The sequence below is a fragment of the Pseudomonas sp. FW305-7 genome, assembly GCF_058786735.1.
In genome coordinates this window covers 114,765-169,954 of record NZ_JBYSZA010000006.1, presented here as the reverse complement: position 1 = coordinate 169,954, position 55,190 = coordinate 114,765, and the positions used below count along the sequence as shown (strand labels likewise).

The 55,190-nt window shown below is 56.8% G+C and carries 55 protein-coding genes and 1 pseudogene (2 of these 56 cut by a window edge); 24 read left to right on the top strand and 32 right to left on the bottom strand.

Going from position 1 to position 55,190, the window contains the following annotated elements:
• Positions 1-545 carry the 5' portion of an elongation factor P gene (locus AC3WMT_RS10680; protein WP_025113141.1) on the bottom strand. Its footprint begins 25 nt before the window's first position, so 545 of the gene's 570 nt are visible here — the first part of the coding sequence; its start codon is at positions 543-545; its stop codon lies off the left edge, out of view.
• Positions 546-593: 48 nt separating this feature from the next.
• Complete coding sequence (gene earP, locus AC3WMT_RS10675) at positions 594-1,736, bottom strand: elongation factor P maturation arginine rhamnosyltransferase EarP (RefSeq protein ID WP_103304740.1); 1,143 nt, start codon at positions 1,734-1,736, stop codon at positions 594-596.
• A 124-nt stretch (positions 1,737-1,860) separates the two neighbouring features.
• Here earP and AC3WMT_RS10670 point away from each other — a divergent pair, with 124 nt between their 5' ends.
• Positions 1,861-2,268, top strand: coding sequence for a hypothetical protein (locus AC3WMT_RS10670; protein WP_103304739.1), 408 nt, complete (start codon positions 1,861-1,863; stop codon positions 2,266-2,268).
• Positions 2,269-2,270: 2 nt separating this feature from the next.
• On the top strand, positions 2,271-2,753 hold the full coding sequence (locus AC3WMT_RS10665; RefSeq protein ID WP_103304738.1) for a GreA/GreB family elongation factor: 483 nt from the start codon (positions 2,271-2,273) through the stop codon (positions 2,751-2,753).
• Positions 2,754-2,762: 9 nt separating this feature from the next.
• Here AC3WMT_RS10665 and cysB read toward each other — a convergent pair whose 3' ends face one another.
• The 5 genes from cysB to AC3WMT_RS10640 form a co-directional block, all read right to left on the bottom strand.
• Positions 2,763-3,737, bottom strand: a complete 975-nt coding sequence (gene cysB / locus AC3WMT_RS10660) for an HTH-type transcriptional regulator CysB (protein ID WP_007908591.1) — start codon at positions 3,735-3,737, stop codon at positions 2,763-2,765.
• A gap of 113 nt (positions 3,738-3,850) precedes the next feature.
• Positions 3,851-4,354, bottom strand: coding sequence for a universal stress protein (locus AC3WMT_RS10655; protein WP_103304737.1), 504 nt, complete (start codon positions 4,352-4,354; stop codon positions 3,851-3,853).
• Between the two features lie 98 nt (positions 4,355-4,452).
• Positions 4,453-5,358: a 5'-nucleotidase gene (locus tag AC3WMT_RS10650; protein WP_103304736.1), complete on the bottom strand. Its 906-nt coding sequence runs from the start codon at positions 5,356-5,358 to the stop codon at positions 4,453-4,455.
• A gap of 30 nt (positions 5,359-5,388) precedes the next feature.
• Positions 5,389-6,342: a putative 2-dehydropantoate 2-reductase gene (locus tag AC3WMT_RS10645; RefSeq protein ID WP_103304735.1), complete on the bottom strand. Its 954-nt coding sequence runs from the start codon at positions 6,340-6,342 to the stop codon at positions 5,389-5,391.
• Entirely contained in the window at positions 6,343-6,729 is a 387-nt protein-coding gene (locus AC3WMT_RS10640) for a thioredoxin family protein (protein ID WP_103304734.1), read from the bottom strand.
• Between AC3WMT_RS10640 and AC3WMT_RS10635 the strand changes: the two genes are divergently transcribed.
• Both AC3WMT_RS10635 and AC3WMT_RS10630 read left to right on the top strand, forming a co-directional pair.
• A complete protein-coding gene (locus tag AC3WMT_RS10635; RefSeq protein ID WP_103304733.1) occupies positions 6,728-7,171 on the top strand; it encodes a PilZ domain-containing protein in 444 nt (147 codons plus the stop codon). The two genes, AC3WMT_RS10640 and AC3WMT_RS10635, sit on opposite strands and share 2 nt — an antisense overlap.
• Before the next feature lie 130 nt (positions 7,172-7,301).
• On the top strand, positions 7,302-8,378 hold the full coding sequence (locus AC3WMT_RS10630; RefSeq protein WP_103304732.1) for a 3-deoxy-7-phosphoheptulonate synthase: 1,077 nt from the start codon (positions 7,302-7,304) through the stop codon (positions 8,376-8,378).
• Positions 8,379-8,438: 60 nt separating this feature from the next.
• Here the strand turns inward: AC3WMT_RS10630 and AC3WMT_RS10625 are convergent, their stop codons facing one another.
• Positions 8,439-8,720 (bottom strand): GNAT family N-acetyltransferase, encoded by a 282-nt coding sequence (locus AC3WMT_RS10625; RefSeq protein ID WP_025113131.1) that lies wholly within the window; start codon positions 8,718-8,720, stop codon positions 8,439-8,441.
• Positions 8,721-9,357: 637 nt separating this feature from the next.
• Here AC3WMT_RS10625 and oprI point away from each other — a divergent pair.
• A complete protein-coding gene (gene oprI, locus AC3WMT_RS10620; protein WP_003199355.1) occupies positions 9,358-9,609 on the top strand; it encodes an outer membrane lipoprotei OprI in 252 nt (83 codons plus the stop codon).
• Positions 9,610-9,731: 122 nt separating this feature from the next.
• Here oprI and AC3WMT_RS10615 read toward each other — a convergent pair whose 3' ends face one another.
• The 3 genes and pseudogenes from AC3WMT_RS10615 to AC3WMT_RS10605 form a co-directional block, all read right to left on the bottom strand.
• A complete protein-coding gene (locus tag AC3WMT_RS10615) occupies positions 9,732-10,703 on the bottom strand; it encodes a L,D-transpeptidase family protein (protein WP_103304731.1) in 972 nt (323 codons plus the stop codon).
• Positions 10,704-10,853: 150 nt separating this feature from the next.
• A complete protein-coding gene (locus AC3WMT_RS10610) occupies positions 10,854-11,147 on the bottom strand; it encodes a hypothetical protein (RefSeq protein ID WP_007908575.1) in 294 nt (97 codons plus the stop codon).
• Between the two features lie 57 nt (positions 11,148-11,204).
• Positions 11,205-11,348: pseudogene (locus tag AC3WMT_RS10605) on the bottom strand (arylesterase); the annotation flags it as partial.
• Positions 11,349-11,499: 151 nt separating this feature from the next.
• Here AC3WMT_RS10605 and hxsA2 point away from each other — a divergent pair.
• From hxsA2 to hxsC, 4 genes are read left to right on the top strand one after another with little or no spacing between them, the layout of a single operon-like run.
• Positions 11,500-11,784, top strand: a complete 285-nt coding sequence (gene hxsA2 / locus AC3WMT_RS10600) for a His-Xaa-Ser repeat protein HxsA2 (RefSeq protein WP_103304730.1) — start codon at positions 11,500-11,502, stop codon at positions 11,782-11,784.
• Position 11,785: 1 nt separating this feature from the next.
• Complete coding sequence (locus AC3WMT_RS10595) at positions 11,786-12,088, top strand: His-Xaa-Ser system protein HsxD (protein WP_103304729.1); 303 nt, start codon at positions 11,786-11,788, stop codon at positions 12,086-12,088.
• Entirely contained in the window at positions 12,081-13,538 is a 1,458-nt protein-coding gene (gene hxsB, locus AC3WMT_RS10590; protein ID WP_103304728.1) for a His-Xaa-Ser system radical SAM maturase HxsB, read from the top strand. The genes AC3WMT_RS10595 and hxsB overlap by 8 nt, the downstream gene beginning before the upstream one ends.
• Entirely contained in the window at positions 13,532-14,695 is a 1,164-nt protein-coding gene (gene hxsC / locus AC3WMT_RS10585) for a His-Xaa-Ser system radical SAM maturase HxsC (RefSeq protein WP_103304828.1), read from the top strand. Before hxsB ends, hxsC begins: the two co-directional genes overlap by 7 nt.
• Before the next feature lie 18 nt (positions 14,696-14,713).
• Here hxsC and AC3WMT_RS10580 read toward each other — a convergent pair whose 3' ends face one another.
• Complete coding sequence (locus AC3WMT_RS10580) at positions 14,714-15,319, bottom strand: arylesterase (RefSeq protein WP_177431411.1); 606 nt, start codon at positions 15,317-15,319, stop codon at positions 14,714-14,716.
• A 10-nt stretch (positions 15,320-15,329) separates the two neighbouring features.
• Here AC3WMT_RS10580 and AC3WMT_RS10575 point away from each other — a divergent pair, with 10 nt between their 5' ends.
• From AC3WMT_RS10575 to greB, 3 genes are read left to right on the top strand one after another with little or no spacing between them, the layout of a single operon-like run.
• The gene (locus tag AC3WMT_RS10575; protein ID WP_103304726.1) at positions 15,330-16,013 is read left to right on the top strand and encodes an ABC transporter ATP-binding protein; all 684 of its coding nucleotides are present in this window, start codon (positions 15,330-15,332) and stop codon (positions 16,011-16,013) included.
• A complete protein-coding gene (locus tag AC3WMT_RS10570; protein ID WP_103304725.1) occupies positions 16,013-18,517 on the top strand; it encodes an ABC transporter permease in 2,505 nt (834 codons plus the stop codon). The genes AC3WMT_RS10575 and AC3WMT_RS10570 overlap by 1 nt, the downstream gene beginning before the upstream one ends.
• Before the next feature lie 34 nt (positions 18,518-18,551).
• On the top strand, positions 18,552-19,049 hold the full coding sequence (gene greB / locus AC3WMT_RS10565) for a transcription elongation factor GreB (protein ID WP_008079921.1): 498 nt from the start codon (positions 18,552-18,554) through the stop codon (positions 19,047-19,049).
• A 6-nt stretch (positions 19,050-19,055) separates the two neighbouring features.
• Here greB and AC3WMT_RS10560 read toward each other — a convergent pair whose 3' ends face one another.
• From AC3WMT_RS10560 to AC3WMT_RS10550, 3 genes are all read right to left on the bottom strand, one after another.
• Positions 19,056-19,364 (bottom strand): hypothetical protein, encoded by a 309-nt coding sequence (locus tag AC3WMT_RS10560; RefSeq protein ID WP_103304724.1) that lies wholly within the window; start codon positions 19,362-19,364, stop codon positions 19,056-19,058.
• Between the two features lie 249 nt (positions 19,365-19,613).
• Positions 19,614-20,048, bottom strand: a complete 435-nt coding sequence (locus AC3WMT_RS10555; RefSeq protein ID WP_103304723.1) for a DoxX family protein — start codon at positions 20,046-20,048, stop codon at positions 19,614-19,616.
• A 112-nt stretch (positions 20,049-20,160) separates the two neighbouring features.
• Positions 20,161-21,582: an MltF family protein gene (locus AC3WMT_RS10550; RefSeq protein ID WP_103304722.1), complete on the bottom strand. Its 1,422-nt coding sequence runs from the start codon at positions 21,580-21,582 to the stop codon at positions 20,161-20,163.
• A 236-nt stretch (positions 21,583-21,818) separates the two neighbouring features.
• Between AC3WMT_RS10550 and AC3WMT_RS10545 the strand changes: the two genes are divergently transcribed.
• The 3 genes from AC3WMT_RS10545 to AC3WMT_RS10535 all read left to right on the top strand — a co-directional run bounded on the left by AC3WMT_RS10545 (position 21,819) and on the right by AC3WMT_RS10535 (position 24,916).
• On the top strand, positions 21,819-22,625 hold the full coding sequence (locus AC3WMT_RS10545; protein ID WP_103304721.1) for a TatD family hydrolase: 807 nt from the start codon (positions 21,819-21,821) through the stop codon (positions 22,623-22,625).
• Between the two features lie 214 nt (positions 22,626-22,839).
• On the top strand, positions 22,840-24,321 hold the full coding sequence (locus AC3WMT_RS10540; protein WP_103304720.1) for a methyl-accepting chemotaxis protein: 1,482 nt from the start codon (positions 22,840-22,842) through the stop codon (positions 24,319-24,321).
• A 229-nt stretch (positions 24,322-24,550) separates the two neighbouring features.
• The gene (locus AC3WMT_RS10535) at positions 24,551-24,916 is read left to right on the top strand and encodes a DUF962 domain-containing protein (protein WP_007908547.1); all 366 of its coding nucleotides are present in this window, start codon (positions 24,551-24,553) and stop codon (positions 24,914-24,916) included.
• Position 24,917: 1 nt separating this feature from the next.
• On the opposite strand, the gene AC3WMT_RS10530 is transcribed toward AC3WMT_RS10535, so the two are convergent.
• The 3 genes from AC3WMT_RS10530 to AC3WMT_RS10520 form a co-directional block, all read right to left on the bottom strand.
• On the bottom strand, positions 24,918-25,712 hold the full coding sequence (locus AC3WMT_RS10530; RefSeq protein ID WP_103304719.1) for an acyl-CoA thioesterase: 795 nt from the start codon (positions 25,710-25,712) through the stop codon (positions 24,918-24,920).
• A gap of 240 nt (positions 25,713-25,952) precedes the next feature.
• Positions 25,953-26,717, bottom strand: coding sequence for a CHAD domain-containing protein (locus AC3WMT_RS10525; RefSeq protein WP_103304718.1), 765 nt, complete (start codon positions 26,715-26,717; stop codon positions 25,953-25,955).
• 79 nt (positions 26,718-26,796) lie between these two features.
• Entirely contained in the window at positions 26,797-27,075 is a 279-nt protein-coding gene (locus AC3WMT_RS10520; protein WP_064120270.1) for a hypothetical protein, read from the bottom strand.
• A gap of 216 nt (positions 27,076-27,291) precedes the next feature.
• Here AC3WMT_RS10520 and AC3WMT_RS10515 point away from each other — a divergent pair, with 216 nt between their 5' ends.
• The gene (locus tag AC3WMT_RS10515; protein ID WP_103304717.1) at positions 27,292-28,338 is read left to right on the top strand and encodes a patatin-like phospholipase family protein; all 1,047 of its coding nucleotides are present in this window, start codon (positions 27,292-27,294) and stop codon (positions 28,336-28,338) included.
• 142 nt (positions 28,339-28,480) lie between these two features.
• Here AC3WMT_RS10515 and AC3WMT_RS10510 read toward each other — a convergent pair whose 3' ends face one another.
• The 6 genes from AC3WMT_RS10510 to kdpF form a co-directional block, all read right to left on the bottom strand.
• A complete protein-coding gene (locus AC3WMT_RS10510) occupies positions 28,481-29,179 on the bottom strand; it encodes a response regulator (RefSeq protein WP_103305701.1) in 699 nt (232 codons plus the stop codon).
• Positions 29,180-29,227: 48 nt separating this feature from the next.
• Positions 29,228-31,879, bottom strand: a complete 2,652-nt coding sequence (locus AC3WMT_RS10505; RefSeq protein ID WP_103305700.1) for a DUF4118 domain-containing protein — start codon at positions 31,877-31,879, stop codon at positions 29,228-29,230.
• 138 nt (positions 31,880-32,017) lie between these two features.
• Positions 32,018-32,563 carry a potassium-transporting ATPase subunit KdpC gene (gene kdpC, locus AC3WMT_RS10500; RefSeq protein WP_103305699.1) on the bottom strand — a complete coding sequence of 182 codons (546 nt, stop codon included), beginning with the start codon at positions 32,561-32,563 and terminating at the stop codon, positions 32,018-32,020.
• A gap of 230 nt (positions 32,564-32,793) precedes the next feature.
• Positions 32,794-34,851, bottom strand: coding sequence for a potassium-transporting ATPase subunit KdpB (gene kdpB / locus AC3WMT_RS10495; protein WP_103305698.1), 2,058 nt, complete (start codon positions 34,849-34,851; stop codon positions 32,794-32,796).
• Between the two features lie 10 nt (positions 34,852-34,861).
• Positions 34,862-36,556 (bottom strand): potassium-transporting ATPase subunit KdpA, encoded by a 1,695-nt coding sequence (kdpA, locus tag AC3WMT_RS10490; RefSeq protein ID WP_103305697.1) that lies wholly within the window; start codon positions 36,554-36,556, stop codon positions 34,862-34,864.
• 8 nt (positions 36,557-36,564) lie between these two features.
• Positions 36,565-36,654, bottom strand: coding sequence for a K(+)-transporting ATPase subunit F (kdpF, locus tag AC3WMT_RS10485; RefSeq protein WP_007899818.1), 90 nt, complete (start codon positions 36,652-36,654; stop codon positions 36,565-36,567).
• A gap of 399 nt (positions 36,655-37,053) precedes the next feature.
• On the opposite strand from kdpF, the gene eat reads away from it, so the two are divergent.
• The 3 genes from eat (at position 37,054) to AC3WMT_RS10470 (ending at position 39,411) form a co-directional block, all read left to right on the top strand.
• Positions 37,054-38,418, top strand: a complete 1,365-nt coding sequence (eat, locus tag AC3WMT_RS10480; RefSeq protein ID WP_103305696.1) for an ethanolamine permease — start codon at positions 37,054-37,056, stop codon at positions 38,416-38,418.
• 130 nt (positions 38,419-38,548) lie between these two features.
• A complete protein-coding gene (locus AC3WMT_RS10475; RefSeq protein WP_103305695.1) occupies positions 38,549-38,716 on the top strand; it encodes a DUF2897 family protein in 168 nt (55 codons plus the stop codon).
• A 137-nt stretch (positions 38,717-38,853) separates the two neighbouring features.
• Complete coding sequence (locus AC3WMT_RS10470; RefSeq protein ID WP_103305694.1) at positions 38,854-39,411, top strand: TetR/AcrR family transcriptional regulator; 558 nt, start codon at positions 38,854-38,856, stop codon at positions 39,409-39,411.
• Here AC3WMT_RS10470 and fabF read toward each other — a convergent pair.
• The 8 genes from fabF to AC3WMT_RS10430 all read right to left on the bottom strand — a co-directional run bounded on the left by fabF (position 39,408) and on the right by AC3WMT_RS10430 (position 49,544).
• On the bottom strand, positions 39,408-40,682 hold the full coding sequence (gene fabF, locus AC3WMT_RS10465) for a beta-ketoacyl-ACP synthase II (protein ID WP_103305693.1): 1,275 nt from the start codon (positions 40,680-40,682) through the stop codon (positions 39,408-39,410). The genes AC3WMT_RS10470 and fabF overlap by 4 nt on opposite strands.
• 32 nt (positions 40,683-40,714) lie before the next feature.
• Positions 40,715-41,509: an SDR family NAD(P)-dependent oxidoreductase gene (locus AC3WMT_RS10460; protein WP_103305692.1), complete on the bottom strand. Its 795-nt coding sequence runs from the start codon at positions 41,507-41,509 to the stop codon at positions 40,715-40,717.
• A 206-nt stretch (positions 41,510-41,715) separates the two neighbouring features.
• Complete coding sequence (locus tag AC3WMT_RS10455) at positions 41,716-42,051, bottom strand: ComEA family DNA-binding protein (RefSeq protein WP_103305691.1); 336 nt, start codon at positions 42,049-42,051, stop codon at positions 41,716-41,718.
• A gap of 110 nt (positions 42,052-42,161) precedes the next feature.
• Complete coding sequence (locus tag AC3WMT_RS10450; protein WP_103305704.1) at positions 42,162-44,156, bottom strand: polysaccharide biosynthesis protein; 1,995 nt, start codon at positions 44,154-44,156, stop codon at positions 42,162-42,164.
• Positions 44,157-44,872: 716 nt separating this feature from the next.
• Positions 44,873-45,802 carry an NAD-dependent epimerase/dehydratase family protein gene (locus AC3WMT_RS10445; protein WP_146041258.1) on the bottom strand — a complete coding sequence of 310 codons (930 nt, stop codon included), beginning with the start codon at positions 45,800-45,802 and terminating at the stop codon, positions 44,873-44,875.
• A 16-nt stretch (positions 45,803-45,818) separates the two neighbouring features.
• Positions 45,819-47,039 carry a glycosyltransferase family 4 protein gene (locus tag AC3WMT_RS10440; protein ID WP_103305689.1) on the bottom strand — a complete coding sequence of 407 codons (1,221 nt, stop codon included), beginning with the start codon at positions 47,037-47,039 and terminating at the stop codon, positions 45,819-45,821.
• Positions 47,040-47,047: 8 nt separating this feature from the next.
• The gene (locus AC3WMT_RS10435; RefSeq protein WP_103305688.1) at positions 47,048-48,013 is read right to left on the bottom strand and encodes a glycosyltransferase family A protein; all 966 of its coding nucleotides are present in this window, start codon (positions 48,011-48,013) and stop codon (positions 47,048-47,050) included.
• 517 nt (positions 48,014-48,530) lie between these two features.
• Entirely contained in the window at positions 48,531-49,544 is a 1,014-nt protein-coding gene (locus AC3WMT_RS10430) for a glycosyltransferase family 2 protein (RefSeq protein WP_371919324.1), read from the bottom strand.
• A gap of 493 nt (positions 49,545-50,037) precedes the next feature.
• On the opposite strand from AC3WMT_RS10430, the gene AC3WMT_RS10425 reads away from it, so the two are divergent.
• The 5 genes from AC3WMT_RS10425 to AC3WMT_RS10405 all read left to right on the top strand — a co-directional run.
• Positions 50,038-50,400: a hypothetical protein gene (locus AC3WMT_RS10425; RefSeq protein WP_103305687.1), complete on the top strand. Its 363-nt coding sequence runs from the start codon at positions 50,038-50,040 to the stop codon at positions 50,398-50,400.
• Between the two features lie 243 nt (positions 50,401-50,643).
• Positions 50,644-50,958 carry an NAD-dependent epimerase/dehydratase family protein gene (locus AC3WMT_RS10420; RefSeq protein ID WP_103305686.1) on the top strand — a complete coding sequence of 105 codons (315 nt, stop codon included), beginning with the start codon at positions 50,644-50,646 and terminating at the stop codon, positions 50,956-50,958.
• A complete protein-coding gene (locus tag AC3WMT_RS10415; protein WP_103305685.1) occupies positions 50,955-51,785 on the top strand; it encodes an ABC transporter permease in 831 nt (276 codons plus the stop codon). The genes AC3WMT_RS10420 and AC3WMT_RS10415 overlap by 4 nt, the downstream gene beginning before the upstream one ends.
• Positions 51,775-53,091: an ABC transporter ATP-binding protein gene (locus AC3WMT_RS10410; protein ID WP_103305684.1), complete on the top strand. Its 1,317-nt coding sequence runs from the start codon at positions 51,775-51,777 to the stop codon at positions 53,089-53,091. The genes AC3WMT_RS10415 and AC3WMT_RS10410 overlap by 11 nt, the downstream gene beginning before the upstream one ends.
• Positions 53,092-53,143: 52 nt before the next feature.
• Positions 53,144-55,190 carry the 5' portion of a glycosyltransferase gene (locus AC3WMT_RS10405; protein WP_103305683.1) on the top strand. Its footprint extends 938 nt past the window's final position, so 2,047 of the gene's 2,985 nt are visible here — the first part of the coding sequence; the start codon lies at positions 53,144-53,146; the stop codon falls past the right edge of the window.

Here is a 55,190-nt window from a genome sequence, read left to right as displayed (position 1 = left end):
CCGCCTTCGCGGGTGTCGATCTCGATCTTGTCACCGATTTCGATGAAGTCAGCAACTTGCAGCTCGGTACCGTTGCTCAGCTTGGCTGGCTTCATGACTTTGCCGGAAGTGTCGCCGCGAGCCGAACCTTCGGTGTAGTCAACTACGCGCACGATGGTGGTCGGCAGCTCTACGGAAACCAGACGCTCTTCGAAGAACACGGCTTCGCAAACGTCGGTCATGCCTTCTTCAACGAAAGGCAGAACGCTTTCGATGTCTTCGGCGTTCAGTTCGTACATGGTGTAGTCAGTGGTGTCCATGAACGTGTAGGTGTCGCCGCTGATGAAGGACAGGGTCGCTTCTTTGCGGTCGAGGATCACGTCGTCCAGCTTGTCGTCCGCACCGTAAACGGTTTCGGTCTTGTAACCGGTCAGCAGGTTCTTCAGCTTGGTCTTCATGATCGCGCTGTTACGGCCCGACTTGGTGAATTCAGCTTTCTGAACCAGCCAAGGATCGTTGTCGATACGGATCACGGTACCGGGTTTGAGTTCTTTACCAGTTTTCATTGCGAATATCCGAATTTGGATGGGATTTACAAAAATCTAGGCCGCGTATCATATCCAATTTAGGTAAAACTGTACCAGCGCCGTGGCAAGATCCGCCTGCAAGCCTTGTTCCAGACACCATGCTTCGGCATTTTCCTGTAGTTCTGGCCAATGTTTACGGGCCTCGAGCCAATGTCCGCCGATCGGCTGACCAGCACTCCAGGCCTGCCAGAGACCGTTCATCGCCTGGGCCGCTGCTGGCGACAGACCGTGCGAATACAGAGCGAGGAAGGCATCGAGCTTGTCCAGGTGGATGTCTTCGTCCTGCTGGTAGATGTGCCAGAGCATCGGCCGCCCCGCCCACTGCGCCCGGACGAACGAGTCTTCGCCGCGCACCGCATTGAAATCGCAGCACCAGAGCAGATGATCGTATTGATCCTGACGGACGAACGGCAGCACCTGCACGGTCAGCGCCTGACGCACATGTATTGCCCCGACGCTGAGAGTCTCGACCCCGAGCCAACACGCGACGTCACCGAGAATCCGCCCTTCCGGCACCAGCAAGTGAGTCGGTGTCGCGTCGGCTGCGAGTACATCCAGCCAGCTGGCCAGCCCGGCATTCTCGTAGGCAAACAGCGAAATCAGCTGAGCGCCCGCCGCGCGCTCGATCCCCAAACCTTGCAGGAATTGTCGCTGAGCTTGGGGATCCTGCTGAAATTGCCGACGCTGCTCGAGTAATCCTCGCTCACGCAGCAGTCCGCCCGTGCCCGGCTGAAATCCAGGAAAGAAGAAGAACTTCTGCACTGACTTGTATTTCACCGACGGCAATCCATGGCAACCGATGACCCACTCTTCGGCGCTGAGATAGTCGAGGTTCATCCACAGAGGCGGCTTTTCGCGCTCGGCCATGGCGTCCATATAATCGCCGGGCAACTGACAGGCGAACGCGGCGATCACCACATCAGCGGCTTCAATCTGTGGCCACTCGCCCGGCCAGTGCCGTACCTCCACGCCCTGCTGCCATTGTTGTGTAGCGGTGCTGTCGATCTCTGGACAGATGCGTTCGAACGCGCGCAGATCATCGACCCACAGTCGCACCGCCAGTGAATGCTCCGCCACCAATTGCCGGGCCAGGCGCCAGGTCACGCCGATATCGCCATAGTTATCGACGACAGTGCAAAAAATATCCCAGCGGGTTTTCAGTTTCGACATTCAAGACTCCCGTTGGCAAAAGCACCGATTGTCCGCATAAATGACCCCGTGCAGAAGAGCCGACGCCGATTAATCTTCGTGCGACAATCGCGACTTGCCCGCAACCATCCGCCAGGAGGCAGCCATGCCCTATCGTCCCAATCCGCGTCGTCCCTTGCCTGTTCAACTCAGCGCGCTGCATTTGACCGGCAGCATTGCCTTGGGCATGTGGCTGGGCTTTCTGGCGATCGCGCTGACCTGTTGGCTGCTCTCGCGCTTTTTGTTCAACGAGCAACTGGCGCCGGTGGCCCAGGCCGTGCAGCAACTGGCCAATCCGCCGGCGGCCCAGCCGGTGCCGAATATTCCGCCGCAGAGCCCGTTGTTCGATCAATACGAGGAAAACCTGCGCAAGAACGAGCAACAGAATCGGCTCGATCAGGCGCGCAGCAGCAGCCGCAATCAATCGAATCCGAAATGCCAGTTCTGGCTGCAACAGGACCAGAATGCGCCCAGCGAAAAGAGCCGCGCCAACGTTTTGCAATTCTGCGACTGATCATGAACAAACACACGGTCCACCAATTGATTCTCGACAAACTGCGCATCGACCTCGATATCGCCGAACGCGCCGCGCAGACCGCTTACGAAACCGCGACCCACGAAGAGAACATCGCCGAAAACAAGTACGACACCTTGGGACTTGAGGCGTCTTATCTGGCGGCCGGGCAAGCAAAACGCGTCGAGGAAATTCGTCAGTCACTGGCGCTGTGCCAGGCGCTGACGCTGCGCGCCTACGACGAGAACCGAGGCATAGAAATCGGCGCCCTGCTCGGTCTGGAAGACGAAAAGGGTCGCGAGCAATGGCTGTTTCTGGCGCCGGATGCGGCGGGACTGAAAGTCGACGTGGTCGGTCAGCCGATTACCGTCATCACCCCGCGCTCGCCGCTGGGCAAAAGCCTGCTGGGCAAGTTCGAGGGGGACGAGGTGGAGATTCTGGTGGCAGGCACCCGGCAACAATTTGCTGTCACCGAGGTGCTTTGACGCGGGGACTTAGTGGACAGGCAGCTCGACGCCGTCGAACAGCTCTTCCAGCTCTTGCTTGTTGTGGCACTGAATGGCTTTGGCCATCACTTCGCGGGTCAGGTGCGGGGCAAACTTTTCGATGAAGTCGCACATGAAACCACGCAGGAACGTACCGCGACGGAAACCGATCTTGGTGATGCTCGATTCGAACAGCTCGCTGGCATCCAGCACCACCAGATCGTTGTCGAGTTTGGTATCGACGGCCATTTTGGCGACGATGCCCACACCCAGACCCAGACGCACGTAGGTTTTGATCACATCGGCGTCAGCAGCGGTGAAAACCACTTTAGGCGTCAGGCCACGATGGCTGAACGCTTCGTCGAGTTTCGAACGACCGGTGAAGCCGAACACGTACGTCACGATCGGATATTCGGCGAGCGCTTCGAGGGTCAGCTTAGGCAGCTTGGTCAGCGGGTGCCCTTGCGGCACGACCACACAGCGGTTCCAGCGATAGCATGGCATCATCACCAGGTCGCCGAACAACTCCAGCGCTTCGGTGGCGATGGCGAAATCGACGGTGCCGTCAGCGGCCATCTCGGCGATCTGCATCGGCGAACCCTGGTGCATGTGCAGTGCCACGTCCGGATATTGCTTGATGAAATTGCTGATCACTGGCGGCAGCGCATAACGTGCCTGGGTGTGAGTGGTGGCGATCGACAGGGTGCCTTTCTTCTCGTTGGAGAATTCCTGGGCAATCTGCTTGATGCTTTCGACCTTGCGCAGAATCTCACCGGCAGTGGTGATGATGCGCTCGCCCGCCGGGGTGACGCGGGTCAGGTGCTTGCCGCTGCGGGCGAACACTTCAACGCCGAGTTCATCTTCCAGCAGGCGGATTTGTTTACTGATACCCGGTTGCGAGGTGTAAAGGCTTTGGGCTGTAGCGGAAACGTTGAGGTCGTGGTGCGCCACTTCCCAGATGTAGCGCAATTGTTGAAGCTTCATATGTATCCCTCAAAGCAGGTAGACGCCACGGGCATCAGCGACGGTATATAACTATATTAATGGTTTGAATAATAAATCTAGAACTTTTTTATCAAAGTGCCATTAATCCTGACTCAGCGATCCTCCCGCCGCCGACGCTCCACCAGTGGCACCAGATAAACCGGGACCTTGGCCAACTGCAGGACCCGCGCCGCCGTACGGCCCAACGGCGTTTCCGCGCCCACCCCGTGGCTGTGACTTCCTACGATCAGCAAATCGACAGAGAGTTTCTGCACCTGGTCAAGAATCACCTGCGACGGATCGCCCTGCACCACGCGTACCGCGCGAATGCGCTGCAGATCCTGCTCGCCCTCGTCCCCCAGTTCTTCGCGAAAGCTCTCCAGTACCCGCTGTTCGATGTTGGCGATGACTGTTTTCAGACCCTGGCTGTGAAATTCGTTCAATGCCTGCTCGTCGAGATAACTCTGCAACACCGACTCGGCAAACAATCCCATCGGCTCCACCGCGTGCACCACATACAAGTCGGCATTGAACGTTCGCGCCAAAGCCAGGGCATGCTGCATCACTAACGGTGCGTACAGACCGAGGTCAGTGGCATACAGCATCGAACGAATCATATGACCTCCTCGCAAGCCAACATGGCGGAGATTTGATTCAGCTTAGCAGTGCCTTGACGAGTACGACGTGCGACGCAACGTCTTGAAGCACAGGGGCTTTAGATCGACGGTTCGTTGCTGATGCCGTGGGGCACGTGGCCGGTGGCGACCACTTCGCGGGCAAGTTCGCAGTGGCCGGCCTGATCGTCGAAGAACACGTCGGCGGCAAACGCTTCGAGAAACGCCGATTTGGTCAGGCCACCGAGGAACAGTGATTCGTCGAGGCGAATGTCCCATTCCCGCAGCGTACGGATCACTCGCTCATGCGCCGGCGCCGAACGTGCGGTGACCAGTGCCGTGCGGATCGGGCAGTCGTCGTCGGGGAACTCGCGTTGCAACAGATTGAGCGCCGCCAAAAAGCCCTTGAACGGCCCACCGCGCAATGGCTCGCGTGCGGCCTCACGCTCCTTGGCCTGAAACGCTTCGAGTCCGCCGGACTGATAGATCCGTTCCGATTCGTCGGAAAAAATCACCGCGTCGCCGTCGAAGGCGATGCGCAACTCATCGCTGGCCGCTCGGCTGGCGCCCCCGGACAGAATCGTCGCAGCGGCAAAACCTGCATCCAGCGCTGCGCGTACATCCTCGGCGTGGGTCGAAAGAAACAGGTCGCAGCCAAAGGCTTTGAGATACGGATAAGGACTGCGCCCGCCCACAAACGCTGCGCGGGAAATCGCCAGGCCGTAGTGATGAATCGAGTTGAACACGCGCAACCCGGTGTCGGCGCTGTTGCGCGACACCAGAATCACCTCGACCCGGGCGCGGCCGAGGCGACTGTTCAGGCTCAGGAGTTTTTCCACCAGGGGGAAGGCATCGCCGGGCGCGAGGATCTCGTCTTCGTGCTCGATCTGATATTGCCGATAGGCTTCGACGCCCCTCGACAGGTAGACCTTGTGGCTCTCGCTCAGGTCGAACAAAGCGCGCGACGAGATCGCCAGCACCAGTTTGTCATCAATGTTTTTCGCCATGTTTTCCCCCAGCACCCGCAAAAAAACGACTCAAGTGTTGCGTCGATCAATAAAGCTCAATGTTCGATACAGCGCCTCGATTCGCGGCAGTTCACACCCCGCCGCTTTGGCGGCCGCCAGTGGTCGGGCGTAGATTGCCTCCAGCTCCAGCGGTCGTTTATGCAAAAAGTCGTGATGCATGCTCGGCCAGTAATCGGCCATTTTCTCGGTCATCGTAAACAGGAAATCGGCATACCCGGCTGGCACTTCCACACCGCACGCTTTGGCGCCCTGCACCACTTCGGCCATCAACGCCTGAATCAATGCGCGGCTGTCGGCATCGGCCATCAGCGGCGTAGTGCTGGCGCCGAGCAATACCGAAAGACCGTTATAGGGGATGTTCCAGATCAGTTTCTGCCAGCGTGCCTGATGCAGATTGGGCATCGCCTGGGAATCGATGCCGGCGGCGCGGAACAGTTCCGAACCTTCCTCGACAAGCGCCATACGCGCAATGTCATCAGCCGCCGGGCCACTGTGGTAGCCGACGTTCACCGCGCCAAGTGCTTGGTGGGTCACCTGCCCGGGGCCCTCGCGATGCACGCAGATCAGGCACAGACCACCGAGCAGATGCAGCGAGTCAGGCAGCCGTTCACGCAGGCTGTCCTCGACGTCGAGGCCGTTTTGCAGCACCAGCACTTTCGCATCGGGTTTTGCCGCTTGAATGATCGACGGCGCAAGGCTGGCATTGCTGGTGGTCTTGGCGCCCACCAGCAGCCAGTCGCACTTGGGCATGTCTTCAGCCGAAGAGTAGGCCTGCACCGGGTTGAGCGTCAGCAGACCATGCACCGCGCTGTCCACCTGCAGGCCGTGCTCGGCCACCGCGGAAAACTCGCTGCGCAGCAGAAAATGCACATCGAAACCGGCACGCGCCAGCATCAGGCCGTAAAACCCGCCGATGGCACCGGTGCCGATAATCCCCACGACCGGTTTGTTGATTGTCCCCATTTATGGCAACTCCTCTGCAATTCGACTCAGTGCCTGCGCCAGCGCTGCGTTCAGCGCATCGGCCGTCAGGCGCGTGTGCAATGCCCCAAAGAACTCGCCGTCGCGCACGACAAACAGCGCCGGCAAATGAAAGACCTGATACCGCTCCACCAACCCGCCGTTGTTGCCAGCGTCGATCCAGCAAAGGCGATCAATCGCCAGCGCCATATCCGGCAACACTTCGCGGGCATAACGGCAACTGGCGCAGCCGACGCTGGTGAAAATCACCAGCGAAACGCCGCTCATCGCCAAAAGCCGTTGGTCGGCGTCGAAATCGGTCAGTTCGGATTCGACCACTATACTGGGGGAAACAATGTCAAATGGCCGACACAGGGAGTCTGTGCTCATGGGACGTTTCATTCCTCATCCGGACGAGGTGCCGGTTGAATTAACCTTGCTCACGCCTGAGTGCATTTCCAGGCAACAGCTGCACACTATCAGCCTCGGCGGCATCGCTTGCAATTACCACCGTGCCTGGCGCCATGGCACGGCCCTGCAAGTGCGCATGCCGACGCTCAATGCCGACATCTGTTATCCGGGCTATGTGGCGTGGTGTCTGCGTCGCAAAAAAGGTTATCTGGTGGGGATCGCGTTCACCGACGAACAAACGCTGTTCAGCGCGCGAATGGGTGAGCAGGTGTGTCAGATCGAACGCTACTGCCGCATGAACGATGCCCACGATGACCTGCAGGATATCCAGGCGCTGGCCCTGCAATGGGTCGAACAACATGCCGATGAGTTCTCCCACGACAGCGTTCGCAAGGCTTTTGCCCAGCCAGTGCTGGATTAAAGCGGCGTTTGCCCATTGTCGAGCAGGCGCGTAACGCGCTAAGGTTCCGCTCCCCGACGCGCTTAAATCTGCTGTGCTCCGCCGCGCGGGGATCGCTGGCGGCCGGCACCCGTGACCTGACGAGTAAACGATGGCTGATTTACCGATCAACGACCTAAACGTCGCCTCTAACGAGACCCTGATCACTCCCGATCAGCTCAAGCGTGATATCCCTCTGAGCGGTGCTGCCTTGCGCACCGTCACCAAGGGCCGTGAAGTCATTCGCAACATTCTTGATGGCACTGACCACCGTCTGTTCGTCGTGATCGGCCCGTGCTCGATCCACGACATCAAGGCTGCCCACGAATACGCCGACCGTTTGAAGGTGCTGGCTGCGGAAGTCTCCGATACCTTGTATCTGGTCATGCGCGTGTATTTCGAAAAGCCGCGCACCACGGTCGGCTGGAAAGGCCTGATCAACGATCCGTATCTGGACGACTCGTTCAAGATCCAGGACGGTCTGCACATCGGTCGCCAGTTGCTGCTGGATCTGGCCGAAAAAGGCCTGCCAACCGCCACTGAAGCCCTCGACCCGATCTCCCCGCAATACCTGCAGGACCTGATCAGCTGGTCGGCCATCGGCGCACGCACCACCGAATCCCAGACCCACCGCGAAATGGCTTCCGGCCTGTCCTCGGCGGTAGGCTTCAAGAACGGCACCGACGGCGGCCTGACCGTGGCGATCAACGCCTTGCAGTCGGTTTCCAGCCCGCACCGTTTCCTAGGTATCAACCAGGAAGGTGGCGTATCCATAGTCACCACCAAAGGTAATGCCTACGGTCACGTGGTGCTGCGCGGTGGCAACGGCAAACCGAACTACGATTCGGTCAGCGTTGCCCTCTGCGAGCAGGCGTTGAACAAAGCGAAGATCAAGCCGAACATCATGGTCGATTGCAGCCACGCCAACTCCAACAAGGACCCGGCCCTGCAACCGCTGGTGATGGAAAACGTTGCCAACCAGATCCTCGAAGGCAACCAGTCGATCATCGGCCTGATGGTCGAGAGTCATCTGAACTGGGGCTGCCAGGCGATTCCGAAAGATCTCGCCGACCTGCAATACGGCGTGTCGATCACCGATGCGTGCATCGACTGGTCCGCCACCGAGAACACCCTGCGCAGCATGCACGCCAAGCTCAAGGATGTTCTGCCGAAACGCCAGCGCAGCTGATACGCGTTTTACAGGCATAAAAAAACGCCGGGCAATGCCCGGCGTTTTTGTGTGTGCGATTCAGATTTTCGCGGCGCGCTTCTGATGGCGTTCCATGTAGCGCTCGACGTAGGAGCACGACGGGATCACCGTGTAGCCCATTTCTTCGGCGTATTGCAGCGCGCTTTCAGTCAGCGCCGCGGCAATGCCACGGCCACGCAGGGCGTTGGGCACGAAGGTGCGATAGATATCCAGGGTCTGTTTCCCCAGATCCATATAGGTCAGGTAGGCACGATGACCGTCCACATTGGTCTCGAACTGATGACCAGCCTGGTCATGGTGGATGGACAACGCCTCGCTCATCACTACTCCTCGCGGGTCTTGAATTCTGACCCCTACCTTACCGATGTTTTTCCGGCGAAGGAACATCTACGCCACCCCGTGCCTGATGGACACCGAGAAGAGCCACACCGATCTCGCGCAACCTGGCACCTGATAAATAGTAGGCACCATTGGCAAAAATGCTCAAGGTACGCTCGTCATCAAGCGAGTTGACGGGGGTTGCTCCGATGGACGCAGGGTGGGCCTGGGAGAAGATCTTCCCGGGCTGCTCACCTGAACATTGCCGGATGTTGAGACTTAAGACGTGCGGCCTTTTTTAAAGTCACCTCAACATGCAGAAAGATACGCGAAGCAGTGCGCAAAATCGGAACAAAAGTATGGACGTATTCATCTAGACAGACTTTAGCCAAGACTGCAAAAACAGCACGGAGCAACGGGAACTTTTTCTCATTAACTCGCTCATCTCGGGGCTTGCAGCTGGATATTTTTTAAACAACGCAGTTAAAAGTTGCTCGAAAAAGAATCAACGCCTACAATTTTTTTTGCTTCTTGCCTTACGTCAGTTTACTTACTACAAGTAATGGGTAGTATGTACGCCGGCTATTTCCTCAATCGGAGGAGACAGCCACTTAATTGAAAGTCCTTGAAGGGGAACACGATGAACAACGTTCTGAAATTCTCTGCTCTGGCTCTGGCCGCAGTTCTGGCTACCGGTTGCAGCAGCGCATCGAAAGAAACCGAAGCACGTCTGACCGCTACTGAAGACGCAGCTGCTCGCTCCCAGGCTCGTGCAGACGAAGCTTACCGTAAAGCTGATGAAGCTCTGGCTGCTGCTCAAAAAGCACAACAGACTGCTGACGAAGCTAACGAGCGTGCTCTGCGCATGCTGGACAAAGCTAGCCGCAAGTAATAATCCCTCGGGATTGTTATCAAGCCGACCCATTTTTTGGGTCGGCTTTTTTATGCGCGATGCTTTTGTCCGGGCATTAAAAAACCCGCCGATGCTGACATCGGCGGGTTTTGTTTCTCAGCTTACTGTTGCAGGTCGATCGGTGCGCTCGAGACAATGGGCGCCGAGGTGCCCGGCGTGCCGATTTCCGTTGGCAGGCCATCCTCGGCCGCAACCACGTCACGCACCACATCCCAGTTCATGCGCAGGTTGTTGGTGATGTCCTCACGCTTGAGCATCGCGTTGATCACCGCGGTGTGCTTGTCGACTACCGAAGGGTTGCCCTTGTCGTCGATCGGCGTGTGCGCTTCCAGATAGACTTTGCCGCCACTGCGCCCGAACTTGTAAGCATCGTTGAGGATGCGCACCGAGGTACCGACCGGCACCATGCCGGCCATCTCCAGCACGTTGTTGTTGAACATGCGGAAGCAGCCGTGGCTGGTGCGCATGCCGATGCCGAACTTCTTGTTCGAACCGTGGATCAGGTAGCCCGGCGTGCCGAGGGTGAACTTGAACGGCCCCAGCGGATTGTCGGGACCGGCCGGCACCACGTTCGGCAGCGGATCACCGTCGGCGGCGTGTTCAGCCTTGATCGAGGCTGGCGGAGTCCAGGTCGGGTTCGGTGTCTTGGCGGTGATCGAGGTGTGCGCAATCGGCGAACCCCACCCTTCACGACCGATACCCAGCGGGAAGGTGTACACCACGTTCCGGCCTTTCGGGAAATAGTAGAGGCGGTATTCGGCAAGGTTGATCACGATGCCTTCGCGCGGGCCCGGCGGCAGAATGAAGCGCGTCGGCAGAACGATTTCGGTGCCGGCACCGGGCAACCAGGCATCGACGCCCGGGTTGGCCGCGACCATTTCCGAATAGCCCAGATCGTACTTTGTGCCCAGGTCGGCGAAGGTGTCTTCGTACTTGGCTTTGATCACCTGCACCTGGCCGATGATGTCTTCACCGGGTGGTGGCAGGGGAAACTCCAATGCAGCAACGGGACCGGCCACACACAGGGCGGCAAGTGACAGGCAGCGGGTGACGGCAGGAAAGCGCGGCAACATCCGGAAAATCCTTCGCATGATCAACAAGGGTATAAGAGCGCGATTGTACACCGCACTTTGAATATTCGGGGAGACACGCCGATGGGCAGCCAGAACTCTTCATGCAGGAGCTACCGCAGGCTCGGGCCGCGATCGGACAATCTTTTGATCTTAAAGCTCGAATCGCAACTCAGGCCAGATCGGCGACGTGCCGCGCTTCTGCGACTCCAGAATCGCCCGGCACAGCGAGCACAGGCGCTGATCCTGAAACACCCGGCGATCCACGCTCGACCAGCGCGGCTGCGCCGGCAGCAGACTGCCGCAGAGGGTGCGATCGGCCGAGCCGCCGAGTTCGAGTTGACGGGTCACCAGATGCACCCGCACTTCCTGGCAGGCGAACAGATCCAGCTGCTCGTCAGGCTCGATCAGTTGGTAGGCAAACAGGGACCAGGCAGAACGCGACATCGGGGGCTCCAAATAAGGGGGCGCCACATTAGCCGAAAGCCTGCCCTTAGAAAAGCCTCATAACAGCGGTTTTAGCGTCGGCCAGACATTTTCCAGCAACTTGCCCTGAGCCCCGGCCGCCGGGTGCAGACCATCGGCCTGCATCAAGTCCGGATGACCGCCCACGCCGTCGAGGAAAAACGGCACCAGCGGGATCTTTTCCCGAGGGTGACGGCTTGAAATTTACCGCTATTGCTACGTCTGTCGGATTTTGGCGGCCGAACACGTTGCAACGTTAATTCCATATTGACATTACGCTTACCAGGCGGAGAGACTCAGCGAGTAACCCCACCCTTGATAAGGAAATCTAATAATGAAAAATCGCGCCTTTCTGGTACCTATGGCTACTCTGGCAGCTGCTGTAGCTACAGAACATGCTTCAGCATCAGCGCCTCACCAGATCGTCGAATCCCCCGCCGACCAAACAATCTCAATTCAGTCCCCTCCTCAGAGCGAAAACCTCTCGGTACGTGGCGGCAACGATTTGTTCACATTTGTATTGAAGCGCGGTGACCAAGGTCAATTCATGGCCTATCACAGCTCTCACAGCTCCCACGCATCGCACAGTTCACACAGCTCTCACCATTCGGGCTCCTGACATGAAATACGAGGTGACACTCGTATTTGACGAGCAGCTCTACGACGCCCAAACGCTGCAAAAAGCCGCTTATCGTGCGATGAACTCACTGACGGCTGATATTGCGCGTTCTGAAGGAAAACTCAGCTGCGTTCTGTCCTCTAATATCGGCATCGACGAACCCTCGTTTCTGCTAGCTACTCAAGAATTCAAGAAGGACGTAGTCGACTACCAGCTTCGTCTCCGGCTGGATGCTGAAACTCTGCAAATCAAAAATCTGATCCTTGGACTGACCTTCTCAAAAACCGGGCTGATCAGTGAGTAAATTTCAAAAGCTGGACTTTTATGCACAGCAGCGTACTTACGAATTGCTGCCATTCAAATTTGACCGCCTGAATGACTGCGAATACGTCATTACCAATATGGCGGGCGAGTACCACATCCTGCCGATGCTGGTGCTCGAACCGCTTATCAACAGAACGCTACCGCTTACATCAGAGCTGATACCAACGCTCCGCTCGAAGCAGTTCATCCGATTTCCAGAAGAGCAAGCGCCTCTCCAGCTACTCGCTCTCAAGATTCGCACCCGCTTGTCCAGGCTTGCTCAGTTCACCAATCTGCATATCTTTGTTGTAACCCTTCGATGTGACCATAGCTGCCCCTATTGCCAAGTCTCCCGGCAATCGGAAAGCAGAGATGAATTTGACATGACTTCAGAGATGGCTGACCGGTCATTGGATTTCGTTTTCATGTCACCGAATCCGGCCATCAAAATTGAGTTTCAGGGCGGTGAGCCGTTGCTGAATTTTGAGATGGTGAAATACGTCGTCCTCGAGGCTAAAAAACGCAATCTCAAAGAAGGCCGTGACCTTCAGTTCGTGATCGCAACCACGCTTTCACTGTTGACTGATGAAATGCTCATTTTCTGCAAGCAGCACCACATAGTGCTGTCTTCCTCCCTCGACGGGCCGATGAGTCTCCATAATGCCAATCGCCCGCGTCCCGGACGAGACAGTCACCAGCGTTTCGAAGAAGGGTTAACCAAAGCGCGCGCAGCACTCGGTTACGATCAAGTGTCTGCTCTGATGACGACCACTGACAAGAGCCTACCCCACGCAAGGGCCATCATTGATGAGTACCTGCGCCTTGGCTTCGATGGGATTTTCCTCCGAACTCTCTCGCCATATGGCTTTGCAATCAAGACCAAGAAATTCCTTTCATATGACACTGACCGCTGGCTGGAGTTTTACAAGGAAGGTCTTGAGTACATCATCAAGCTGAACAAGTCCGGCGTACGATTTGTGGAACAGTACTCATCACTTGTGCTGGCAAAAATGCTCACATCCACTGACCCCGGATTCGTGGATTTGATGAACCCCGCGGGTGCTGGAATTGCTGCCATCGTGTTCAATTATGATGGTTCTGTCTATGCCTCGGATGAGAGTCGCATGCTTGCTGAGATGGGCGACTATACCTTCAGATTAGGCAATATTCTGGAACAATCTTATGAGGAGATCATCCTCTCCGATCAACTGCTAGATGCGCTGGAAAACTCCTTCACGCTGAGTGTTCCTATGTGCTCGGACTGCGCATTTGAACCCTACTGCGGCTCAGAACCTGTCTACCATCACGCCATGCACAAGGATCTGGTAGGTAGGAAACCAGAATCCTCGTTTTGTAAGCGAAACATGGCGATCTTCAAACACCTCATTGAATTGATGGAAAGCGACGAAGACACAAAACGGATTTTTATGGGATGGGCCAATCGATGCTGAAGCTCAGTGGAAAAATAATCCGTATCCAAGCAGTTGATGTTTCCAGGGATCTCACGCTAATCAAGGTTTCCACAAACCGGAACCTTCCCCAGATCCTGCGAAGAGAAATGGCCTACTTGGTGACCGGATACCCGATCCCCGGCGGATTTGCGCACTATCTTCTGACTGAGCAACATCAGGGTTTGGCTCAAGAACTCCCATTGGGTTCCGACCACTCGGTCCTGCCGAATGACTATGACTACATTGATAACAATGACATTGTCCGGCTTTCCGCTGATCGTCAAAGCATACGGGTTCTGTTTCGTGCCTCGTCGCCGAACAACAGCATTCTGCTGACTGAGCAGTGCAACAACTATTGCCTTATGTGCTCACAACCTCCTAAAACAGCCGATGACTCATGGATACTCGATGAAATCGAAAGCTTGATCCCATTGATTCCTAAGGAAACCCGCGAGCTAGGATTCACTGGTGGGGAGCCTACGACCAACAAGGAGCGGTTTCTTAAAATCATTAGCCTGACAAAAAGCTATTTGCCAAGAACCGCCATCCACATCCTTTCGAACGGAAGAAGCTTTAAAGACTCGGACTTTGCTGAAAAATACGCGGCGATACAAATACCCGATGCGATGGTCGGCATTCCAGTCTACTCAGACGATCCAATGCTGCATGACTACATCGTGCAAGCTCGAGGCGCATTCGACGAAACCATCCGAGGCATTCTGAACCTGAAACGCTTGGGGCAGAAGGTTGAGATTCGGGTCGTCTTGCACAAGCTGTCAATTCAGCGGCTTCCTCAGTTATGTGAGTTCATTGCGCGCAATCTCTTGTTCGTTGATCAGGTTGCTCTGATGGGGCTTGAAATGATGGGGTTTACTCGCGCTAACCTTGACGAGCTATGGATTGATCCCATTGAGTACAAAGACACTCTCAGCAAATCAGTGCAGATTCTTACCAAATATGGAATGAACGTTTCGGTCTACAACCATCAGCTGTGTCTGGTTAATGCAGACATTCTTCCGTACTACCGAAAGTCAATCAGTGACTGGAAAAATGAGTTTGCGCCGGAATGCCTGACCTGCCGAAAGCAAAGCGAATGCGGAGGCTTTTTCTCGTCAGGGATCAAATTTGGATACAGCAAACAACTTTCTCCTTTCTGACGCCTCCGCAGGGCTATATCAAAGCAGCGGTTTTAGCGTCGGCCAGACATTTTCCAGCAACTTGCCCTGAGCCCCGGCCGCCGGGTGCAGACCATCGGCCTGCATCAAGTCCGGATGACCGCCCACGCCGTCGAGGAAAAACGGCACCAGCGGGATCTTTTTGTCGTTGGCGAGTTTGCCGTAGACCTCGGCGAAGGCGTCGGTGTAGCGCTTGCCGTAGTTGGGCGGCAATTGCATGCCGAGCAACAGTACCTTGGCGCCGCTCTGGCGGGAGCTGTCGATCATCGCCGCAAGGTTTTGTTGCAATTGAATGGGCGGCATTCCGCGCAGGCCATCGTTGCCGCCCAATTCGAGGATCACCAGTTCCGGTTTATGCTCTGCAAGCAGCGCCGGCAGCCGCGCCTGGCCCCCGGCACTGGTGTCGCCACTGATGGAGGCATTGACCACTTTGTCGTCAAAACCCTCCTTCTTGAGCCGTTGTTCGAGCAACGACACCCATCCCAAGCGGGTATCCAGTCCGAAACCGGCGCTGATACTATCGCCAACGATCAGGACAGTACCCGCCGCTGCGTTCTGGGCCATGCACGTCAAGGCCAGGCCAGCACTCAAAAACCACACACGCATCGGATTCTCCATGGGCGCAAGCATTCTCACCGCGAAGAACCTCAGCAAAGTGGTTCCCAGCGCGGAAGGTGAACTGACTATCCTGCACGAACTCAGCCTGGAACTGAACAAGGGCGACAGTCTGGCCATCGTCGGCGCGTCCGGTTCCGGCAAATCCACCCTCCTCGGCCTGCTCGCCGGCCTCGACCTGCCCAGCAGCGGCGAAGTCACCCTCGCTGGCCAGAGCCTGAGCAACCTCGATGAAGATCAGCGCGCACGTATCCGTGCCGAGCATGTCGGTTTTGTCTTTCAGTCGTTCCAGTTGCTCGACAGTCTTAACGCGTTGGAAAACGTCATGCTGCCGCTGGAACTCGATGGCCGCAAAGACGCCCGCGAGCGTGCCACCGAATTGCTCCAGCGCGTCGGCCTTGGCCAGCGCCTGACGCATTCGCCGCGCCAGCTCTCCGGCGGCGAGCAGCAACGTGTGGCGATTGCCCGTGCGTTTGCCGCCGAGCCTGACGTGCTGTTCGCCGACGAGCCCACCGGCAATCTCGACAGCCATACCGGCGAGCGCATCAGCGACTTGCTGTTCGAGTTGAACAAGGAACGCGGCACCACCCTGGTGCTGGTGACCCACGACGAACGCCTGGCCCATCGCTGCCGGCGCCTGATCCGTCTTGAAGCCGGGCTGTTGGTTGCCCCTCTGGAGCCTTGATGGCACGTTTGCCGCTGTTGCGTCTGTTCAGCCTCGCCATTCGCCAACTGCTGCGCGACGCCCGCGCCGGTGAATTGCGGGTGTTGTTCTTCGCGTTGGTCGTGGCGGTGGCGGCGAGCACTGCCATCGGTTACTTCGGCGCCCGCCTCAACGGCGCGATGATGCTGCGCGCAACCGAGTTTCTCGGCGCCGATCTGGTGCTGGAAGGCAGCTCGCCGGCCCGTGACGAGCAGATCAGGAGTGGCACCGAGCTGCGCCTGAAGCATGCGCAAGTGGTGGAATTCTCCAGCGTCATCGCCACCGACAATGGCATTCAGTTGTCGAGCATCAAAGCCGTCGACCGTGCCTATCCATTGCGCGGCGAACTCAAGAGCGCGCCAGCGCCCTTTGCCGCAGAACAATCCGGCGGTGAACCACAACCCGGCGAAGCCTGGGTCGAAGCACGCCTGCTGACGGCGCTGGATCTGAAGATCGGCGACAGCATCGATGTCGGCATGAAGACGTTGAAACTGACTCGCGTGCTGACTTATGAACCGGATCGCGCCGGCAACTTCTATAGCCTGACACCCCGGGTGATGATCAATCTCGATGACCTTGCCGCCACCGGCGTGGTGCAGCCCGGCAGCCGCGTGAGTTTTCGCGAACTGTGGCGTGGCGAACCGCAGGCGCTGGAAACCTATCGGCAATTGATCAAACCGGGCCTGGCGGCGAACCAGCGAATTCAGGATGCCCGCGACGGCAATCGGCAGATTGGCGGCGCGTTGGGCAAGGCTGAGCGCTATCTGAACATGGCCAGTCTGGTCGCGGTTCTGTTGGCCGGTGTGGCCGTGGCGTTGTCGGCGAATCGTTTTGCCAGTCGGCGTTTTGACGCCAGTGCCTTGTTGCGTTGCCTTGGTTTGTCACGCCGGGAAACCATGCTGCTGTTCAGTGTGCAACTGACCGTGCTGGGGCTGTTCGCCGCACTCAGTGGCGCGTTGCTCGGCTGGCTGGCACAACTGGGATTGTTCGCGCTGCTGCATGATCTGCTGCCCAGCGATGTTCCACCGGGTGGTGTGTTTCCGGCGATTGCCGGGATCGGCACCGGGCTGGTGGCCCTGGCAGGTTTCGCCCTGCCGCCGCTCGCCGCGCTGGGTCGGGTACCGCCGTTGCGCGTATTGCGTCGGGACATGCTACCGATTCCATCGAGCACCTGGATGGTTTACGGCGCCGCATTGGGCGCGCTGGGTCTGATCATGTGGCGCTTGAGTCTTGATCTGCTGCTGACGTTTGCCCTGCTCGGTGGCGGTGTCGTCGCGGCGGTCATCCTCGGCGGGCTGCTGCTATTGTTGCTGAACAGTTTGCGCCGCCTGTTGGCCCGCGCTTCGCTGCCATGGCGTCTGGGTCTTGGCCAACTGTTGCGCCATCCATTGGCGGCCGCCGGGCAATCGTTGGCGTTTGGTCTGATTCTATTGTCGATGGCGTTGATCGCCCTGCTGCGCGGCGAATTGCTCGACACCTGGCAAAACCAGTTGCCGAAAAACGCGCCGAACTACTTCGCCCTGAACATCCTGCCGGCGGACAAACAGGCGTTCACCGATCATCTGATCAAGGTATCGGCGCAAGCGGCGCCGCTGTACCCGGTGGTTCCGGGGCGACTGATCAGCATCAACGGCGAACCGGTGCAGCAAATCGTCAGCAAGGATTCGGCGGGCGACCGTGCGGTGCAGCGCGACTTGAGCCTGACCTGGGCGGCGGATTTGCCGGCGGGCAACAAGCTCACTGCCGGCCAATGGTGGCAAGATCAGCCAACCGACGATGTGCCGGGCGTTTCGGTGGAAGGCAAAGTAGCGGAAAGCCTCAAGCTCAAGCTCGGCGATCACATGGTGTTCAGTGTTGGCGGCGTCAATCGTGAAGCGAAGGTCACCAGCCTGCGCGAGATCAACTGGGACAACTTCCAGCCGAACTTCTTCATGATCTTCCAGCCCGGCACCTTGAAGGATCTGCCGGCAACCTACCTGACCAGTTTCTATCTGGCGCCCGGTCATGATCAGCAGATTGTCGAGCTGTCGCGGGCCTTCCCGGCGGTGACCATTCTTCAGGTCGAGGCGCTGCTCGAACAGCTGCGCAGCATCCTCGCTCAGGTCACTCTGGCGGTGGAATATGTATTGTTGTTTGTCTTGGCGGCCGGCATGGCGGTGCTGTTTTCCGGCTTGCAGGCAACGCTGGATGAACGCATTCGCCAGGGCGCGCTGTTGCGGGCACTCGGCGCCGAGCGCAGGTTGCTGGTCAAGGCCCGACGCATCGAGTTCGGCCTGCTCGGCGCGGTCAGCGGTTTGCTTGCGGCCATCGGTTCGGAAGTCGTGAGTCTGGTGCTGTATCGCTACGCGTTCGATCTGCCGTGGCATCCGCATCCGTGGTTGTTGGTGCTGCCGCTGATTGGCGCGGCGCTGATTGGCGGTGCCGGTGTGTTCGGCACGCGTCGGGCACTCAACGCAAGTCCGCTGACAGTGTTGCGCGAGGGTTGATAGACTCCAGCCGTCTTAATCACAAGAAGTTGCCATGAGCCGTTATCGCCCTCCCCGCACCGCCGGCACCGCGCTGATCACCCCTGAAGGTGAAGCGCGGATGCGTGCTGAATTCCATGAGTTGTGGCATGTGCGCCGCCCGCAGGTGACGCAATCGGTCAGCGAGGCGGCGGCGCAGGGCGATCGCTCGGAAAACGCCGAATACACCTACGGCAAGAAGATGCTGCGCGAGATCGACAGTCGCGTGCGCTTTCTGACCAAACGCCTGGAAGCATTGAAAGTCGTCAGTGAAAAACCCAGCGATCCGAACAAGGTCTACTTCGGCGCCTGGGTGACCATCGAAGACGAAGACGGCAAGCAATCGCGCTACCGTATCGTCGGCCCGGATGAACTTGACCTGAAACTGGGCCTGATCAGCATCGACTCGCCATTGGCCCGCGCCTTGATCGGCAAGGCGCTGGATGCAGAAGTGCGAGTGCAAACGCCGACGGGCGAGCAATTCGTCTATATCGTGGCGATCGAATACCTGTAAGGCGTATCAGCGGCGAGTGATCAGGCCCTGTCGTGCAACGCGGGTCAGTTGCTTGATCATCTCCGGCGCATCTTGCGCACACGGCGCCTGAATCACCGCCAGATCAAAACTGTCACTGGCAAAGCGCGCCAGCGACTCGCCGTCTTCAACAAACTGGATCAGGAACGCGGCAGGACCGCCACTGCGACGTGGCCAGCCATCGAGATAACGCAACAGCGTCGGCTGATGTTTACCGCCAAGGAGGATTTTCGGGTTGCGCTGGGTGATGTGTGCCGTGATCGGCGCGGGACGTGCTGGAGGGCGTAGTGCATTCATCGTGTCGTGTCTCTGCCTCAAAAGTCTGCATGGCAGGTGAGAGGCAACACCGAACCAGCGCTTTAGCGGTATTTCGAAGCCCTGTTCCGGCTTCTGACGGCAACTGTTGAAGTCACCTGGCGCCCCGCAAGTAGCTGTTTAAATCGGCGCATGGGCAACATCCTAGAGAACGTGACCGATCAGTGTCAAGAATCAGCCGCAACAAAAAAGGCCCGCACAATGCGGGCCTTTTGGCTTGACCTAGAGCGCTCAACCGGCGATGGCGCGATCCACCGAAAGCTTGCCGGCACCTTCGATCAGTACGGCGAGGCTGCCACCGAGCAGGGCCAGTGCGAACTCGTAGCCGTTGTTGGCCATGAACAAGCCGTTGCTGATGTGCACGGTGAAGATTGCCACCAGCGACAGGAAGGTCAGACCCAGCGCGGCCGGACGCACCAGCAAGCCGATGATCAATGCCAGGCCAGCGAAGAATTCAGTGCCGCCAGCCAGCGTAGCCATCACGTAGCCCGGGTGCAGGCCAATGCTGTCCATGTACTGCGCGGTGCCCGCCAGACCGTAACCACCGAACAGACCGAAAAGCTTCTGCGAACCGTGGGCGGCGAAGATCACGCCGACAGCAATGCGCAGAATGGTCAGACCGTAACCAGCGCGGGTGAACAGTACTTTGTTGATCAGAGAGCTCATGGGGCGTTCCTTGTTTTTGCGAGAAGTTGTGTGTGTTGGTTGGCCGCTATATTAATCAGTTAATTTCATGTTAAAAGCGCAAATATTCCGCCATAACAATCAAATTATTCGATCATTTTCGTGAGACGACTTTCTGCGCCCCGGGCTCCAACGACTCCCGCTCCCGGTCGAACGCCAAGTAATACTTGTTCACGCTATTAACATAGCTGACGGGCCCCATTCCCACCTGCTCCATGGCGATGCGCTCGACCTGGAAGAACCACTGGTTGGGATTCAACCCACGCCGGCGGGCCTCGGCACGCATGCCCTGCACTCGCTCGGGGCCGATGTTGTAGGCCGCCAGCGTGAACGCCATGCGCTCGCGCTCATTGAGTTTTGGGCTGTTGAAGAATTTGCGACGGATCATTGCCAGGTACTTGGCTCCGGCCTGCACGTTTGCATCGAGATTCTGAATATTGTTGACGCCGACCCGTTGCGCGGCGGACGGGGTGATCTGCATCAGGCCGGTCGGGCCACTGCCGCTGCGGGCATTGGGTTGCAGCGCCGATTCCTTGAACGCCAGTGCTGCCAGATTCAGCCAATCCATGCGCTGTGCTTCGGCATGCTTTTGCAGGGTTGGCCGCAGTTTTTCCAGACGCTGGCGATCAGCCTTGGCCAATGGATAGTGAACTTGATAGAGACGGCGATAGATGCGCAGGAACGCCGCGTCTTCGTTCGCCGGTTTCTTGTAACCGGTGAGGAAGCGATCAATGCTCGCGCGCAGCATCGAAGCATCCCGGCGCACGAACCAGTATTCCTCGCCCGGTTCGCTGATCATCACCTGTCGATCAAATCGCAGTTTTGGCAGGATCTTGCCCCAGCGCTCGGCAATCGGTTGCTCGACGATGGTCAGGTGAAAGATTCCGCCCTGGACCATTTCCAGCACGTCTTCGACCGCCAGTGTCGGGTCGACCCATTCGATCTTGATCGGCGCCAGTTTGTGCAAGGCCAGTTTCTGATTGAGCTGGCTGACCGCTTCGCCCGCCGCACTGCCGGTGGGCAACGCGAGGGTTTTACCGGACAGTTGCTCGACCTTGGTGTAGCGCCGCTCGCCCTTGATGCCAACCAGCACCAGCGGCACGTTGCTGGCGATCGGCTCACTGCTGGCTACCGCGTGCCCCGGTTGCAGCTCAAGCAATTCACCCGGCGCGACCAGATCGCCTTCGCCGCGCTGCAATGCACCGAGCAATTGATCCTTGGCTTTGGGAATGATCTTGAGAGTGATTTCCTGACCGTCACGGGCATGACCGTTGAGGTATTGCTCGAAGGCGCGCAGGCGATGGTATTCGATACCGATGGACTGACCCTGGACTTCGCCGGAGCTGTTGCGGCTCTGGTTGACCAGCACCCGCAGCACGCGACTGCTGCGAATTTCCGCCAGATCGCGGACTTTCGCTGCCGGCACGGCTTGCAGCGGCCCGGGCAGGCGCGCAACCGCCGTCATCGGCAGTAGCAACGATCCACACAACAGCAACAAAACCGAGGGACGAACCATCCACTCTCCGAAAAGAATACGGGGCGATTTCACCGCTGAACGGTCGAAATCACCGACGAAAACAGAGCGCCATGAGCGCTGGCAAAGTGCGAGAGACTGGCACAGTAGTGGCAACTTTGCCAAACCGGGCTGCGTCGCGGCATCAAAAGACAGCTATAACTCGTTGTAGTTCTTGGCTTTTCTTATGAATCTACAGCTCTGGTATGCTTTCCGGCCTTCGGCCCGAGGTAGCAACCATGCAACTCATCGATATCGGCGTCAACCTGACCAACCCAAGTTTCGCCGACAAACACCAGGCCGTACTCGACCGCGCCTATGCGGCCGGGGTCTGCCAATTGGTGCTGACCGGCACCAGCGTCGAGGGTAGCGAGCAAGCACTGGAGCTGTGCCAGCAACTGGATGACGGCGGGCAACGCCTGTTCGCCACCGCAGGGATTCATCCGCATTCGGCCAGTGAATGGAATGCTGACAGCGCCCGCCGTCTGCGCAGTTTGCTGAAGGAAACCAACGTGGTGGCGGTGGGTGAATGCGGACTGGACTTCAACCGTGATTTCTCGCCGCGCCCGCAGCAGGAAAAAGTCCTCGAAGAACATCTGGCGTTGGCCGTCGAACGGCAACTTCCGGTTTTCCTGCATGAACGCGATGCCAGTCAGCGCCTGCTGGAAATTTTGAAAGACTTCCGCGATCACCTTCCCGCCGCCGTGGTGCATTGCTTCACAGGCGAGCAAAAGGCGCTGTTCAGTTATCTCGACCTGGACCTGCACATCGGCATTACCGGCTGGATCTGCGACGAACGCCGGGGCACGCACTTGCATCCGCTGGTCAAAGAGATCAAACGCGGACGGCTGATGCTAGAGAGCGATGCGCCGTACCTGTTGCCGCGCACCTTGCGCCCGAAGCCGAAGAATGGTCGCAATGAACCGGCGTATCTGACCGAAGTGCTGCGCGAGGTAGCGTTGCATCGAGGTGAGACCGAGGAAGATCTGGCGGCGCATAGCACTGCGTGCGCCCGCGCATTCTTCAAGCTCCCCAGTCTCTCCTGACACACCAGAATTCCCCCTGTAGGAGTGAGCCTGCTCGCGATGGCGGCAGCTCATTCAACTTTGAGGCGACTGACACACCGCCATCGCGAGCAGGCTCACTCCTACAAGGGCGGGACCCCATCGCATGTTGACCCATATCAAGATCTGCAGACCTGCGTAGCGGCACAATGCTGGCACCTTGCCAAAACTGTTTCCGCTATCAGAGAAGACCTCCATGGGTGCCTGGCTTAGCAATATCTCGCTGAAATACAAATTCTGGGCGGTCAACGCGGTCGCCTTCGTCACCACCCTGCTGCTGGTGTTGTACGCCGTGCAACTTGAACAGCAGGCCCGCAGCCACGCCGCGCGGGCGTCCGCTCAGGCTCAGGCGCAATTGCTCAAGGCCTGGCCAGTCGGCCAAGCCTTGCCCAAGGCCGATCAGGTGCTGACTTTCAAACGTGGAGAAGCGCCACGCCTCAACGATCAACCGCTGCTGGAGATCACCGACAACCACGGCTGGAACGAGATCAATCAGATGCCACTGTTCGGCGATAACCCGTTGATGGGCGCCGAAGTGTTCAGCCGTGCCGATGGTGAGCAAGTCGCGGTGATCGCCTATGGCCCAAGCCTGACGCAGGTATTCAGCGAACGTTTCGCCAATTACGCGGTGGCCGTGCTCATCCTGATGCTGGCGATGCTCGGCGCTTCGCAACTGTTGATCCGCTTCCTGCTCAGCCAGCTCAACACGTTGAAAGATGTGATGTTGCATGTCGAAAAAAGCGGTGACCTTTCCGCCCGGGTGCCGCTGGCCTGCAAAGACGAAGTCGGGCAGATGGCCAATGCCTTCAACGCGATGCAGGCCGGTTATCAACGCGTGGTCACCACTGTCGCCAACACCGCGCGGCAACTGGATGTCGGTGCCGCGCGCCTGGCATTAAGCATGAACGAAGTGCGTCACGGCATGCTCGGCCAGCAAAGCGAAACCGATCAGGCCGCCACGGCGATCAACGAGATGACCGCCACGGTTTATCACATTGCCCAACACGCCGGCGCCACCCGCGATCTGTCGCAGACCGCCGACGGTCTGGCGGGCAGTGGTCAGCAAGTGGTGGCCCGGGTGCAGCATTCGATTGCCGGGTTATCGAGCGGCGTGCAGCAAACCGCCGAGATGATCCAGCGTCTGGCCGAGGACAGCCAGAAGATCAACGGCGTGGTCAGCGTGATCCACAGCATCGCCGAGCAGACCAATCTGCTCGCGCTCAACGCCGCCATTGAAGCGGCCCGGGCCGGCGAGATGGGCCGCGGTTTTGCGGTGGTTGCCGATGAAGTGCGCAATCTCGCCAAGCGCGTACAGACCTCCACCGATGAGATCACCATCATGGTTTCGGCATTGCAGGCCGGCACGCGCGATGCGGTGGATTTCATGCAGGAGAGTTCGTACAAGGCTGACGACTGCGTGCAGCAGGCGCAAGAGGCTGGCGAAGCGCTCGCGGAGATCACCGGAGCGGTGGCGCAGATGCGTGAGAGCAACACGCAAATTGCCGTAGCGGCGGAGCAGCAGAGTCAGGTGGCTGAAGAGATGAATCGCGCGGTGGTGAGCATTCGCGATGTGACCGAGAACACCGTGCAACAGACGGTGGATTCGGCGACGACCAGTAATGAGTTGGCGACGTTGGCCGGGGAATTGAGCAAGGCTATCGGGCAGTTGAAACTTTAAGGGCCCTATCGTGGGCAAGCCCGCTCCCACAGAATCACTGGTGTGCACAAAATCTGTGTTCGGTGGAGATCCCTGTGGGAGCGGGCTTGCCCGCGATGGTGTCAGCCAAACCAGCATCAAATATGACCATTGTCCCTATCACTGCAATAGCCAACCTTGATTCGCCGCCCTCCCCGCCCCGGCCTATTCTTCAACCCATGTGTTCAACATGGATCGAGGAGTAGTCAACATGGGCAAACGTCACCCCAACCTTCCCGCGTGGCAATGGCGCGCGTACCCGGGCAATCATCAGCACCCGACCAATCTGGTGCTGCACCTGATTGCCGTGCCGTTGTTCATCGTTGCGTTTCTGCTGATCGTGTCCGGGGTGTTCAGCCTGAGTCTAGCCAGCGTGGCCATCGGCGTGATCGGTATCGTCGCGGCGCTGGGTTTGCAGCGTCACGGTCACAGCCTGGAGGCGCAAGCCTCCGAGCCGTTCAGTGATCGCAAAGATGCCGTGTCACGGTTATTGGTTGAACAGTTTCTGACTTTTCCGCGCTTCTTTCTCAGTGGCGGTTGGTGGCGCGCCTGGCGTGAGCGCCACCGTCGGCATTGAGTCAGGCGAAGATCGTGACGGTCTGGCGGCTCATCGCAATCAACTGACCTTGCGCGCTCCACAACTTGGCGGCGACGTGGCCGTAACCGTCGGCGGCGTATTCGATGTCGGCGAGGTATTTGCACCAGTCCAGCGTGCTCAGATCATGTAACGGCTGAACAAACTCAATGGTCCAGGTCAACGTGCTACCCGGTGCCGGCTTCTTCAGGTACGGCAGCAACGCCGGTGGCCACGCATCGACCAGCGCCAGCAGATGCGCCTCACTGACCGGCTCTTCCTTGACATCCCCGCGCAACCGCACCCAGCCGCCCATCAGCCGTGATGGAGTACCGGTGAACGGCATGCCGCCTACAGTCCAGCGCATTGCCAGATGGCGCATGAACTCAGGCGTTACGCCTTTGATGTAGGGCAACTCCGGGCATTCGTCCCAGTGTTTCATTTCTGCTGCCGGATAGGCTTCAACCGCCACTTCCGAAGGCCGCGATGCACCGAAGCTGCCTTGCACTATCGTCACCACCTGACCGTTCTGCATGGCGCGCCCCAGCACTTGGCTGACCGCTTTGCCTTCACGCAGCACATCCACCTCGAAGCTCACCGGGACTTCAGGTTCGACCGGGCCGACAAAGGTGATCGCCAGCGAACGCACCGGGCGATCTGCCGGCACCCTGGCGCGCATGGCTTCGTATTGCAGCGCAGCCACCAGACCACCAAAACTGGCGCGGCCCTGACCCCATTCGGCGGGAATGGTCAGTTGCGGATCGCGGCGGACCGCCTCGAGCAGATCACAAAAGCGCATGGCAACCTCGGAAAGCGAAAAGTGAATGCGGGGATCTTAACCAGCCAAAGACAGCGCCGCAGCGTCTATTCCGGTCAAATGCGCTGACAGAAAGGCCTTAAACCCATATCAGCCACACTGAAATCCCTTGTAGGAGTGAGCCTGCTCGCGATAGCGGTCTGACAGCCAACACAGTTGTTGAATGTCAGACCGCTATCGCGAGCAGGCTCACTCCTACAGGGGTTTTGGGGTGATTCAGGATTATTTGAAGCAAGTCGAACTGAGTTTTTCGAGGACGCGATCGGCTTTGCTTTCGGCCTTGATCATGGTCGCTTGCCACGTCGCGACGCAGGGCTGCAAGTCCGCTTCCTGCTCGGCTTTCGCCAGCCACTGCCAGCAATCGTGCCAGTCACCGAGCGCGCCTTGGGCTGACTTCAAACGCTCCAGCGCCGGTTGCGGCAAACGATCCAGTTCGGGATAGGCTTCGATGCCATAGCGCACGCGCTTGATCAGCAGACGCAGACGATGGCGGTCATGGGCCGGATCGTGCAGCGCCTCGTCGAGTTTCTGCCATTGTTTGCCGAGGCGTTTTTCGATGCGTTTATCCAGCCCCTTGAGCAAGCCTTGACGCTGGGATGCGCGCAGAAAACGCGGGAACGCATCGAGCATCATCAACAGCGAAGCCACCTCCTGACTCGCCGCCAGTGCCGGATAGGCCTCGGCCATTTGCACCAGACGCCGTTGCGCGGCTTCAGGCTGATCGTGTTGAAGCAGATACGCCGCGAGCACTTCGCGATCACGCCACGGCGTGGTCAACTGGCCGACCGCCGACGCCGCGCCCTCCAACTGCTCGACACCCGGCAAACCACGCAACGGCCGCATCAGGCTGCGCAAGCGCCGTACCGTAGTGCGCAGATCGTGCAGCGCTTCGGGGTCGGTACGTGCAGTCAATCGCGCCTGACAGGCGAGCAGCCGCACTTCCAGGCTCAGGACATGGGCCACCAGACGATCAACCAATGCAGACATCACTTGCTCCTGATTCAAATGGCTTTGCGGATGAGTCTGCCGTTGTGTCACAGCCGCATCCTTGCGCTATGTCAGCAGCTTAGCGTCCGGCGCGGGATTCGCGAATGTAGAAACGCGCCTTCTCGGCCTTGTTGCTGCACCCTTCGAAACCCTCGAATTGCTGCTGGGTCTTGGCGGCCGTCAGCAACGACAGGGCCTTGGAGTAGCTGACCGTACCGGCGAAACCTTCGGCCTTGGCCAGATCCAGTTCATGCCACGCCGCATCGAGCTGGCTGCCACAGCTGTCGCGGTAAGCGGTTTTACCGGCGCAACCGGCCAATGCCAGAGCCATCAACGGCACACAGATCCAGGCTTTCATCACTTACACCTCAAAATAGGTCAACAGTCGTGCAGGTAAGACGGTCAGGCGGCGAAAAAGTGCCTTGCCGGCGCTTGAATCCGCGCAACTGAGAAGGATAACGCTGAAGGGTCATGCAGTATCGAAAAAACGACGTCAGCGGCGCACTCAACGACTTCGGCGATTGAGCCAGCCGGGCGATGGGTGCATTGTGGAACCTTGTCGGGAGGAAGCTGGATGAAAAAACGAGTCGCACTGGTGCTGGGCTCCGGTGGCGCCCGGGGTTATGCCCATATCGGAGTCATTGAAGAAATCGAGAAACGCGGTTACGAAATTGCCTGCATTGCCGGGTGTTCGATGGGCGCGGTTGTCGGCGGGATCTACGCCGCCGGCAAACTCGACGTTTACAAAAACTGGATCGAAAGTCTCGATTATCTGGATGTGCTGCGCCTGGTGGATGTGAGTTTTCGCCTGGGCGCCATTCGCGGTGAAAAGGTCTTCGGCCAGATCCGCAAGATCGTTGGCGAGATCAACATTGAGGACTTGCGCATTCCCTATACAGCCGTCGCCGCGGATCTCACCAATCAGCAAGAAATCTGGTTTCAGGAAGGCTGCCTGCATCAGGCGATGCGTGCCTCGGCGGCGATTCCCAGTCTGTTTACTCCGGTCATGCAGGGCAATCGGATGTTGGTCGACGGCGGCATCCTCAACCCGCTGCCAATCGTGCCGGTGGTGTCGAGTCACTGCGATCTGATCATCGCGGTCAATCTCAACTCGACCAACCAGCGCCATTACAAATTGCCGGTGATCCAGCGTCCTGCGGCATTTCGCAGCCGGTTCGACAGCCTGATCAGCTCGCTGGGTTCGAAGATGCCGTTCCGCCGGACACAAGCTGAACAGTTACTGCGACTGGAACAGGAAGCCTTGCGCGCCGAGGCCGCCGACATCAACCCGTGGCTCGAAGGCGCCGAACCCGAAGCCCAGCAACCCGCCGCCGCGCCGGAGCGCGAAGGCGCGCCGAAATCCGCCACCGGATCATTCATCATCGATAACGTCGGCCCGGCCTCGCTGCTGGATTTGATCAACCAGAGTTTCGAGGTGATGCAGACCTCGCTGGCGCAGTACAAGATTGCCGGATACCCGCCAGATATCCTGATCAATGTGCCGAAGCGGGTTTGCCGGTTCTTCGAGTTCTACAAGGCGCCGGAGTTGATCGCGTTGGGTCGCGAGATTGCCCGGGATACGCTGGATCGGTATGACAGCGAACAGAGCAGAGAGCCCTGAAGTTTTCCGCTGACTGCAGCGGCCCCATCGCTGGCAAGCCAGCTCCCACAGGTTTCACGAGTGTGGCTCAAATCTGTGCATCACATCGACCACTGTGGGAGCTGGCTTGCCAGCGATGAGGCCGGAAAAGACAACACAACATTCAAAGATTGTTCTCACTGATCAGTCGATACCCGACCCCCGCCTCCGTCACGATAAACCGCGGCTGCGTCGGATCATCCGCCAGTTTCTGGCGCAAATGCCCCACCACAATCCGCAGATAGTGACTGTCCTCGGTATGCGTCGGGCCCCAGATATCCTTGAGCAATTGCTGCTGCGTGATCACCCGCCCCGGGTGCCGCGCCAGTTGCGCCAGCACCGCATATTCCTTGCGGGTCAGCGCCACTTCGGCGCCGTCCAGCAATACGCGCCGATACGCCAGATCCACCGTCAGCGGGCCGAAATTCAGCGCTGCCTGCTGCGCCTCGCCCGCCGGTGCCTGGCGCAACAAGGCGCGCACCCGGGCAAGAAACTCCTGAATGCCAAACGGCTTGGTCACGTAGTCATTGGCGCCACCATCCAGCGCCTGGACTTTCTGCCCTTCGCTGGCGCGCACCGACAGCACCAGCACCGGCGCCGTGGCCCACTCGCGGAACTCGCGCAGCACCTGCTGACCGTCCATGTCCGGCAGGCCCAGGTCAAGCACCAGCAAGTCCGGTTTGTTCAGCGCCGCTTGCGCCAAACCCTCGGCACCGGTGCCGGCCTCGAGCACTTTGTAGCCTTGTGAAGCGAGGCTGATGCGCAAGAACTTGCGGATCTGCGGTTCGTCGTCGATGACCAAAATGGTCGCAGTCTGGCTCATGAATTCACATCAACAGAAAAGATTGGCAAGAGAGTAGCGCACACGGATTCAGGCTTCATCGTCCATCCCCGGTTGCGCCTGCAACGGCAGGTGCAGGGTGATGCAGGTGCCGCGCCCGTCAATGCCGTCGGCAACGCTGATTCGTCCGCCATGCGCACCGACCATGCCCTGACAAATCGCCAGGCCCAGCCCCGTGCCCTGGCCGCCGCGATCCCCGCGTGCAGCGGTGTAGAACATGTCGAAAATCTTCGCTCGCTCGTCCTCGGGAATCCCCGGTCCTTCGTCACTGACCGAGAAGAAAATCTCTTGATCATTCGCTCCCGCGTTCAGTTGCAAACGACCGTGAGGGGGCGAGAAGCGCGCAGCGTTTTCCAGCACATTGACCAGCGCCTGCTCGATCAGCGCCGCATGCACGAACAACAACGGCAATTCGGCCGGCACATCGGTGCTGACCTGCAACGGTGCGAGCACCGCGCGCAGGCGATTGAGCGAACTGCCGACGATGTCGGCCGGCGACACCCAATCCCGCGCCAACTTCAGCGCGCCGTGGCCGAGCCGGGTCATGTCGAGCAGATTCTGGATATAACGATCAAGACGTTCGGCCTCATCGCGTGTGCCTTCGAGCAGCTCACGACGATCCTCCAGCGGGATCGCTTCGCCGAGGGCCAACAGACTGTCAATGCTGCCGCGCATGGAGGTCAGCGGTGTGCGCAAATCGTGGGATACCGAGGCGAGCAAGGCGCTGCGCAGTTGCTCGGTTTCGCCGTGCAGGCGCGCCGCTTCCAGATCGTCCGCCAGTTGCGCGCGGGCCAGTGCTTGCGCCAATGGCTGACTGAGCGCGGTGAGCAAACGACGACGCTGGCCACTCAGGGTCTGGCCTTCTTTGGCGCAAACACCGAGCAAGGCCAACGGCCCGTCTTCGACCGACAGCGGCCACCACCACCAGCGACCGAACGGCAACGTGCCCGTGCCCATGCCGGCCGGTTGATCGTGCTGCCAGGCCCAGTCGGCGGCGGCGCGTTCGGACTCGGTGAATTCCAGTGGCCCGCCGGTCTCGACTTTCCAGCCACCCTGGCCGTCGCGATTGAGCAGACACAATTGCAGATCGCTCCAGCCATTGAGGTGCTGCGCAGCGGCGCTGACCACGGCTTGCCGATCAGTAGCAGCGGTGAGTTTGCGCGACAGATCGAGCAGCTCGCTGGTTTCTTCCTGGGTGTCGCGCAACGCTTGCAATTGCCGACGCTGACGTGCCGCGAGATTACCGGTGAGCGCCGCCATCAACAGGAAGAACAGCAAGGTCAGCACGTCTTCTTCGCGCTGGATGCTGAAGGAAAAATTCGGTGGGATGAACAGAAAGTCGTAGGTCAGAAACGACAACGCCGCGCAGGCCAGCGCCGGGCCAAGACTGCTGCGCACCGCCACCAGCAACACTGCCGCGAGGAACACCAGCGAGATATTCGGCAGCGGCAACACACTCGACACCGCCCACGCCAGGGCACTGGCCAGCACCGTGGCGACCAGCGCCAGCGCGTAGTCGAACCACACCAGTGTCGGCGTTGATCGAGGGCGCGGTTGATGCTGCTCCTGATCGCTGTCGAGGACGTTGATTTCCAGACCATGGGCCTGCCGCAACAAGCGTGCAGCCAAGCCGCCACCGAACAAGCGACGACGCAGACGCGGTCGCGATTGGCCGACCAGCACCAGACTCGCCCGGCGTTCAGCGGCATGCTGGATCAGGGTTTTCGCCACTTCGCCGGCACGCAGCAACACCACTTCGCCGCCGAGGCGTTCGGCCAGCTGCTGAGCGCTTTGCAGGCGCAGACGCGATTGCTCGTCGCGCACCGTGCCGTTGTATACGTGCACCAGACTCCACGGCAAATGCCGACGCTGCGCCACCCGACTGGCGTGACGCACAAGGCGTTCGGCCTGCGCATCGCCATCGACGCCGACCAGCAAACGTCCGCGGACCGCCGGCGCGGCCTGACCGAGTTGGCGATAGCCCTGAGCGAGATCGTTATCGACCTGTGCGGCAGCGGTTTGCATCGCCAGCTCGCGCAGTGCGGTGAGATTGGTCTGGGTGAAAAATGCATCGATCGCAGCGCGGGCCTGCTCCGGCACGTAGACCTTGCCTTCGCGCAGTCGCTCAAGCAATTCGCGCGGTGGCAAGTCGATCAGCAGCAGTTCGTAGGCTTCCTGCAGCACCCAGTCGGGCAGGGTTTCGCGCACTTGCACACCGGTGATGCCGCGCACCTGATCGTTGAGGCTTTCGAGGTGCTGGACGTTGACCGTGGTGAACACATCGATGCCGGCGGCGAGCAGTTCCTGAATGTCTTGCCAGCGTTTGGTGTGGCGACTGCCGGGAGCGTTGCTGTGTGCCAGCTCATCGACCAGCACCAGTTTCGGTTTGGCGGCGAGGATGCCGTCGAGGTCCATTTCTTCCAGCATCACACCACGGTATTCCGAGCGCACCAATGGCTGCTGCGGCAGGCCGCCGAGCAGCGCTTCGGTTTCGGCGCGGCCATGGGTCTCGACGACCCCGGCGATGACTTTTACGCCCTGGCGCAGTTGGGTGTGGGCAGCCTGGAGCATCGCATAGGTCTTGCCGACGCCGGGAGCGGCGCCGAGAAAAACCTTGAGTCGGCCACGGCCGTCGCGGGGCAGGTCAGCTAACAGTGCGTCGGCGCGGCCGGAGTCGCTCATTCTTGATCTCTTCAGTCAGATGTTGATCGTTCCCACGCTCTGCGTGGGAATGCAGCCCGGGACGCTCTGCGTCCCACTAATGCAGACGCGGAGCGTCCATTGATGCATTCCCACGCAGAGCGTGGGAACGATCATCTTCTACAGTTTTTCCAGTGCCATGTTCAGCTCAAGCACATTCACCACCGGCGGCCCTACCAACGGCTGTTCGATGTGCGCATCGAGCAGTTGCTGCAAGGTCGACACCGGCAGATTGCGCGCTTGCGCGACACGCGCCAGTTGATAGGCAATTGCCGCTGGAGGCAAGTGCGGATCGAGGCCGCTGCCGGAAGTGGTCAGCAGCGCCAATGGCACTGGACCTTGCCCGGGAACCTGCAATTTGTTGGCGTCGTCGATCACCCGTGTGGCCAGTGCCGGATTGCTCGGCGCCAGGTTGCTCGCGCTGCTGGAAACGGTCGCAAACGCACCGGCCGATGGCCGTGGGTGGAACCAGGCATCGCCGACAAAATCCTGGGCGATCAGAGACGAGCCGCGAACCTTGCCATCGGCGTCGTGAACCAGACTGCCGTTGGCCTGTGCGGGGAACGCGACTTGCGCGACGCCAGTCACCACCAGTGGATAGGCAACGCCGGTGACCAGGGTCATCAGCACCAGCAGGCTCAGGGCCGGACGTATCATTGTGGACATTTCAGAATCCTCGAATTCGTTGGGCAAACTTTGGTGGAGTGTCAGGGAATTCTTTTCCCCCTCACCCCAGCCCTCTCCCCCAAGGGGGCGAGGGGGAAAGGGAGCCGAACATCGCATTGTTCAAAACCTGAGTTCGACTCGATCTCTCAGGTCGGTGCAGCCCCAAAAAACACCTTGGTCAGTCCCCTCTCCCTCCGGGAGAGGGTCAGGGTGAGGGGCTCTTTGCAGCCTCACACCAGATGCAACGCCGTCAGCAGCATGTCGATCGCCTTGATCCCCACGAACGGCACCACAATCCCGCCCAATCCGTAAATCAGCAGATTGCGTCGCAACAACGCCGCCGCACTCGCCGCCTGCACTCGCACACCACGCAACGCCAGTGGAATCAGCACCACAATGATCAAGGCGTTGAAGACGATGGCCGACAAAATCGCGCTCTGCGGGCTGGTCAGGTGCATGATGTTCAGCACACCAAGCTGCGGGTAGATCGAGGCGAACAGCGCCGGCAGAATCGCGAAGTATTTGGCCACGTCGTTGGCAATGGAAAAGGTTGTCAACGCACCACGCGTCACCAGCAATTCCTTGCCGATCTGCACCACGTCCAACAGCTTGGTCGGGTCGCTGTCGAGGTCGACCATGTTGGCCGCCTCGCGTGCCGCTTGCGTACCGTCGTTCATCGCCATGCCGACGTCAGCCTGAGCCAGCGCCGGGGCATCGTTGGCGCCGTCGCCGCACATCGCGACCAGGCGGCCGTCGTTCTGTTCGTGGCGGATACGTGCGAGTTTTTTCTCCGGGGTCGCTTCGGCGAGGACGTCATCGACGCCTGCTTCTGCAGCAATCGCCGCAGCGGTCAGCGGGTTGTCACCGGTGACCATTACCGTGCGAATCCCCAGCTTGCGCAGTTCGGCAAAACGCTCGCGGATACCTGGCTTGACCACGTCCTTGAGATGGATCGCGCCGAGCAGTTTACCGTCGGCACACACCAGCAACGGTGTGCCGCCGCTCTGGGCGATCTTGTCGATTTCCCGCGACAGCGCCGGGGCCAGATCGGTGCGTTTCTGGCCGAGGAAATTCAACAGCGAATCCACCGCGCCCTTGCGATACACGCGGCCCTGATAATCGACACCGGACAAGCGGGTTTCCGCACTGAACGGCACAGCGGTCAAAGTGTCCAGCGACGGCTCAGGCTGCGGATGTAGACCGCGCAGGTACTCGACGATGGATTTACCTTCGGCGGTGTCATCTGCCAGCGAGGCAAACAACGCCCCCTCGGCCAGATCACGACCACTGACACCCGGCGCGGCATACACCGCACTGCAGCGACGGTTGCCGAACGTGATGGTGCCGGTCTTGTCCAGCAACAGCACATGCACGTCACCCGCCGCTTCCACCGCACGCCCGGATTTGGCGATCACGTTCAGGCGCACCAGGCGATCCATCCCGGCGATACCAATGGCCGACAGCAAGCCACCGATGGTGGTCGGAATCAACGTCACCAGCAGCGCCACCAGGAACACCAGCGGCAAGCTGCCATTGGCGAAGTGGGCGAACGGTTGCAGGGTCACGACCACCAGCAAGAAGATCAGGGTCAGGCCGATCAGCAGGATATCCAGCGCCACTTCGTTCGGGGTTTTCTGGCGTTTGGCGCCTTCGACCAGCGCGATCATGCGGTCGAGGGTCGACTCACCGGGGTTGGCGGTGATCTTCACCAGCAGCCAGTCGGAGACCAGTCGGGTGTTGCCAGTGACCGCCGAGCGATCGCCGCCGGACTCACGAATCACTGGAGCGGATTCACCAGTGATTGCCGCTTCGTTGACCGCCGCAATACCCTCGATGACTTCGCCGTCACCGGGGATCATTTCCCCCGCTTCGACGCGCACGATATCGCCTTTACGCAAGCTGGCTGCGGGCACAACCTGGAAGCTGCCATTGGCCTGTTTGCGTCGAGCGCTGAGGCCTTCGCTGCCGGCCTTGAGGCTGTCGGCGCGGGCCTTGCCGCGACCCTCGGCCAAAGCTTCGGCGAAGTTGGCGAACAGCACCGTGAACCACAGCCACAGGGCGATTTGTGCGGCGACGAACGTCGGTACGACATTGTCCGGAATGAAGCACAACACGGTGGTGAAGATCGCGGTCAGTTCAACCACCAGCATCACTGGCGAGCGCACCAGTTGCCGAGGGTCGAGCTTGACGAAGGCTTGCACCAGCGCCGGTCGCCACAGGGCCGAGATCGCGGTTTTCGCTTGTTCCGGTGCCTTGGCGGCAACGGGTTTGATTGCGGGCATATTCATCATTCAGTCCTCAGAAGCCCATGCTCAGATGTTCGGCGATAGGGCCGAGCGCCAGGGTCGGCAAGAAGGTCAGGCCGCCCACCAGCAAAATGGTCACGGTCAATAGGGTCACGAACAGCGGGCCGTGGGTCGGGAAGCTGTTCTGGCCGATCGGTGCGGTTTTCTTCATCGCCAGGCTGCCGGCCAGTGCCAGTACCGGAAGGATGTAACCGAAGCGCCCGATCAACATGCCCAGACCGAGCATCAGGTTGTGGAACGGTGTATTGGCGCTCAGGCCACCGAACGCCGAACCGTTGTTCGCGCTGGCCGAGGTATAGGCGTAGAGCAATTGGCTGAAACCGTGCGGGCCGGGGTTGCTGATGGTTGCCGCAGGGCCTGGCAGAACGGCAGCAATCGCACCGAGCACCAGCACGCCAACCGGCATCACCAGGAGCGTGACTACCAGCAATTGCACTTCCCGCGCCTGCAGTTTCTTGCCGAGGTATTCCGGGGTGCGGCCGATCATCAGGCCGGCGAGGAACACCGCGATGAGTACGTTGAGCAACATGCCGTAGAGCCCGGCACCGACGCCGCCGAAGATCACTTCGCCGACCATCATGTTGACCAGCGCCACCATGCCGCTGAGCGGGTTGAGGCTGTCATGCATACCGTTGACCGAACCGTTCGACGCCGCCGTGGTGGTCACCGACCACAGCACAGTGGCGGTGGTACCAAAGCGCGCTTCCTTGCCTTCCAGCGGCGCAGTCTGTTCGACAGCGGCGTTGTTCAGGGTTGGATTCGGTTGATATTCGGCCCACAGCGAAGTCGCGCCACCGATCAGGAACAGCGCGAGCATGCAGGCGATGATCGCGCGGCTCTGACGCAGGTCTTTGACGTAATGGCCGAAGGTGAACACCAGCGCTACCGGGATCAGAATGATCGAAGTGACTTCGAACAGGTTGCTCCACGCGGTCGGGTTTTCGAACGGGTGCGCCGAGTTGACGCCGAAGAAACCACCACCGTTGGTGCCCAGTTGCTTGATCGCAATCTGGCTGGCCGCAGGACCCAGCGGGATCACTTGATCAACGCCCTGCATCGTCACGGCATTCACATATTGCGCGAAAGTTTGCGGCACGCCCTGCCAGACCAGATACAGCGCCAGCAGCAGGCACAGTGGCAACAAGCCGTAGAGGGTGGCACGGGTCATGTCGACCCAGAAGTTGCCAAGGGTCTTGGCCGACTTGCGACCGATACCGCGGCACAGCGCAACCAGCACAGCCAGGCCAGTCGCGGCGCTGACGAAGTTCTGCACGGTGAGGCCGACCATCTGACTCAGGTAGCTGAGGGTCGCTTCGCCGCTGTAGGACTGCCAGTTGGTGTTGGTCATGAAACTGACGGCGGTGTTGAACGCTTGCGTCCACTCCTGACCCGGCAGGTTTTGCGGGTTGAGCGGCAGATGATCCTGGAACAACAGGATCGCAAACAGCAGCAGGAAACCGGCGAGGTTGAACGCCAGCAGCGCCAGCGTGTATTTCTGCCAGCTCTGTTCCGCCTGCGGATCGACCCCGGCAATGCGATAACAGCCGCGCTCGACCGGGCCGAGAATCGGCGTCAGCCAGGTGCGCTGACCTTCCATCACTTTGTAGTAGAAGCGCCCGAGGAAAGGCGCCGGCAGCAAGACCACCGCGAAGAACGCGAGGATCAGCCAATAGTCATAACTGTGCATAGCCGCTCCTAGTTCCGGTCCGCGCGCAACAGCGCAACCAACAGATAAATGAACAGTCCCACTGCCAGCAGCAGGGACACCCCGTCCAGAACGCTCATGGAAGATCTCCGTGTTACGGCGTATTGCCGCGTGTGGAGGCATTGTCGGAAAGGAGGCTGTAAAGGAACGAGACCGAGGGGATTGGCTGGGCATAAAGAAAGCGTAAAGAGTCGGTTTATGCGGGCTTTACAACAGGCTTTTTGCGCCGTCAGGCCGGGCCTCTTCGCGAGCAGGCTCGCTCCCACACTTTGAAATGCATTCCCCTGTGGGAGCGAGCCTGCTCGCGAAGACGGCATAACCATCAACATCGCACTCAACTGGCGCACAAAAAGCAGTTATTGCGCCGCCAACATCCCCTATACGACAGCTTTCAACTCATTACGACTTGTTTCACAGCAATGGCACGCCCGCTGCACACAGCCTCCCCCGAGCTTTCCAAACCTTCAGGGAGCAAACACATGAACACACAACTCAAACCCACCCTGGGCACCTTGCATCTGTGGGGCATCGCCGTCGGGCTGGTGATTTCCGGTGAATATTTCGGCTGGAGTTATGGCTGGGGCGTGGCCGGAACACTGGGATTTCTGGTGACTTCGTTCATGGTCGCGACCATGTACACCTGCTTCATTTTCAGCTTCACCGAACTGACCACGGCGATCCCGCACGCGGGTGGACCGTTCGCCTACAGCCGCCGCGCCTTCGGTGAAAAAGGTGGATTGATTGCCGGGCTGGCAACGCTGATCGAATTCGTTTTCGCGCCGCCGGCCATTGCCCTGGCCATTGGCGCTTACCTGAATGTGCAATTCCCCGCTCTTGATCCGAAACACGCGGCGGTCGGTGCTTACATCGTGTTCATGGGCTTGAACATCCTCGGCGTGAAGCTGGCGGCAACCTTCGAGTTGATTGTCTGTGTTCTGGCCGTCGCCGAGTTGTTGGTCTTCATGGGCGTCGTCGCACCGGCGTTCAGCTTCAGCAACTTCGCCCTCAATGGCTGGGCGGGTTCAGATGTGTTCGGGGCGCCAGCGATTGCCGGAATGTTCGCGGCGATTCCGTTTGCCATCTGGTTCTTCCTCGCCATCGAAGGCGCGGCCATGGCTGCCGAGGAAGCCAAGGACCCAAAACGGACGATTCCCAAGGCCTACATCAGCGGCATCCTGACCCTGGTGTTGCTGGCCATGGGCGTGATGTTCTTTGCCGGCGGCGTTGGCGACTGGCGCACCCTGGCCAACATCAACGACCCACTGCCGCAAGCCATGAAAACCGTGGTCGGCGACAACTCCGGCTGGCTGCACATGCTGGTGTGGATCGGCCTGTTCGGCCTGGTGGCAAGTTTCCACGGGATCATCCTCGGTTACTCGCGCCAGTTCTTTGCCCTCGCCCGCGCCGGATACCTACCGGCCTCACTGGCCAAGCTGTCGCGCTTCCAGACCCCGCATCGCGCGATCATTGTCGGAGGCATCATCGGCATCGCCGCCATCTATAGCGACGGCCTGATCAATCTCGGCGGTATGACCCTCACGGCGGCGATGATCACCATGGCCGTGTTCGGCGCCATCGTGATGTACATCATGAGCATGCTCAGCCTGTTCAAACTGCGTAAATCGGAACCGAATCTGGAACGCACCTTCCGTGCGCCGTGCTATCCGCTGATTCCGCTGATTGCACTGGTGCTGGCGGTGGTGTGCCTGGTGGCGATGGCGTGGTTCAACGCGTTGATCGGGCTGATTTTCCTCGGGTTCATGGCCGTGGGCTTCGGCTACTTCCTTCTTACCGGCCAACTGCGCGCCAACGCACCAGCCGATGCCATGCTCACCGGTCTTTAGGATTTGATCGCATGCAACAGGCATAACGGGCCTAGAATGGAACCACTGCGAACTGATCTCGCTCAAAAGTTATATGCAGCGGTTCACGGCGAAATCCTCGCCCACCGATCTGCCTTTAAGGAGAGCCGTTATGCCTTGGTATGCCTGGTTGATTCTGGTCGTTGCAATCGGCTCGATCGTTGGCGGGTTGATGATGTTGCGAGACACCGCCAACAAGGTCGAACTGACCGATGAAGAACGCAAGCGCGTCGCGCAACGCAACGCGGAAATGGACGCGAAAGAAGCGCAAGACCGCTAAAGAAAACCCCGCCTGAATGGCGGGGTTTGTTTTTTCAGATCCGTTCGGACCTGCCTGCATGCTTTTTAGAAGTAGAAGTACAGTCACCATCTAATTTTCCTTGGTTAAGATGGGGACATTGTTGCGGAGAGCTCCAAATGCGTTACTCGCAAGACCACAAAGCCCAGACCCATCAGCGCATCATCAAGGAAGCCTCGGCACGATTTCGCAAGGACGGCATCGGCGCGACCGGTCTGCAGCCACTTATGAAGGCATTGGGTTTGACCCACGGCGGTTTCTACTCGCACTTCAAATCCAAGGATGAGTTGGTCGAAAAGGCACTGCAGGAAGCGAGTGATCAGGTTGATGGGCTTTGCGCGGAAATCTTTGCGCAAGAAAATCCGCTGCACGTGTTTATCGACACCTACCTGTCCGAATGGCATCAGACCTCCCCGCATGAAGGCTGTCCTCTCCTGACCATCTCCTCGGAACTGGGACTGCGCGGACAACCCAGCCCGACCAGCGATGCCGTACTCAACGCGCGACTGGGGCAGATCGATAACACCCTTGAAGGTGACAATCGTGCCGACCGCGCCATCGTCATCATGTCGACCCTGGTCGGCGCTCTGTTGCTGTCACGCAGTGTCGCGGATGCCGAGTTTGCGCAGCGCATTCTTGACGTCACCCGCGACCATCTCAAACAGTCGGAAGACTAATCCTGCCAACGCTTGAATAGCACGCTGGCGTTTACCCCGCCGAAACCGAAGCCATTGGACAAGGCATATTCGATCGGCATCACCCGGGCCTGGCCATGGACAATGTCTACCCCTTCGCTCGCAGGGTCGGGGTTTTCAAAGTTGAGCGTTGGCGGTACGACCTGATCACGAATTGCCAGTAATGTGAAGATCGCTTCAAGTCCGCCGGCAGCGCCAAGCAAATGTCCGGTGGCGGACTTGGTTGAGGTCACAGCGATTTTGTTTTCCTTGCCGAATACGCTTTTAATCGCCGCCAGTTCCCCCAGATCACCCACCGGTGTGGACGTGGCGTGAGCATTGAGATGCTGCACCTGAGCCGGCTTAACGCCGGCCTGAGCCAGCGCCAACTCCATTGCGCGCCGTGCACCGCTGCCGTCTTCAGGACCCGCTGTCAGGTGATAGGCATCGGCCGTGGTGCCGTAACCTACCAACTCCGCCAAGGGTTTCGCGCCACGGGCCAAGGCGTGCTCCAGAGATTCGATCACCAGCAGGCCCGCGCCCTCGCCCATGACAAAGCCATCACGACCGCTGTCGAACGGTCGCGAGGCGCGCTGCGGGGTGGCGTTGTAGCCACTGGACAGCGCCCGAGCTGCCGCGAAACCGGCAAGGCTGACCCGATCGATCGAAGCTTCCGCTCCACCGCATACAGCGATGTCGGCTTCACCGGCACGAATCAATCGCGCAGCGTCACCGATCGCCTGAACCCCGGCGGCACAAGCCGTCACCGGCGCGCCCAGCGGACCTTTGAGGCCATGCTGGATCGATACGTGACCGGCCGCCAGATTGACCAGAAAAGAAGGAATGGTGAAAGGCGACAAACGACGCGGGCCTCGGCTGTCTGTCGTACGTACGGCATCGGCAATCGCCCCGAACCCGCCCACACCCGAGCCGATAATCGTCGCGGTGCGCTCGCGGCTTTTCTCTTCAGACGGATGCCACCCAGCCTGCTCCAGCGCCTGCCGGGCGGCCTCCATGGCAAACAGAATGAAGCGATCCATCTTCTTCTGTTCTTTGGGCGGCGTGGCGCGATCCGGATCGAAACCGGCCTCGGCATCCTCTTCCACGGTTGGCACCCTGCCGCCGACACTGGTGGGCAAGTCAGCGACCACAGCTTCAGGCAAATTGCGCAGGCCCGAACGCCCTTCCAGCAAACGCTGCCAGACAACTTCGACACCGCTGCCCAAGGGTGAAACCAGGCCCATGCCTGTGACGACTATTCGACGCTGATCCATACCGCGTGTACCTCTGACCGATTGAGGAAAACTTACTTGTAACGATTGGCTGCCGAGCTACGGGAAAGGTTCGGTACCATGACGTGCCGCGCAGCGACAAAGGCTTGCCACTCGCCCGCATCCGGCAGGGACGGGATAGTAATGAGTTCCCCCTGATCCAGACCTGCCAGCGCGGCATCGACCATCTCGCCGGCCTCCATCACCATTTCGGCCGGGATAGCGCTGGCGTCGATGCCGGATCGCTCCCAGATTTCCGTACGGGTAACGCCGGGCAGCACCGCTTGCACCTTGACGCCGGTGCCATCGAGCTCGGCATTCAACGATTGTGTGAGGCTCAGCACATAAGCTTTGCTGGCGCTGTAGGTCGCATTGAAACGCTCCGGAAACAGCGCCACCACCGAGGCGATATTGATGATCGTGCCGCGACCGGACTTGGCGAAACTCGCTGCGGCCGCAGAGGCCAGCAACGTGACGGCTGTGACATTCAGCTGGATCAATCGCTCCAGTTGTTCCGCGTCCGAATTGGCCAGCAGTCCGTCCGCCGCCACACCGGCGTTGTTCACCAGCAGACTGATGCTTGAGTCGCTGCGCAGACGTTGCTGGAGTTTCAGCACATCGTCTTTCTGCGTCAGATCCGCTTTCAGTACCTCGACCTGAACGCCATGGGCATCACGCAACTTGCTCGCTGCACTTTCCAGACGCACCTGGTCACGTGCGACCAATAGCAAATCAAAACCGCGAGCCGCCAGTCGTTGCGCGTAAATCGCACCAATACCGGACGATGCGCCAGTGACGAGCGCTGTACCTTGGGACTGAACAGAATTCATGAACGTGCTCCTGACATGCATAAGGGACATGGCCTCCAGTGTGATCGAAGGCAACAGAAATTATTATAGGCATAATTTTTAGGTAATATGATAGCCGTAATTTTCAGTTTTCCGATAAACGCCTCAACACCGTCTCCGCCTAGCCTTGTTCACCTGAAAACAAAAAGGCCGGTCAATGACCGGCCCCTTGGCGTTGAACAATCAGCTTAGTTCACTTCCAGCTTATCGCGATTGCGATCCAGGATCGCCTTGCCGATCCCCTTCACTTCCAGCAACTCATCCACCGATGCGAACGGCCCGTTTGTTTCACGATAAGCAACAATCGCTTTGGCCTTCGCCTCGCCTACCCCGGACAGTTCCTTTTGCAGCGTTGCTGCGTCGGCACCATTGAGATCGACTTTTGCACTTTGAGAAGGCGTCGCAGCGTCCATCACCATCGGCGCCTTCGCTGGCTCGGGGGGTGTGGCAGGTGCCGCAATTGCTGCAATCGACGCGCTGGTCAGGAAAGCAAATATCAGGGAGTAGAAGTAACCGGTACGCATAAGTGACGCTCCATCATCATTTTAGAAAGCAGCTTTTCCCAAGCTGCTATTCAAAAGTAGGTCATGGACGGAGCATGTCAAAAATGCGTGCGTTACAGGATGTGAAACAATCAGGGTTCGAGACGGCGCTGCTGGTAGATCCAGTCGACGATCTCGCCGTCGGGGGTGTAGCCGCTGACAGTTTCGCGCAGGAGTTGGCGAACGCGGGAATAATCGTCTTTCTCAACGGCAAAAAGCAGATCGCTCAATCTGATTTTCAACACATCCCAAGGCAGATGATCCTCGTTGGCCGTCATGATCATCGGGTGTGGTGTAGCGGCTACGTTATCGCCGATCAACAATTCCTCGTAGAGCTTTTCGCCTGGGCGCAAACCGGTGAACGCAATGGAGATATCGCCTTGAGGATTACGTTCAGAACGAATGCTCAGACCGGAAAGATGAATCATCTTCTCTGCCAATTCGACGATTCTCACAGGTTCTCCCATATCCAGAACAAACACATCGCCGCCCTGACCCATTGAGCCAGCCTGGATGACCAGTTGCGCAGCTTCAGGAATGGTCATGAAATAGCGGGTGATCTTCGGATGAGTGACCGTGAGAGGGCCACCGGATTTGATTTGACTGTGAAATAGCGGGATCACCGAACCAGATGACCCCAGCACATTGCCAAAGCGCACCATGGTAAAACGCGTCTTGTTGACCCGAGATACTTTGTCGTTATCGCCAAACAACACGGGGGCAATTTCACGGCTGAGAGCTTGCAGGGTCATCTCGGCCAACCGCTTCGTGCTGCCCATGACATTGGTCGGACGTACGGCCTTGTCCGTGGATATCAAGACAAAATTGGAGACCCCGGACTGCAACGCTGCCTGAGCAGTATTAAGCGTCCCGATAACATTATTGAGCACACCTTCGGCAATATTGTGTTCAACCATGGGCACGTGCTTGTAAGCCGCCGCATGGTAGACCGTTTCAACTTTCCAGGTCTTCATTACATCCAGAAGTTTGTCTTGGTGCCGAATGGAGCCCAGGATCGGCAACAGACGGACAGTCACCGACTCCCGACAGCCCCGCTGCTCCAATTCAGACAGAATGCTATAGAGATTGAATTCGCTGTGCTCGAACAACAGAAGTGTTGTCGGACCAAGTGAGAAAATCTGTCGGCAAAGCTCTGCACCAATCGAACCGCCAGCGCCAGTGACCATCACTGTCTTGCCTTTGATACACCGTTCAAGCAAGTCCGCTTGCGCTGGTACCGAATCGCGTCCCAGAAGGTCAGCAATATCTACTTCCTGAATGTCTTCGACCTTTACTCGACCGCTGGCAAGGTCGGTGAAGTTGGGTACGCTTCTGACGTGCAGCGGGAAACGCTCCAGAATAGTGAGGATTTCTCTACGTCGCGCACGGGTAGATGAAGGTAAAGCCAAGAGAATTTCCTGCGCGCCCGTCACGTCGATCATCTGCTGGATATGTTTGGGCTTGTACACTTGAAGACCCGAAATTGATCGGTCGGCAATGCTGGCATCGTCGTCGATAAAAGCCACCGGGCGCATCACCTTGCCCATACGCAGTGCTGCCACAAGCTGGTTGCCAGCAACACCGGCCCCGTAAATCGCAACTTTGGTCAACCCGTTGTCACGGTTGGCAAACGGCACGTGCTGAGCCGCACTGAACCAATCGCCCATAAAATACTGGCGCATGCACAGTCGCAATCCACCGATAATGACCAGGCTGAGCCACCAGTAGTTGAACACGATGGAGCGCGGTACCACAGACTCATGATTGCTGTACCAATACACCACGAGCGCCAGAATCAGCGAAGACAAACTGACAGCCTTGATAATGGCGATCAAGGCATCGTTACCGAAGTAACGCATGACCGCCCGATACATGCCGAAGCGGATAAAAAGAGGAATTGCGACGACAGGAGCGCAGACAAAAAGCCAGAAATGCACCCTGAACGGGTTGTACATATCATCAATACCCAGACGAACGATGAACGCCAACCACAAGGCAGTCCAGACCAAAAAAATGTCTGTGCCGACCTGAATCAGTCGTTTCTGACGCCGGGGGAGCGCTAACAGACGCTCTCTGACCTTGTCCATAAACTCTTCAAACACCTCAGAATTCTCCCTTCAGCTGCGCTCAAGCTAGTGAAACCTTATAAGCCCATCCCACTCACTTTAAAACCAAAAAAACAGATTTGGTGACCCGTCTTTTTTCGTCAGCATCACCGTCGTCCCTTCAGAACCCGATCCTCGCCACACCCAAAATAAAAATTCATTGGCAAATGCCCCCGGCCATCCGGTCGAATCTGAGCAAGTGAGCAGCCTTAAATCCTACAAAGAAAGGTAGATTGACGCAGAAAAGGTGTGGGAAATGCAAACGTATGAACCTCCTTATGGTGAACCGAAGTGGAGGCTCACGGTAGAGGTGAAAGCCAAGCGTACACAACAAATCGATTGGTACGGTATCGCAGCATTCGGGCTGTCAAAATACGTTTGTTGCTGTTTACTCGAAATATCTGATGTGTGTTCAGGAAATAATCGATTCGGCATTAACCCGGTCAACACCACTTCATCGAGAAGAAGCCAGAACGTTATTATCGGAAGCGACGCGCTCTATTCGCGACTCACCGCATTATATCCTTAGAGTTTTACGCCCAGCCTCAGATATCGAAGAAAATTAGCCAATGACGCAAAAGCCTTGCATGAAACTTAATAAATACGGTAAAGCTCACTGCAACTAAAGAAACAAAAAATCAATCGGGATGATGAGATCACCCCGGATAGACCAAAGCCAAAAAACATATAACCCAAAACTACAACCCCGAGGACTTTATCCAGTTATAGGTTTCAAGTATTCCATCCTGCCAAGCAACCTGAGGACTCCACCCCAAATGGGTTTTGGCGCGATTAATGTCCAAAATGCTTACAGGAATATCCATATTCCGGCCAGGCAAATAATTAACGGCGATCGACTTTCCGACCGTATGTTCTAGTGTCGAGATAATCTCATTGATACTGATACCCGCGCCAGAACCAATATTGAAGACCTTATAAGGACTACTATTACTAAGTGCCAGTTCAATAGCATTGACAACGTCATCAATGAATACGTAATCCCTTACAACTCCACCATCCCCCCAAACATCTATCGGCTCATCGTGTATGGCGTGTTGAAAAAACGCCGAAATGACACCCTGATTCTTTTTGTTGGTCTGATACGGTCCATATGGATTGGCAACACGCAGAACACAATAGTCAAGTTTGTACAGGTGATAATATAGAGAAAGGTACTTCTCAATGGTGAGCTTGCTGACGCCATAGGCGGTTATTGGGTTGTTTTCGGAGGCTTCGGGAGTCGGAATGACTGATGGAACGCCATACACCGTTCCACCCGAAGATAAAAATACTATCTTCTTCACCCCGGAATTTACGCATGCATCTAACAGATTCAGCGTCGATACAACATTCGCCTGAAGATCAGCAACACGATTAATATTTGCACTTGCTGGCGTAGAAGCGTTAACCAGATGAATCACTGTATCGCAATCACCAATTGCGTTCGCAATCTGGTTGGCGTCGGCAAAATCACCCTCAATCCACTTGCATTTCTTGAATGCATCCTTATACATGGGATTTCGACCGAAGGCTTTGACATTGGGGTATTTCTCCCCAAGCTTTTCGCAAAGACGGGAACCAATAAATCCGCTGGCGCCTAAGACTATACAACGAGGATTGTTATGCATTACCGGGCCCTGCAAATTAGTTATCAATTTCAATTAACGCATTCTTGAGCTTTTCAGCTTCTAATTCCCAACTGGAAAAATTCGCAGTCTCCAGTCCCTCAGAGCGAATTGCAGCATGCGTCTCTGGGCGCTGTAACAGCTCACAAACTGCGTCAGCGAGACGTTCAGGTACTGCTTCAGTCAGGATGGAATTACGATCATTCAACAGCCACTCAGTGCAAGGAGCACGATTGCTGACAACAGGCACCCCACACGCCATCAACTCTAGCGGAAGGAGCGACAGATTCGTAAACGAGAGCACAAGAGCCACATCGCACTGGTTGTAGAGATCGGGTAGATCACTAACTTTCATGGTCCCGGCATTCACGTGAGCGAACGGTATTTTAAAGGACGAAACGTCCCAACCGGCAAATATAACCTCCACATCGGGAATTCGCTTGACTACTTCATTCAACGTAATCAACCCAAGCTCAAAGGCGCGCCGCGGAGTAGGAGGACGGGCATAGAAGAAGACCTTCTTCCCAGTTGTTCTTTTCGCCTCTTTGACTTTATACAAAGCACGATCATATGAAAAACCAATAGGATATGCATCAGCCCCATATTCCGCTCGAAGCTTGTTTGCCAGCCAATCTCCGGCAGTTATACAGTTGAATCCGAAAGAATATGTAGCTTCGGCCAGCGCAGACTCCGATCCGACAGCATAAAAATAGGGCTCAAAATCCTGAACAAAATAACATTTATGCTTGGCATTTTGAAAGTTGCGAACATAGTAAGCGGTCTGCCAGGATGTTGCCATCATGTAGTAAGAAGCCGGAACAGAAGCCAGACCATCATACACTTGAGCTTTTAATGGGAAAAACCAGTCAGAGATCTGTCTCTTTGCTTGTTTAATGTCGTATTCCGGGTGAGACCCGACGATTACAACCCGACACTCGTAGCCGAGCTTCTCTAGCAGGAACACAAAACGGAAAATATTGAGGTGCCCGCCTGATCCTTTGCCATAAGCAGGTACAACCCATGTAACCGTGTTTGCTTCAGCACTCCCTTCCACATAGGTCACACCTGAAGGTTGGTAGAGTGCAAAATCATAAAAACCAAGAACATCATTCTTTGTAAAAATCGCCGACTTGTTTGACTCGATGCTTTCAATCGTTTTCTTTACCAGGGGCAGCAGTCCGTGCGTACGATAATAGCTTATCGCTTGCTTGGCTTTGTTCTTCGCGACTGTAAAATTCATGGAAATCCCTACTGAGCAAATAACTTTTTATCGCGAGATATACGGCTGACAATTGCGGCGGGTATTCTGTCACCTCGTGCTCCCAAGTAATGTCCCAAAACCCGCATCACATTATCCACCAACGCGTGAAGGACGATTCCGGGGGAGCCTTTCAGTAATCCTGTTTTTTTGGCGAAGCTGATGTCTCTCCGACTCAGTGCGGCAACAGAACGGATCATGGACTTGAGATCTGGAGAAAGAACGTATCCGAAAAAACGCCGAAACGCATAGCTCTCATCGAAGCTGCGCTGGAAGCGCTCGAACAACGTGTAGTCATGAGAATGATAAACCGCGCCAGCTTCGGAGTACGCTTTGCGATACCCAGCCTCGATAATAAGCTTGGCCCATGCCTGATCCTCAGCAAAGTCAACATCCGGATAGGGTATGGACTCCCATACCGAGCGCCTGATCAACGCATTATTGTCCGAAAAAAAATGTAAAAACTGCCTGTATCCAACATCATTGGCATAACGACTTTCATCTTCCATATGAACGATCGGAAAGGAGTCAAAACCGCCGAAATGAAGTTCCAGTTCTCTTTTTGTGAAAATTGACGCGTTTGGGTAAGCTATATGACGACCAAATACTCCAGCAATTCTTTCGTCGCTTTCTGCGCAAGAGACCAAGTTAGCCAACCAGTCATGATTAACAGGCTTGGCGTCATGAGTAATAACCGCGACAAACTCACCCCTGGATTTCGAGATAGCAAGATTGCGTGTGCGGCCATGGCCAAACTCAATGGAAGGAATCTCGATTAGCGACGCCTGAGGAAAACTTCGTACAAACTCAACCGTGCCATCTTTAGAACCGGAATCGATAACTATTATTTCAAATGGCCAATCGGTTTTTTGCGCAACAACCGCGCTGAGAACGTCCTGAAAAATCATCCCAGGGTTCTTTGTAGGTATTATGACGGAGGCTTTTATGGTGTTCATATTAGGCTCTAATAGCAACGGACATGCTATTCAGTTAATTTTCATCCGTGCATTACGTATTTGTATCAGTTTTCGACCATTTTCCGGGAAATGCACACCTGAATACGGCCATCCAACAATTTGTACTCCGCCCTGGGCAAAAACGAAGTTGTTTCCATATGATTGAGCCAAAAAATCTATGGATTTTTCAGCGCTCCATATTTGACGAACACAATGAGAAGATTCCAGCAGGCTCATTGTGGCAACGGTATGCGCAGAAAAGGATTCGCCGAGACGTACCCTGGTACAGGCGAACAATCAATTTGCTCAGATCCTCGCGCCAATGCTGAGCGATCCAGTGGGTGCCGCCGCGGTTGACTGGCATAACCTGACATTAATGGCCGCCCTCATGAGCAGAAAACTATTGAAAACGCTTGTACATTATCATACGCAGGCCAGAGAGGCATTCGGTGAGGGCATGCAGCAGCTCGGCGAGACAGCAATTCCCGTGTTTGGCGCAGCGCACACTCTTGAGCCTTCATATTTTCCCGAGGCAGGCCGCGACGATCAAGCTGATGTTGGCCGCGTGCGTCTGACGATAGATACCAGCCCTGTAGAACTCACATAGCCGCCCTTTGAAGCCCAGGGTACGCCCGGCTTCAAAGTGTTCAAGCGTTGCTCGGGCTTCTTGAGTCATCAATGGATAAAAGGAACTGAGAATTTCGAGATTCGCGTCATTCCACTCGACAAATCGCCCAGAGAGCATATTGCGGACCCTAAAGAGGCGATCTTTGTAGCTCGCATTCGCCCCGATAATGTTACCCCCATGCTGCCGATAGTCCAGAGTTGCTCCAGAGTCGTAGAACGTGCAGCCACCGCACGCAGTGACCAATAAATACGCAAGCCAATCATGCGCTACCACCGTGGAACCCTCAGGAACGCTCAAAAGGACTTCCCGAGCAGCCTGATTGATCAGCATGGTATTCGCACCCGCAAGGCTCTGGACGAGTGCATTCTGAAAAGATGGCGGACGAGCGAAAAGAGGGGAGAATCCGATCGGACTACCCTCGGCATCAGTCAGCCTGGTTCTTGAACAATATAATGCCGGCTTCTGCTCTGGCATGGACGCCAAACGGTCCACGCTGCGCTCAAGCTTGTCATCGAACCAGACATCATCCTGATCGCTAAATGCGTAATAACGCGCTTGCACCTCAGGTCTTTTGAGGAGCGACATGAAGTTCTTTGCGAAGCCTTGGCAAGGCCCGTCAAAAACGAATAGCTTGCCGCTCCCCCAGCGACGCTGATATTCATCAAGTATATCGCGCGTCGAATCAGCAGACGAATCGTCCGAAACGTAAAGCGTCCAGTCACGATAGGACTGCCGACCGAAAGAGTCTAACTGCTCCCGCAGGAATGAAGAGCCGTTGTAGGTGCACATCAGTATTGCGACATCGGCGCGCTCTTCATCAGCACCTGCGCCCTGCAACTCAGGTAAGTCGCTTACCAACCCAACGCCGCGACCCTTATCTTTTTCTGTAAGCTGGGTTTTCAAAGATTTATTCGCTAGCAAATTGCGTATTGTAACCCTAGCGATGACGGAGGTCGAAGCGGATATTTGCTTCCCATTGATTTAGCCAAACCGAGGCATCGGTAAAGTCTGCTTTGCGAACTGATCATCACTTTTTTGGAGTCAGCATGCCGCCGTAGCGCAATGAGTGCCTCGCCCGCCATTGGCATCTGAGGTTCAGCCTGGGGGAATACCCCTTCCGCCCCCGCTGAAAAGCCCAAAACCAGCCTTCTTGAAGCTGCCGCGTGCCATCCATGGGGGTGCCCACGCCAATCAATGTGGGCAGGCAGCTGCGCCGAACTGATGGCAATAGAAAATTCACCCACTCTGGATTACAATCTGCGGCGCTATGGCCAGCAGCTACTTGACAGGAGTCAAAAGCGAGCGCCGGATCGGATTCAATGAATACGAAAATAAAAACACAATCCTACCCTTAGATAACACTTTAGGGGAGTAAGCCAAGTTTCAGGAATAGAGAATGACGTCGGTCACAGGCGGTGGAGGGTTGAAAAATGCAAAACTTATGCAGGACTTTCAGCCTGTATCTGATCGAATGGTCAAATTCATCAAGGAAGTTAACTATTCGGATAAACGCAAGAACGAACTCCCACAGCATCGGGATGAAGCACGTTTTTTCATGCGAATTTTGATCAATTACCCCCTGTGTGTTTCTGCTATTCCTGACCGCGCGCAGGCTGATTTCCTTAGCCATGTGCAGGGCAACAGCGCCTTGCGAAGATCTCAGGATGGAAAACCTGGACCTCTCGCCACGCTTTCCAACTCCTTGGCAAATACAGATTGTCGTAAGCGCCTTGATCAGCACTTAGCGAGCCACATCTAATGCAGGCCCAGTCTACCTGTGACCGCGGCCCGCACCTCAAGAGGCTAAAGCGCCTCTCACCCCCTGAAACACATTTGGCTATCAACATTCGCGGCTGCAGCCAGACTGCCTCGGACCAGAGATGACCAGCCAGATGTGATTTTGCCTTGAGGAAGACGATGTGACACCTCCTCGCATACTTAAACATGACGTTACCGCACGCAAACTAGCGAGCACAGCGTGGACACACAAAGAGGTATATCTATGATTTTAGTTACAGGTGGAGCAGGCTACATTGGCTCGCACACTGTCATAGCTCTTGCTCAGGCGAGCTGTAAAACGCTGATTCCAGACAATTTTTCCGACAGCCATCACTCTGCTCACGACATACTGGAACCCCGTCCGAACTTCATCGGAGGTGACATCCGGAATAGTGTTTTGCTGGAGAGTGTTTTCAAGCAGCACCTTGGCTCCTCCCATGCAGAAAGTGTTTGGGGCTGGAAGACGAGCCGTGGCCTAGAGCAGATGTGCGCAGACAGTTGGCGCTGGCAAGAACGAAACCCAGAGGGATACCAATGAACCCACACGCCAATCAACCTACCTCCATCTTCGCGTTGACCCGAAGCCTTTGTACCAATCGTCGGTTGATCATGCAGATGATCAAGCGGGAGGTGGTAGGACGCTACAAAGGGTCTATGATGGGCCTGCTTTGGTCATTTTTGAACCCTGTTTTCATGTTGCTTATATATACCTTCGTTTTTTCGGTAGTATTTAAAGCACGCTGGAATGTTGACACTGGGGAAACCAAAACTCAGTTTGCTGTCGTCTTGTTTGTCGGAATGATTGTACAAAGCCTGTTTGCCGAAGTACTGAATCGAGCACCAGGGTTAATTATCGGCAATACTAATTATGTAAAAAAAGTAGTGTTTCCTCTGGAGATACTTCCAGTGATCAGCTTGGGGGCCGCACTGTTCCACTGCGCAGTTAGTTTCATTGTGCTGTTGGGAGCCTTTGTTATTTTGAACGGCTTTTTACATTGGACAGCTATTTTTGCACCACTCATTATCGTGCCATTGATAATCATGACACTAGGGTTTGCATGGATGCTGGCGTCGCTCGGAGTTTTCCTACGCGACATTGGGCAAACCATCGGCGTACTAATGACGGTTATGACCTTTCTTGCCCCGGTTTTTTATCCTGTCAGCGCCTTGCCTGAAAACCTCCGACCTATAATGAACGCCAACCCATTAACGATGATCATCGAACAGCAAAGGGCGGTGTTGATTTTTGGGCAAATGCCGGACTGGTATGGGTTAGGAATATATACGCTAGTGGCGATCGCCATTGCTTGCCTGGGCTACGCCTGGTTCCAAAAAACGAGAAAAGGATTTGCTGATGTCCTCTGATGTCGTAATTTCTGTAGAAAACGTTTCCAAGATGTACCAGGTGTACAGCAAGCCGAGCGATCGGATGATGCAAATGATCTATCGCGGTCATCGCCAACTGTATAAGGAGTTCTGGGCTCTTAACGACGTTAGTTTCGAAGTTCGACGTGGCGAAACAATTGGCGTGATTGGACGTAATGGGTCAGGAAAATCAACGTTACTCCAAATCCTGGCGGGCACCTTGACACCCACATCAGGCAAGGTAGCTATCAACGGACGCGTAACTGCTCTTCTAGAGTTGGGCTCAGGTTTCAACCCTGAATTTACAGGCCGTGAAAATATCTTTCTGAACGCTACAATCCTGGGCGTTTCGCAAGAAGTCGTAGAGAACAAATTCGATGAAATCGCCGCATTTGCCGACATCGGAGATTTTCTCGAGCAGCCAGTGAAGACATACAGTAGCGGGATGTACGCACGTCTTGCTTTCGCTGTCGCAATATCCTTCGAGCCTGAAATTTTAATCGTCGATGAAATCCTGTCGGTCGGTGACGTATTTTTTCAAGCCCGCTGCATGCGCAAGCTAGATGAGTTCCGAGAAAACGGGGGTACTGTGTTCTTCGTTACTCACGACACCCATGCGGTCGAGCGAGTATGTACACGAGCCATCGTTCTCAGTCACGGGAAGAAAGTGTTCGAGGGCGGTACGGCCGATGGCGTGACGGTGTACTACAAAATGAGCCGGGAAGAGGCAAAAGCCCCGACCAAGCAGGTCGATTCGAGCACCGTAACAACCGCTCAATCAGAGGAAAAGCACTCCCAGCTGGCCGAACTTGAGTCTATTGACATTCGGCGAGACCATGTCGTGGGTGATCACAGCGCGCTCATTGAAGAAGTGTATATAACCGATGATGAAGGCGTTCAGCGCTCGAATTTTGGTATAGGGGAATGGATGACCGTTCGCCTGGTCGTGACGTTTAATGCAGCCTTTGACTCGGTGGATTTCGGTGTCGGCATTCGCGACCAGTCGGGCACATTGATTGGGGGGGCACACTCAATGTATGAAAACTCATCGATTGGCCCAATAAAAGCTGGAGAACGACGCTGCCTGTTGACCAAGATCAAGCTTGACGTGGCACCACGCGAATACTTGCTAATCGCAGGAATAGCGCGACACGACTCCCTGCAAGTTTACCAAGAGTGCTATGGACTCTACGATTTTTGCGCTATCAGCGTGACTGGCAACAAGAAGTTCTGGGGAGAGGTCGCGCTGCCAAGCAGCACGGCAGACGAAGGCGAGCCGACCTCCTCGCCCGAATCAACTGTGTAAATATCGTTTAAAAACATCGTACCTTACATTCGTAGAGATATTTTTCAGGCCTATGTCAAAATTTAACTTCGAAAACGAACTAATCGCCACGCAAGAGCATGAATTACCAGCGATTGGTCTGCATTTTACAACGCCTGAGCGTAATTTTTCCTCCGAAGGTGAGGCACGCTCCGTTAACGTCATTTACGAAGACGCCCAGAATAACGACGTAGTCTGGCAACCGGATGTTCTCTGGGAGGCGAGAAATATAGCTGATCGCCAGGGAATCACCCATGTGATCGATATCGGGTGCGGTGGCGGCCATAAGCTCGTTCACTATTTCCAGGGTGGCGGATATGACGTCATGGGGATCGACTATCATGGTTCCCTATCCCTAAGCCGCGCCGCCTATCCTGAATGGCAATGGGTAGAATGTGACCTGACATCCTGGGATGATCTTTCCCGAATCTCACTGGAACTGACGAATACAGCTCCAGTCGTCATGATTTTGTCAGATGTAATCGAACATTTGACCGACCCAAGACCTCTGGTCGCATGGATGCGCGCGCAATTAATCGCGCGCCCTGGCAGCCGTCTAGTTGTATCAACTCCTGATCGTACACTTCTCGATTATGAAGATGTAAATAGCCGACCTGAGAACAAATCACACGTCCGGGAATGGTCCTTTACGGAACTTGAACGTTATTTCGTCTCAAGTGGCTTGGAGATCATCCGATCAGGGCATACTCGTGCGAATCAATACGATCCGGTTATTTCTACGATTTTCATTGAATGCGCTTGCTCCGAAGAGTTCTACAAAGAATTCCTTATCGACGTTGGCTTACTGCATGGCGATGAGTGGCCACAGCATCTTCTAGTGACTACGGAATACGCCGGAATTCACAACACTGGAGGAATTGGTACATTCGTTCGAGAGCAACGAGAGTCTTACGGCTACGACAAATCACTTTGCTTGTTCGGCGGCGTAGCTAACGGACTCACCCAGGAAATTCTGCGCGCTGAAAAACTTGTGTCCACTTCAATGTTATTGGTTGAATCCGACATACAGTCCTTACCTTTAGAAGATCAATTTCTAAAAGCAGTGCAGCAATTTCTATTTTATTTTCCTGATATTTCGACAATTCAATATGGCGATTATCAAGGTATCGGCTGCCGAATCGCTCAGGCGAAACAAACAGGGTTGCTGCCGCAAACGATCAGAATTATCGCCCACTGCCATGGCATAACCCATTATCTTGAGAATGCGCATGAATCGTGGCTCGGACTATCCCATTCAGGTACGGCCGAAAAAGAAAAAATTTCTGTGGAAGGTGCTGACTTAGCAGTCTTCCCTACTACCTTCCTGCGCGAGCTTTATGCTGAAGCCGGCATTAACGTCCCAGCGGAAAACAATGTCCTGCTGCGCTACCCTCTTCATAGCCCAGTCTCTGAGCTTGACGCATCGACCAAGATTGATACGTTGATTTTTTACGGGAAACGTTCCCGTATGAAAGGCTATGACTTGCTCCTGGACTCCCTTGCTGGCGTGGATGTAGAGCAATGGAAAAAAGCCGGGATTACCACCATTTGCCTGATCGGCCCTAAAGTTCATGGCAACCCACAAACAGATTCCATGCTTGAGGTATTGCGAGAGCATTATCAGGTTGAGGAATTTTGTAATTTAAGTCGGCAGCAGGCGATTGATGCTTTACACGAGCGAGCGCACCGCGCGATTTGCCTGATGCCCTATCTTGGTGACAATCATCCCTACGCACTACTTGATGTTGCCTTCTCCACAACTATCCCGTTGATGGCCAACGCCGGCGGGGTTCCTGAAATGATCCCCGAGGAATTCCGAAGCATTTGTTTAGCCGACCCCAATGCTTTGAGCTTCCGCGCGCGAATTCATGGCCTCCTCTCATTGTCGTCAGCTGCATTTCATGATTTGCGAGAGTCCTTAGTTTCGACGATGGCTCAAACTCAAAATGATATCAATGAGTTGGTCAAGGCGTTCCCTGGAGATCAGCAGCCCAAGCTACTTGCAGGGAACACAGGGGAAGCCACGATAATTGTTCCTGTATTTAATACACCGCTTGATTACATCGAAGACCTCATTTTCG

What these genes read in the sequence shown, in the direction of transcription:
- AC3WMT_RS10420 (WP_103305686.1), top strand. Translation starts at nt 50,644, where the DNA reads ATGATTTTAGTTACAGGTGGAGCAGGCTACATTGGCTCGCACACTGTC.
- AC3WMT_RS10510 (WP_103305701.1), bottom strand. Translation starts at nt 29,179, where the DNA reads ATGAGCCAGACTGCGACCATTTTGGTCATCGACGACGAACCGCAGATC.
- hxsA2 (WP_103304730.1), top strand. Translation starts at nt 11,500, where the DNA reads ATGAAAAATCGCGCCTTTCTGGTACCTATGGCTACTCTGGCAGCTGCT.
- AC3WMT_RS10520 (WP_064120270.1), bottom strand. Translation starts at nt 27,075, where the DNA reads ATGAAAGCCTGGATCTGTGTGCCGTTGATGGCTCTGGCATTGGCCGGT.
- AC3WMT_RS10515 (WP_103304717.1), top strand. Translation starts at nt 27,292, where the DNA reads ATGAAAAAACGAGTCGCACTGGTGCTGGGCTCCGGTGGCGCCCGGGGT.
- AC3WMT_RS10580 (WP_177431411.1), bottom strand. Translation starts at nt 15,319, where the DNA reads ATGCGTGTGTGGTTTTTGAGTGCTGGCCTGGCCTTGACGTGCATGGCC.
- AC3WMT_RS10410 (WP_103305684.1), top strand. Translation starts at nt 51,775, where the DNA reads ATGTCCTCTGATGTCGTAATTTCTGTAGAAAACGTTTCCAAGATGTAC.
- AC3WMT_RS10470 (WP_103305694.1), top strand. Translation starts at nt 38,854, where the DNA reads ATGCGTTACTCGCAAGACCACAAAGCCCAGACCCATCAGCGCATCATC.
- AC3WMT_RS10635 (WP_103304733.1), top strand. Translation starts at nt 6,728, where the DNA reads ATGGGACGTTTCATTCCTCATCCGGACGAGGTGCCGGTTGAATTAACC.
- hxsC (WP_103304828.1), top strand. Translation starts at nt 13,532, where the DNA reads ATGCTGAAGCTCAGTGGAAAAATAATCCGTATCCAAGCAGTTGATGTT.
- AC3WMT_RS10535 (WP_007908547.1), top strand. Translation starts at nt 24,551, where the DNA reads ATGGGCAAACGTCACCCCAACCTTCCCGCGTGGCAATGGCGCGCGTAC.
- AC3WMT_RS10665 (WP_103304738.1), top strand. Translation starts at nt 2,271, where the DNA reads ATGAACAAACACACGGTCCACCAATTGATTCTCGACAAACTGCGCATC.
- AC3WMT_RS10655 (WP_103304737.1), bottom strand. Translation starts at nt 4,354, where the DNA reads ATGATTCGTTCGATGCTGTATGCCACTGACCTCGGTCTGTACGCACCG.
- kdpC (WP_103305699.1), bottom strand. Translation starts at nt 32,563, where the DNA reads ATGTCCACAATGATACGTCCGGCCCTGAGCCTGCTGGTGCTGATGACC.
- AC3WMT_RS10615 (WP_103304731.1), bottom strand. Translation starts at nt 10,703, where the DNA reads ATGTTGCCGCGCTTTCCTGCCGTCACCCGCTGCCTGTCACTTGCCGCC.
- AC3WMT_RS10450 (WP_103305704.1), bottom strand. Translation starts at nt 44,156, where the DNA reads ATGGACAAGGTCAGAGAGCGTCTGTTAGCGCTCCCCCGGCGTCAGAAA.
- AC3WMT_RS10570 (WP_103304725.1), top strand. Translation starts at nt 16,013, where the DNA reads ATGGCACGTTTGCCGCTGTTGCGTCTGTTCAGCCTCGCCATTCGCCAA.
- AC3WMT_RS10460 (WP_103305692.1), bottom strand. Translation starts at nt 41,509, where the DNA reads ATGAATTCTGTTCAGTCCCAAGGTACAGCGCTCGTCACTGGCGCATCG.
- AC3WMT_RS10650 (WP_103304736.1), bottom strand. Translation starts at nt 5,358, where the DNA reads ATGGCGAAAAACATTGATGACAAACTGGTGCTGGCGATCTCGTCGCGC.
- fabF (WP_103305693.1), bottom strand. Translation starts at nt 40,682, where the DNA reads ATGGATCAGCGTCGAATAGTCGTCACAGGCATGGGCCTGGTTTCACCC.
- AC3WMT_RS10415 (WP_103305685.1), top strand. Translation starts at nt 50,955, where the DNA reads ATGAACCCACACGCCAATCAACCTACCTCCATCTTCGCGTTGACCCGA.
- earP (WP_103304740.1), bottom strand. Translation starts at nt 1,736, where the DNA reads ATGTCGAAACTGAAAACCCGCTGGGATATTTTTTGCACTGTCGTCGAT.
- AC3WMT_RS10505 (WP_103305700.1), bottom strand. Translation starts at nt 31,879, where the DNA reads ATGAGCGACTCCGGCCGCGCCGACGCACTGTTAGCTGACCTGCCCCGC.
- AC3WMT_RS10425 (WP_103305687.1), top strand. Translation starts at nt 50,038, where the DNA reads ATGACGTCGGTCACAGGCGGTGGAGGGTTGAAAAATGCAAAACTTATG.
- AC3WMT_RS10640 (WP_103304734.1), bottom strand. Translation starts at nt 6,729, where the DNA reads ATGAGCACAGACTCCCTGTGTCGGCCATTTGACATTGTTTCCCCCAGT.
- kdpA (WP_103305697.1), bottom strand. Translation starts at nt 36,556, where the DNA reads ATGCACAGTTATGACTATTGGCTGATCCTCGCGTTCTTCGCGGTGGTC.
- eat (WP_103305696.1), top strand. Translation starts at nt 37,054, where the DNA reads ATGAACACACAACTCAAACCCACCCTGGGCACCTTGCATCTGTGGGGC.
- AC3WMT_RS10630 (WP_103304732.1), top strand. Translation starts at nt 7,302, where the DNA reads ATGGCTGATTTACCGATCAACGACCTAAACGTCGCCTCTAACGAGACC.
- kdpB (WP_103305698.1), bottom strand. Translation starts at nt 34,851, where the DNA reads ATGAATATGCCCGCAATCAAACCCGTTGCCGCCAAGGCACCGGAACAA.
- AC3WMT_RS10670 (WP_103304739.1), top strand. Translation starts at nt 1,861, where the DNA reads ATGCCCTATCGTCCCAATCCGCGTCGTCCCTTGCCTGTTCAACTCAGC.
- AC3WMT_RS10440 (WP_103305689.1), bottom strand. Translation starts at nt 47,039, where the DNA reads ATGAATTTTACAGTCGCGAAGAACAAAGCCAAGCAAGCGATAAGCTAT.
- AC3WMT_RS10575 (WP_103304726.1), top strand. Translation starts at nt 15,330, where the DNA reads ATGGGCGCAAGCATTCTCACCGCGAAGAACCTCAGCAAAGTGGTTCCC.
- AC3WMT_RS10525 (WP_103304718.1), bottom strand. Translation starts at nt 26,717, where the DNA reads ATGTCTGCATTGGTTGATCGTCTGGTGGCCCATGTCCTGAGCCTGGAA.
- AC3WMT_RS10530 (WP_103304719.1), bottom strand. Translation starts at nt 25,712, where the DNA reads ATGCGCTTTTGTGATCTGCTCGAGGCGGTCCGCCGCGATCCGCAACTG.
- greB (WP_008079921.1), top strand. Translation starts at nt 18,552, where the DNA reads ATGAGCCGTTATCGCCCTCCCCGCACCGCCGGCACCGCGCTGATCACC.
- AC3WMT_RS10545 (WP_103304721.1), top strand. Translation starts at nt 21,819, where the DNA reads ATGCAACTCATCGATATCGGCGTCAACCTGACCAACCCAAGTTTCGCC.
- AC3WMT_RS10645 (WP_103304735.1), bottom strand. Translation starts at nt 6,342, where the DNA reads ATGGGGACAATCAACAAACCGGTCGTGGGGATTATCGGCACCGGTGCC.
- cysB (WP_007908591.1), bottom strand. Translation starts at nt 3,737, where the DNA reads ATGAAGCTTCAACAATTGCGCTACATCTGGGAAGTGGCGCACCACGAC.
- AC3WMT_RS10560 (WP_103304724.1), bottom strand. Translation starts at nt 19,364, where the DNA reads ATGAATGCACTACGCCCTCCAGCACGTCCCGCGCCGATCACGGCACAC.
- AC3WMT_RS10435 (WP_103305688.1), bottom strand. Translation starts at nt 48,013, where the DNA reads ATGAACACCATAAAAGCCTCCGTCATAATACCTACAAAGAACCCTGGG.
- AC3WMT_RS10540 (WP_103304720.1), top strand. Translation starts at nt 22,840, where the DNA reads ATGGGTGCCTGGCTTAGCAATATCTCGCTGAAATACAAATTCTGGGCG.
- oprI (WP_003199355.1), top strand. Translation starts at nt 9,358, where the DNA reads ATGAACAACGTTCTGAAATTCTCTGCTCTGGCTCTGGCCGCAGTTCTG.
- kdpF (WP_007899818.1), bottom strand. Translation starts at nt 36,654, where the DNA reads ATGAGCGTTCTGGACGGGGTGTCCCTGCTGCTGGCAGTGGGACTGTTC.
- AC3WMT_RS10445 (WP_146041258.1), bottom strand. Translation starts at nt 45,802, where the DNA reads ATGCATAACAATCCTCGTTGTATAGTCTTAGGCGCCAGCGGATTTATT.
- AC3WMT_RS10625 (WP_025113131.1), bottom strand. Translation starts at nt 8,720, where the DNA reads ATGAGCGAGGCGTTGTCCATCCACCATGACCAGGCTGGTCATCAGTTC.
- AC3WMT_RS10595 (WP_103304729.1), top strand. Translation starts at nt 11,786, where the DNA reads ATGAAATACGAGGTGACACTCGTATTTGACGAGCAGCTCTACGACGCC.
- AC3WMT_RS10475 (WP_103305695.1), top strand. Translation starts at nt 38,549, where the DNA reads ATGCCTTGGTATGCCTGGTTGATTCTGGTCGTTGCAATCGGCTCGATC.
- AC3WMT_RS10455 (WP_103305691.1), bottom strand. Translation starts at nt 42,051, where the DNA reads ATGCGTACCGGTTACTTCTACTCCCTGATATTTGCTTTCCTGACCAGC.
- AC3WMT_RS10555 (WP_103304723.1), bottom strand. Translation starts at nt 20,048, where the DNA reads ATGAGCTCTCTGATCAACAAAGTACTGTTCACCCGCGCTGGTTACGGT.
- AC3WMT_RS10550 (WP_103304722.1), bottom strand. Translation starts at nt 21,582, where the DNA reads ATGGTTCGTCCCTCGGTTTTGTTGCTGTTGTGTGGATCGTTGCTACTG.
- AC3WMT_RS10610 (WP_007908575.1), bottom strand. Translation starts at nt 11,147, where the DNA reads ATGTCGCGTTCTGCCTGGTCCCTGTTTGCCTACCAACTGATCGAGCCT.